Annotated in this window: 53 protein-coding genes and 1 pseudogene (2 of these 54 only partly in view); 36 read left to right on the forward strand and 18 right to left on the reverse strand. The window is 68.0% G+C overall.

The genetic code is table 11. From position 1 onward, the window contains the following. A protein-coding gene (gene polA / locus AC1Q6E_RS15855; protein WP_152797672.1) for a DNA polymerase I crosses the window boundary here: on the forward strand, positions 1-2,059 show its 3' portion. Its footprint begins 662 nt before the window's first position; 2,059 of the gene's 2,721 nt are visible here — the last part of the coding sequence; the start codon falls outside the window, past its left edge; the stop codon is at positions 2,057-2,059. A gap of 66 nt (positions 2,060-2,125) precedes the next feature. Here the strand turns inward: polA and AC1Q6E_RS15860 are convergent, their stop codons facing one another. Beyond that, the gene (locus AC1Q6E_RS15860) at positions 2,126-2,341 is read right to left on the reverse strand and encodes an RNA-binding S4 domain-containing protein (RefSeq protein ID WP_152797673.1); all 216 of its coding nucleotides are present in this window, start codon (positions 2,339-2,341) and stop codon (positions 2,126-2,128) included. A gap of 119 nt (positions 2,342-2,460) precedes the next feature. On the opposite strand from AC1Q6E_RS15860, the gene AC1Q6E_RS15865 reads away from it, so the two are divergent. The 6 genes from AC1Q6E_RS15865 to AC1Q6E_RS15890 all read left to right on the forward strand — a co-directional run bounded on the left by AC1Q6E_RS15865 (position 2,461) and on the right by AC1Q6E_RS15890 (position 8,574). Further along, positions 2,461-3,819, forward strand: a complete 1,359-nt coding sequence (locus AC1Q6E_RS15865) for a tryptophan--tRNA ligase (protein ID WP_296556698.1) — start codon at positions 2,461-2,463, stop codon at positions 3,817-3,819. A 75-nt stretch (positions 3,820-3,894) separates the two neighbouring features. After that, a complete protein-coding gene (locus AC1Q6E_RS15870) occupies positions 3,895-4,524 on the forward strand; it encodes an L-threonylcarbamoyladenylate synthase (protein WP_296556699.1) in 630 nt (209 codons plus the stop codon). A 64-nt stretch (positions 4,525-4,588) separates the two neighbouring features. Beyond that, positions 4,589-5,236: a site-2 protease family protein gene (locus tag AC1Q6E_RS15875; RefSeq protein ID WP_152797676.1), complete on the forward strand. Its 648-nt coding sequence runs from the start codon at positions 4,589-4,591 to the stop codon at positions 5,234-5,236. A 254-nt stretch (positions 5,237-5,490) separates the two neighbouring features. Continuing rightward, entirely contained in the window at positions 5,491-6,390 is a 900-nt protein-coding gene (gene dapA, locus AC1Q6E_RS15880; protein ID WP_152797677.1) for a 4-hydroxy-tetrahydrodipicolinate synthase, read from the forward strand. 99 nt (positions 6,391-6,489) lie between these two features. After that, complete coding sequence (bamC, locus tag AC1Q6E_RS15885) at positions 6,490-7,659, forward strand: NlpB/DapX family lipoprotein (RefSeq protein ID WP_492573128.1); 1,170 nt, start codon at positions 6,490-6,492, stop codon at positions 7,657-7,659. Between the two features lie 132 nt (positions 7,660-7,791). Then, the gene (locus AC1Q6E_RS15890; protein WP_296555707.1) at positions 7,792-8,574 is read left to right on the forward strand and encodes an MBL fold metallo-hydrolase; all 783 of its coding nucleotides are present in this window, start codon (positions 7,792-7,794) and stop codon (positions 8,572-8,574) included. A 112-nt stretch (positions 8,575-8,686) separates the two neighbouring features. Here AC1Q6E_RS15890 and AC1Q6E_RS15895 read toward each other — a convergent pair whose 3' ends face one another. Beyond that, positions 8,687-8,911, reverse strand: a complete 225-nt coding sequence (locus AC1Q6E_RS15895; RefSeq protein ID WP_296555702.1) for a hypothetical protein — start codon at positions 8,909-8,911, stop codon at positions 8,687-8,689. 261 nt (positions 8,912-9,172) lie between these two features. After that, complete coding sequence (locus tag AC1Q6E_RS15900) at positions 9,173-9,463, reverse strand: ArsR/SmtB family transcription factor (protein ID WP_152799723.1); 291 nt, start codon at positions 9,461-9,463, stop codon at positions 9,173-9,175. A gap of 139 nt (positions 9,464-9,602) precedes the next feature. On the opposite strand from AC1Q6E_RS15900, the gene AC1Q6E_RS15905 reads away from it, so the two are divergent. From AC1Q6E_RS15905 to AC1Q6E_RS15915, 3 genes are all read left to right on the forward strand, one after another. Then, entirely contained in the window at positions 9,603-11,210 is a 1,608-nt protein-coding gene (locus tag AC1Q6E_RS15905) for an ATP-binding protein (RefSeq protein ID WP_152799517.1), read from the forward strand. After that, complete coding sequence (locus AC1Q6E_RS15910) at positions 11,207-11,824, forward strand: response regulator transcription factor (RefSeq protein ID WP_296555699.1); 618 nt, start codon at positions 11,207-11,209, stop codon at positions 11,822-11,824. The genes AC1Q6E_RS15905 and AC1Q6E_RS15910 overlap by 4 nt, the downstream gene beginning before the upstream one ends. A 90-nt stretch (positions 11,825-11,914) precedes the next feature. Next, positions 11,915-12,385: a GlcG/HbpS family heme-binding protein gene (locus AC1Q6E_RS15915; protein WP_152799515.1), complete on the forward strand. Its 471-nt coding sequence runs from the start codon at positions 11,915-11,917 to the stop codon at positions 12,383-12,385. 88 nt (positions 12,386-12,473) lie between these two features. On the opposite strand, the gene AC1Q6E_RS15920 is transcribed toward AC1Q6E_RS15915, so the two are convergent. Further along, positions 12,474-13,628 carry a JmjC domain-containing protein gene (locus AC1Q6E_RS15920; RefSeq protein ID WP_152799512.1) on the reverse strand — a complete coding sequence of 385 codons (1,155 nt, stop codon included), beginning with the start codon at positions 13,626-13,628 and terminating at the stop codon, positions 12,474-12,476. A gap of 107 nt (positions 13,629-13,735) precedes the next feature. On the opposite strand from AC1Q6E_RS15920, the gene AC1Q6E_RS15925 reads away from it, so the two are divergent. Beyond that, a complete protein-coding gene (locus AC1Q6E_RS15925; protein WP_492573129.1) occupies positions 13,736-14,311 on the forward strand; it encodes an FKBP-type peptidyl-prolyl cis-trans isomerase in 576 nt (191 codons plus the stop codon). Positions 14,312-14,339: 28 nt separating this feature from the next. Here the strand turns inward: AC1Q6E_RS15925 and AC1Q6E_RS15930 are convergent, their stop codons facing one another. The 5 genes and pseudogenes from AC1Q6E_RS15930 to AC1Q6E_RS15950 all read right to left on the reverse strand — a co-directional run bounded on the left by AC1Q6E_RS15930 (position 14,340) and on the right by AC1Q6E_RS15950 (position 19,668). Next, positions 14,340-15,377: a hypothetical protein gene (locus AC1Q6E_RS15930; protein WP_492573084.1), complete on the reverse strand. Its 1,038-nt coding sequence runs from the start codon at positions 15,375-15,377 to the stop codon at positions 14,340-14,342. Further along, positions 15,374-17,998, reverse strand: a complete 2,625-nt coding sequence (gene mutS / locus AC1Q6E_RS15935) for a DNA mismatch repair protein MutS (RefSeq protein ID WP_492573085.1) — start codon at positions 17,996-17,998, stop codon at positions 15,374-15,376. Before mutS ends, AC1Q6E_RS15930 begins: the two co-directional genes overlap by 4 nt. Before the next feature lie 133 nt (positions 17,999-18,131). Then, entirely contained in the window at positions 18,132-18,938 is an 807-nt protein-coding gene (locus tag AC1Q6E_RS15940) for an arylamine N-acetyltransferase family protein (RefSeq protein ID WP_296555695.1), read from the reverse strand. 72 nt (positions 18,939-19,010) lie between these two features. Beyond that, positions 19,011-19,361, reverse strand: a pseudogene (locus AC1Q6E_RS15945) (YkvA family protein); the annotation flags it as partial. 31 nt (positions 19,362-19,392) lie between these two features. Continuing rightward, a complete protein-coding gene (locus AC1Q6E_RS15950) occupies positions 19,393-19,668 on the reverse strand; it encodes a metal/formaldehyde-sensitive transcriptional repressor (protein WP_152799503.1) in 276 nt (91 codons plus the stop codon). 70 nt (positions 19,669-19,738) lie between these two features. On the opposite strand from AC1Q6E_RS15950, the gene dmeF reads away from it, so the two are divergent. The 4 genes from dmeF to AC1Q6E_RS15970 all read left to right on the forward strand — a co-directional run bounded on the left by dmeF (position 19,739) and on the right by AC1Q6E_RS15970 (position 23,492). Further along, entirely contained in the window at positions 19,739-20,707 is a 969-nt protein-coding gene (dmeF, locus tag AC1Q6E_RS15955; RefSeq protein ID WP_492573086.1) for a CDF family Co(II)/Ni(II) efflux transporter DmeF, read from the forward strand. A 345-nt stretch (positions 20,708-21,052) separates the two neighbouring features. Beyond that, positions 21,053-21,943 (forward strand): ParB N-terminal domain-containing protein, encoded by an 891-nt coding sequence (locus AC1Q6E_RS15960; protein WP_296555705.1) that lies wholly within the window; start codon positions 21,053-21,055, stop codon positions 21,941-21,943. 170 nt (positions 21,944-22,113) lie between these two features. Beyond that, complete coding sequence (locus AC1Q6E_RS15965) at positions 22,114-23,262, forward strand: DUF4382 domain-containing protein (protein WP_492573130.1); 1,149 nt, start codon at positions 22,114-22,116, stop codon at positions 23,260-23,262. Between the two features lie 20 nt (positions 23,263-23,282). Beyond that, positions 23,283-23,492, forward strand: a complete 210-nt coding sequence (locus AC1Q6E_RS15970; protein WP_152799493.1) for a hypothetical protein — start codon at positions 23,283-23,285, stop codon at positions 23,490-23,492. Between the two features lie 64 nt (positions 23,493-23,556). Here AC1Q6E_RS15970 and AC1Q6E_RS15975 read toward each other — a convergent pair whose 3' ends face one another. Continuing rightward, positions 23,557-24,666, reverse strand: coding sequence for an alkene reductase (locus AC1Q6E_RS15975; protein ID WP_152799491.1), 1,110 nt, complete (start codon positions 24,664-24,666; stop codon positions 23,557-23,559). 176 nt (positions 24,667-24,842) lie between these two features. On the opposite strand from AC1Q6E_RS15975, the gene AC1Q6E_RS15980 reads away from it, so the two are divergent. The 6 genes from AC1Q6E_RS15980 to AC1Q6E_RS16005 all read left to right on the forward strand — a co-directional run bounded on the left by AC1Q6E_RS15980 (position 24,843) and on the right by AC1Q6E_RS16005 (position 31,920). Then, a complete protein-coding gene (locus tag AC1Q6E_RS15980) occupies positions 24,843-26,024 on the forward strand; it encodes an HPP family protein (protein WP_492573087.1) in 1,182 nt (393 codons plus the stop codon). 186 nt (positions 26,025-26,210) lie between these two features. Beyond that, a complete protein-coding gene (locus AC1Q6E_RS15985) occupies positions 26,211-27,869 on the forward strand; it encodes a putative bifunctional diguanylate cyclase/phosphodiesterase (RefSeq protein ID WP_296555693.1) in 1,659 nt (552 codons plus the stop codon). A gap of 20 nt (positions 27,870-27,889) precedes the next feature. Further along, positions 27,890-29,377: an HDOD domain-containing protein gene (locus AC1Q6E_RS15990; RefSeq protein ID WP_152798261.1), complete on the forward strand. Its 1,488-nt coding sequence runs from the start codon at positions 27,890-27,892 to the stop codon at positions 29,375-29,377. Then, positions 29,374-30,378: a DUF2157 domain-containing protein gene (locus AC1Q6E_RS15995; protein ID WP_492573088.1), complete on the forward strand. Its 1,005-nt coding sequence runs from the start codon at positions 29,374-29,376 to the stop codon at positions 30,376-30,378. The genes AC1Q6E_RS15990 and AC1Q6E_RS15995 overlap by 4 nt, the downstream gene beginning before the upstream one ends. Then, on the forward strand, positions 30,375-31,412 hold the full coding sequence (locus AC1Q6E_RS16000; RefSeq protein WP_492573089.1) for a DUF4401 domain-containing protein: 1,038 nt from the start codon (positions 30,375-30,377) through the stop codon (positions 31,410-31,412). Before AC1Q6E_RS15995 ends, AC1Q6E_RS16000 begins: the two co-directional genes overlap by 4 nt. Then, a complete protein-coding gene (locus AC1Q6E_RS16005; protein ID WP_296555690.1) occupies positions 31,405-31,920 on the forward strand; it encodes a GDYXXLXY domain-containing protein in 516 nt (171 codons plus the stop codon). Before AC1Q6E_RS16000 ends, AC1Q6E_RS16005 begins: the two co-directional genes overlap by 8 nt. Before the next feature lie 28 nt (positions 31,921-31,948). Here AC1Q6E_RS16005 and epsC read toward each other — a convergent pair whose 3' ends face one another. After that, positions 31,949-32,869 (reverse strand): serine O-acetyltransferase EpsC, encoded by a 921-nt coding sequence (epsC, locus tag AC1Q6E_RS16010; protein ID WP_152798258.1) that lies wholly within the window; start codon positions 32,867-32,869, stop codon positions 31,949-31,951. 197 nt (positions 32,870-33,066) lie between these two features. On the opposite strand from epsC, the gene AC1Q6E_RS16015 reads away from it, so the two are divergent. From AC1Q6E_RS16015 to AC1Q6E_RS16060, 10 genes are all read left to right on the forward strand, one after another. Further along, complete coding sequence (locus AC1Q6E_RS16015; RefSeq protein ID WP_152798257.1) at positions 33,067-34,218, forward strand: ABC transporter substrate-binding protein; 1,152 nt, start codon at positions 33,067-33,069, stop codon at positions 34,216-34,218. A 234-nt stretch (positions 34,219-34,452) separates the two neighbouring features. Continuing rightward, positions 34,453-35,334, forward strand: coding sequence for a branched-chain amino acid ABC transporter permease (locus tag AC1Q6E_RS16020; RefSeq protein WP_296555688.1), 882 nt, complete (start codon positions 34,453-34,455; stop codon positions 35,332-35,334). A gap of 15 nt (positions 35,335-35,349) precedes the next feature. Further along, positions 35,350-36,210 (forward strand): branched-chain amino acid ABC transporter permease, encoded by an 861-nt coding sequence (locus AC1Q6E_RS16025; protein WP_152798255.1) that lies wholly within the window; start codon positions 35,350-35,352, stop codon positions 36,208-36,210. Between the two features lies 1 nt (position 36,211). Then, positions 36,212-36,991: an ABC transporter ATP-binding protein gene (locus AC1Q6E_RS16030; RefSeq protein ID WP_152798254.1), complete on the forward strand. Its 780-nt coding sequence runs from the start codon at positions 36,212-36,214 to the stop codon at positions 36,989-36,991. Beyond that, on the forward strand, positions 36,988-37,701 hold the full coding sequence (locus tag AC1Q6E_RS16035) for an ABC transporter ATP-binding protein (RefSeq protein ID WP_492573090.1): 714 nt from the start codon (positions 36,988-36,990) through the stop codon (positions 37,699-37,701). Before AC1Q6E_RS16030 ends, AC1Q6E_RS16035 begins: the two co-directional genes overlap by 4 nt. 21 nt (positions 37,702-37,722) lie before the next feature. After that, positions 37,723-38,673, forward strand: coding sequence for a transcriptional regulator GcvA (gene gcvA, locus AC1Q6E_RS16040; protein WP_492573091.1), 951 nt, complete (start codon positions 37,723-37,725; stop codon positions 38,671-38,673). An 88-nt stretch (positions 38,674-38,761) separates the two neighbouring features. Then, on the forward strand, positions 38,762-39,553 hold the full coding sequence (locus tag AC1Q6E_RS16045) for a class II aldolase/adducin family protein (RefSeq protein WP_296555680.1): 792 nt from the start codon (positions 38,762-38,764) through the stop codon (positions 39,551-39,553). 41 nt (positions 39,554-39,594) lie between these two features. Then, positions 39,595-40,584, forward strand: a complete 990-nt coding sequence (locus tag AC1Q6E_RS16050) for a Bug family tripartite tricarboxylate transporter substrate binding protein (RefSeq protein ID WP_492573092.1) — start codon at positions 39,595-39,597, stop codon at positions 40,582-40,584. A 109-nt stretch (positions 40,585-40,693) separates the two neighbouring features. Further along, positions 40,694-41,977, forward strand: a complete 1,284-nt coding sequence (locus AC1Q6E_RS16055) for an MFS transporter (protein WP_152798252.1) — start codon at positions 40,694-40,696, stop codon at positions 41,975-41,977. 132 nt (positions 41,978-42,109) lie between these two features. Then, positions 42,110-42,616, forward strand: a complete 507-nt coding sequence (locus AC1Q6E_RS16060; RefSeq protein WP_152798251.1) for a hypothetical protein — start codon at positions 42,110-42,112, stop codon at positions 42,614-42,616. 61 nt (positions 42,617-42,677) lie between these two features. Here the strand turns inward: AC1Q6E_RS16060 and AC1Q6E_RS16065 are convergent, their stop codons facing one another. From AC1Q6E_RS16065 to AC1Q6E_RS16090, 6 genes are read right to left on the reverse strand one after another with little or no spacing between them, the layout of a single operon-like run. Continuing rightward, positions 42,678-44,129, reverse strand: coding sequence for an aldehyde dehydrogenase (locus AC1Q6E_RS16065; RefSeq protein WP_152798250.1), 1,452 nt, complete (start codon positions 44,127-44,129; stop codon positions 42,678-42,680). Positions 44,130-44,175: 46 nt separating this feature from the next. Beyond that, positions 44,176-44,892 carry an ABC transporter ATP-binding protein gene (locus AC1Q6E_RS16070; RefSeq protein WP_296555672.1) on the reverse strand — a complete coding sequence of 239 codons (717 nt, stop codon included), beginning with the start codon at positions 44,890-44,892 and terminating at the stop codon, positions 44,176-44,178. Beyond that, on the reverse strand, positions 44,885-45,610 hold the full coding sequence (locus tag AC1Q6E_RS16075; RefSeq protein ID WP_152798249.1) for an ABC transporter ATP-binding protein: 726 nt from the start codon (positions 45,608-45,610) through the stop codon (positions 44,885-44,887). The genes AC1Q6E_RS16070 and AC1Q6E_RS16075 overlap by 8 nt, the downstream gene beginning before the upstream one ends. Then, entirely contained in the window at positions 45,607-46,551 is a 945-nt protein-coding gene (locus AC1Q6E_RS16080; protein WP_152798248.1) for a branched-chain amino acid ABC transporter permease, read from the reverse strand. The genes AC1Q6E_RS16075 and AC1Q6E_RS16080 overlap by 4 nt, the downstream gene beginning before the upstream one ends. Next, the gene (locus AC1Q6E_RS16085; protein ID WP_492573093.1) at positions 46,548-47,420 is read right to left on the reverse strand and encodes a branched-chain amino acid ABC transporter permease; all 873 of its coding nucleotides are present in this window, start codon (positions 47,418-47,420) and stop codon (positions 46,548-46,550) included. The genes AC1Q6E_RS16080 and AC1Q6E_RS16085 overlap by 4 nt, the downstream gene beginning before the upstream one ends. 59 nt (positions 47,421-47,479) lie before the next feature. Next, complete coding sequence (locus AC1Q6E_RS16090; protein WP_152798246.1) at positions 47,480-48,712, reverse strand: amino acid ABC transporter substrate-binding protein; 1,233 nt, start codon at positions 48,710-48,712, stop codon at positions 47,480-47,482. Positions 48,713-48,862: 150 nt separating this feature from the next. Between AC1Q6E_RS16090 and AC1Q6E_RS16095 the strand changes: the two genes are divergently transcribed. From AC1Q6E_RS16095 to AC1Q6E_RS16115, 5 genes are all read left to right on the forward strand, one after another. Continuing rightward, complete coding sequence (locus AC1Q6E_RS16095) at positions 48,863-49,789, forward strand: AraC family transcriptional regulator (protein WP_152798245.1); 927 nt, start codon at positions 48,863-48,865, stop codon at positions 49,787-49,789. A gap of 103 nt (positions 49,790-49,892) precedes the next feature. Further along, complete coding sequence (locus AC1Q6E_RS16100; protein ID WP_492573094.1) at positions 49,893-50,360, forward strand: hypothetical protein; 468 nt, start codon at positions 49,893-49,895, stop codon at positions 50,358-50,360. A 223-nt stretch (positions 50,361-50,583) separates the two neighbouring features. Next, complete coding sequence (locus AC1Q6E_RS16105) at positions 50,584-51,306, forward strand: TerC family protein (RefSeq protein ID WP_296555661.1); 723 nt, start codon at positions 50,584-50,586, stop codon at positions 51,304-51,306. Positions 51,307-51,480: 174 nt separating this feature from the next. Further along, positions 51,481-53,199: a sulfatase-like hydrolase/transferase gene (locus AC1Q6E_RS16110; RefSeq protein ID WP_152798242.1), complete on the forward strand. Its 1,719-nt coding sequence runs from the start codon at positions 51,481-51,483 to the stop codon at positions 53,197-53,199. Between the two features lie 24 nt (positions 53,200-53,223). Continuing rightward, positions 53,224-54,615 carry an MFS transporter gene (locus AC1Q6E_RS16115; protein ID WP_296555658.1) on the forward strand — a complete coding sequence of 464 codons (1,392 nt, stop codon included), beginning with the start codon at positions 53,224-53,226 and terminating at the stop codon, positions 54,613-54,615. A gap of 34 nt (positions 54,616-54,649) precedes the next feature. On the opposite strand, the gene AC1Q6E_RS16120 is transcribed toward AC1Q6E_RS16115, so the two are convergent. Next, positions 54,650-55,092 carry the final stretch of a recombination-associated protein RdgC gene (locus AC1Q6E_RS16120; protein WP_152798240.1) on the reverse strand. Its footprint extends 466 nt past the window's final position, so 443 of the gene's 909 nt are visible here — the last part of the coding sequence; its start codon lies off the right edge, out of view; its stop codon occupies positions 54,650-54,652.

Genomic DNA, 55,092 nt, shown 5'->3' on the forward strand with positions numbered 1-55,092 from the left:
GGGGACCAACCTGCGCGCGGCGATCCCGAATTTCGAGCTGACGCGCTCCCTGATCACCATCCGCACCGATTGCGACCTGAGCGCGCACATTCCCGGCCTGGACGCGCTCACCATGCGCGAAGTGGACCGCGAGAAGCTCGAGGTCATGTACGAGCGCTACGGTTTTCGCACCTGGCTGCGCGAGCTGACGGGCGACGAGTCGCGCATTCCCGAGGGCGATTCGCGCGTGCAGGTCGACGCGCCGGCCGCGCCGGAAACGGTGAGCTACGAGACGGTCAGCGACTGGGCCGCCTTCGACCGCTGGCTGGCCGCCATCCAGGCGGCGCCGCTGGTCGCCCTGGACACCGAGACCGATTCGCTGGTGGAAATGGAAGCCCGCCTGGTGGGCCTGTCCATCGCGGTCAGGCCGGGCGAGGCCTGCTACATCCCGCTGGCCCACCGGCATCCGGACGCCGGCGAGCAACTACCCAAGGACGAAGTGCTGGCGCGCCTGGCGCCCTGGCTGGAGAATGCCGACGCCGCCAAGCTGCTGCACAACGCCAAGTACGATACGCACGTCTTCGCCAACGCCGGCGTGGCGCTGCGCGGCGTGGCGCATGACACCATGCTCGAAGCCTATGTGCTGGAATCGCATCGCAGCGTGTCGCTGGACGACCTGTCGCAGCGCTGGCTGGGGCGCAAGGGCCTGTCCTTCGTCGACGTATGCGGCAAGGGCGTCAACCAGATCTGCTTCGACGAGGTGGCCATCGACGTGGCCACCCGGTATGCCTGCGAAGACGTCGACTACACGCTCCAGCTGCATGCCACGCTGTACCCGCGCATCGAGGCGGACGCCGGCCTGGCGCGCATCTATGCCATCGAACTGCCCGTGTCGCGCGTGCTGACCGTCGTCGAGCGCAACGGCGTGCGCATCGATCCGGAAGAACTGGGCCGGCAGAGCCATGCCATCGGCCAGGAACTACTGGTGCTCGAACAGCGCGCCTATGAGCTGGCGGGGCAGCCCTTCAACCTGAACTCGCCCAAGCAACTGGGCGAGATCCTGTTCGGCAAGCTGCAGTTGCCGGTGGTCAAGAAGACCGCGGGCGGCGCGCCGTCCACCGACGAGGACGTGCTGAGCAAGCTGGCCGAGGACTACCCGCTGCCGCAGGCATTGCTGAGCTACCGCGGCCTGGCCAAGCTCAAGTCCACCTATACCGACAAGCTGCCCAAGATGATCAACGCCCGGACCCGGCGCGTGCACACCAGCTACGCCCAGGCAGCGGTGGTCACGGGGCGGCTGGCCTCCAGCGATCCCAATCTGCAGAACATCCCGGTGCGTACACCCGAGGGCCGGCGCGTGCGCGAGGCCTTCGTGGCCGATCCGGGCAACCTGATCATGTCGGCCGATTACTCGCAGATCGAACTGCGCATCATGGCCCACATCTCCGGCGACGAAAACCTGCTGGCGGCCTTCGCGCGCGGCGAGGACATCCATCGCGCCACCGCGGCCGAGATCTTCGCCGTCCAGCCCGAAGCGGTCAACGCCGAGCAGCGCCGTTACGCCAAGGTCATCAACTTCGGCCTCATCTACGGCATGAGCGCCTTCGGCCTGGCCGGCAACCTCGGCATCACGCGCGACGCGGCCAAGCACTATATCGACCGCTATTTCGCCCGCTACCCCGGCGTCGCGCGCTACATGGACGACACGCGCGAACAGGCGCGGGAGCGAGGCTACGTCGAAACCGTCTTCGGCCGCCGCCTGTGGCTGCCCGAAATCCGGGGCGGCAGCGGCCCCCGCCGCCAGGCCGCCGAACGCGCCGCCATCAACGCCCCCATGCAGGGCACCGCGGCCGACCTCATCAAGATGGCCATGGTCGCCGTGCAGGACTGGCTGGACGCCGATCGGCTGGGCGCGCGCCTGGTCATGCAGGTGCACGACGAACTGGTCCTGGAAGTCCCGCGCGAGGAAAGCGAGATCGTCGCCCGTCGCCTGCCCGAGATGATGTGCAACGTGGCCGAACTGAAGGTGCCGCTGGTGGCCGAGGTGGGCTCGGGCTACACGTGGGAACAGGCGCACTGAGCGGGGTGGAGCGGAGGGCGCCCAAACGGCCGTGTTCGGAACGCCAGGCGCTGCCAAGGCCGGCGATCAGTTCCGAACCAGTATCCGCGTCCCGTCCATTGCCACGACCTGCCCGGCCCGTATCTTGCAGGTCTTGCGCAACTCCACCTTGCCATCCACCTTCACCATCCCCGCCGCGACCAGCGCCTTCCCCGCGCCTCCCGAGTCGGCAAGCCCCGTGAGCTTGAGCAAATCGCACAATGGCACAAACTCGCCCGTGAGCGTGAACGTAATCGAAGACATGACCGGCCTGGGAAGGTAAAAGGCAATCCGCCATTATCCGCCATGGCCGGGCGGGCGCCTTGCACGGGAGGTACACTGCGGCTCTACGTCCGATCTTTCCGCTTGTCGCGCTCCGACCCATGAGAACCCGCATCCTTACCGGCATCACCACCACCGGCACGCCCCACCTGGGCAACTACGTGGGCGCCATCCGCCCCGCCGTCCAGGCGAGCCGCAACGACGACAACGATGCCTTCTTCTTCATGGCCGACTACCACGCGCTCATCAAGTGCGAGGATCCCGCGCGCCTGCAGCGCTCGCGCCTGCAGATCGCCGCGACGTGGCTGGCCGCCGGGCTGGACCCCAGTCGGGTCACCTTCTACCGGCAGTCCGACCTGCCCGAGATCCCTCAGTTGTGCTGGCTGCTGACCTGCGTCACGGCCAAGGGCCTGATGAACCGCGCCCATGCCTACAAGGCGGCGGTGGACCAGAACGTGGCCGACAACGAGGATCCGGACGCTGGCGTCACGATGGGGCTGTTCTCGTATCCCGTGCTGATGGCCGCCGACATCCTGCTGTTCAACGCGCACCGGGTGCCGGTGGGCCGCGACCAGATCCAGCATATCGAGATGGCGCGCGACATCGCCCAGCGGTTCAGCCACCTGTACGGCGGCGGCCGCGAACTGTTCGTGCTGCCCGAGGCGCAGATCGACGAGGCCGTGGCCACCCTGCCGGGCCTGGACGGACGCAAGATGTCCAAGAGCTACAACAACACCATTCCGTTGTTCGAGGGCGGCGCCAGGCACCTGCGCGACGCCATCGGCCGCATCGTGACCGATTCGCGCCTGCCGGGCGAACCCAAGGATCCGGACAATTCGCAGCTCTACACGATCTACCGGGCCTTCGCCGCCGACGGCGAAGCCGCCGCGTTCCGGCGCTCGCTGGAAGAGGGCATGGGCTGGGGCGATGCCAAGCAGGCGCTGTACGAGCGCATCGAGCGCGAAGTCGGGCCGATGCGCGAGCGCTACGACACCCTGATGGCCAGGCCGGACGACATCGAGGACATCCTGCTGGACGGGGCGCGCAAGGCGCGCGCCATCGGCGGACCGTTCCTTGCCGAACTGCGGGCCGCCGTGGGGCTGGATACCCCGCGCGCGTCTTCTCCCGCGCAGTCCACCAAGAAGAAGGCTGGCAAGCAGGCCCGCTTCGTCAGTTTCCGCGATGATGGCGGCCGCTTCCGCTTCCGCTTCCTGGCGGCCGACGGGCAGGATCTGCTGTTGTCCGAAGCCCACGCGGACGCGCAGGCCGCCGGAGCGGTCATCAAGCAACTGCGCGCCTTGGCCGATCCGGTCCGGATGATCCGGGCGGAAGGGGATTCCTATGTGCTGGAACTGGGAGGCGCGGTGGTCGCGCGTGGTGCCGGCTTCGCCGATGCCGCCGGCCGCGATGCCGCGCTGGACAAGCTGGTCGCCGAGCTGCGCGCGCTGGCCGCCGAGTAAGCGGCCGGCCGGCGCCGGCGGAAGGGGGCCCGGACGGTTTCCGGGCGTGGTCGATGTTTGCAAGGGTCCGTCGACGTGGCACAGTTTTTCTCGGTTCATCCTCAAAATCCCCAACTGCGCCTGCTCAAGCAGGCGGTCCAGTTGATCCGGGCCGGCGGGCTGGTGGCCATTCCCACCGACTCCAGCTACGCCCTCGTGGCGCCGCTGGACGACAAGCACGCGGCCGAGGCGCTTCGGCGGCTGCGGGGCGTGGACGAGCGGCACCACCTGACCGTGCTGTGCCGGGACCTGGCCGAGATCGGCCAGTTCGCCCACGTCGACAACCAGCAATACCGCTTGCTGAAGGCGGCGACTCCCGGGCCGTGGACCTTCATCCTCGAGGCCACGCGCGAGGTGCCGCGCCGGCTGTCCCATCCTTCGCGCAAGACCATAGGCATACGCGTGCCGGATCACCCGATCGCGCTCAGCCTGCTGGAGGAAATGGGCGCGCCGCTGCTGTCCAGCACGCTGATTCCCGCGAACGAGGATGAGCCGCTCAACGACGCCGAGCAGATCCGCGAACGTTACGAGCATGAGCTGGCGGCGGTGGTCGACGGGGGCGCCTGTCCCTTCGAGCCGACGACCGTGGTGGACCTGACCGGCGCGGAGCCCGAGGTCCTGCGCCGCGGACGCGGCGATCCCGCCACGCTGGGCATCACGGCGTAATCCCGGGGGCGGAAATGCACGCCGCCGTCTGTGGACGGCCATGCTCTGCCGCTACAATGCCGCGATGGATTCCATCATTCAGACAATCGCGGTCTATGCGATCCCGTTGATCTTCGCCATCACCCTGCACGAAGCCGCCCACGGATACGTGGCGCGCATGTTCGGGGACGACACGGCCACCCAGGCCGGACGCGTGACGCTCAATCCGATCAAGCACATCGATCCGGTCGGCACCCTGCTGGTGCCGGCGGTCATCCTCCTGACCAGCAAGCTGCTGGGCGGGGCGGGCCTGCTGTTCGGCTGGGCCAAGCCGGTGCCCGTCGATTTCAGTCGCCTGCGCCGGCCCAAGCAGGACATGCTCTGGGTGGCCGCCGCCGGCCCCGGCATCAACCTCGTCATGGCCATCATCTGGGCGGTCGGCCTCAAGCTCATGGTCCAGTCCGGCGTGAACGAAACCTTCTTCGTCGCCATGGCGGTGGCGGGCGTGCAGGTCAACCTGATGCTGATGGCCCTGAACCTGTTGCCCATTCCGCCGCTCGACGGTGGCCGCATCGTCTTCAGCCTGCTGCCCCACGGCCTGGCCTGGAAATATTCCAAGATCGAACCCTACGGCATGATGATCCTGATCGTGCTGCTGATGACCGGCATGCTGGGCTTCCTGGTCCAGCCCATGCTGGCCCTGGGCGACGCCATCGTCAGATTGTTCATTTGACCCCCCCTACGCGCTTCGCGCGCCCCCCAGGGGGCGAAACCAGCGGACCGGCAAAGCCGGATCCGCGGTTTCCTGGGATTGGTACGAATTGCTTGATTCGTACTAGATCCAGGATGCGGAGGATCCGGCTCCGCCGGTCCACCCGCATCGCCCCCTGGGGGGCGCGCGAAGCGCGTAGGGGGGGAGCGGCTACAGGCGGTATACTCCATTGATTTCCCATTTCGTCGTCCCGTTTCGGGCCACCCTGGCAGCGTATGGCAACCACATCTCGCACTCCTATTGAAGGCAGCATCGTCGCAATCGTCACTCCGATGCAGCCAGACGGGAAGCTCGATTTCGAGGCCTTCCGGGCCTTGCTCGACTGGCATCTGGCTGAGGGCACCGACGGCTTCGTGGTGGTGGGAACGACGGGCGAATCGCCCACCGTGTCGGTGGACGAGCATGTCGAACTGATCCGCTTCGCCGTCCAGCACGTGGCGGGCCGGGCTCCGGTCATTGCCGGCACGGGCGCCAACTCCACGGCGGAAGCCATCGAGCTGACCGAGGCCGCCAAGAAGGTCGGCGCCGACGCCGGCCTGTCGGTGGTGCCCTACTACAACCGTCCCACCCAGGAAGGCCTGTATCGGCATTTCAAGACCATCGCCGAGGCGGTGGACCTGCCGATGATCCTGTACAACGTGCCGGGCCGCACCGGCTGCGACATGGCGGGCGAGACCACGGTGCGCCTCGCGCAGGTGCCCGGCATCATCGGGCTGAAGGACGCCACCGGCGACATCGGCCGGGGCGCGCTGCTGCTTGGCCAGTTGCCCGACAGCTTCGCGGTCTACAGCGGCGATGATCCCACCGCGGCGGCGCTGATGCTGCTGGGCGCGCGTGGCAACATCTCGGTCACCGCCAACGTCACGCCCCGCCTGATGCACGAGCTGTGCGTGGCTGCGGTGGCCGGCGATGCCCGACTGGCTGCCCGGATCAACCAGCGTCTGGCACTGTTGAACCGCAACCTTTTCCTCGAACCCAATCCCATCCCCGTCAAGTGGGCCCTGTCCCGGATGGGACGCATGGCGCTGGGATACCGCCTGCCCATGACCGAACTCGGCGCGCAGCATCATGCCGCGGTGCGCGAGGCGCTCCAGGCGGCCGGCGTCGAAATCTGAACCCCACACGCCCCCCATGTTTTGTCCCGACATGACCCGCCGGACCCAGCATGGGCCGGCGGTGGCTTCAGGAGTTACCCATCAATGAACGCAGTTCGTATGAGTTTTCCGCGCCTGGCGGTCCTGCCGGTGCTGGTTTCCCTGTCCGCGCTGTTCGCGGGTTGCAGCAGCGTCAACCAGTTGCTGGGCAAGGAAGAGTCCATTGACTACAAGAGCGCATCCAAGCCGGCCACGGCCAAGCTGGAAGTGCCTCCCGATCTGACCCAGCTTCCCACCGACAACCGGTTCCAGGTACCCAGCCAGACGTCTTCCGGGTCGACGCCGCCGGCGCCCTCGACCGCGACTTTCTCCAGCTACTCGACGGTCCAGCCCGAGACCAGGCCAGCCGCCAGCAACGTGCTGCCCGAGCGTTCGGACATGCGCGTCGAACGCGACGGCGACCAGCGCTGGCTGGTGGTCATCGACCGTTCGCCCGAGCAGCTCTATCCCGTGGTGCGCCAGTTCTGGCAGGACCTGGGCTTCCTGATGCGCGAAGACCTGCCCCAGGCCGGCGTGATGGAAACCGACTGGGCCGAGAACCGGGCGAAGATCCCGCAGGACTTCATCCGCAACACCGTCGGCAAGGTCTTCGACTCGCTGTGGTCGACCGGCGAGCGCGACATGTTCCGCACCCGCCTGGAGCGCGTGGGCAACAGCACCGAGATCTATATCAGCCATCGGGGCGCGGTCGAGGTGCTGACCGGCGCCGAGAAGAGCCAGACCACCTGGACCACTCGTCCCAACGACCCGGGCCTGGAGGCGGAGATGCTGAGCCGCCTGATGATCCGCCTGGGCGCCGATTTCGATCGGGCCAAGGTGGCGGTGGCCAATGCCACGCCGGTGGCCGCTGGCGCCGCGCCGCAATTGGTGTCCGGTTCGGGCGACTCCGGCGCGCTGCAGATCGCCGAGCCCTTCGATCGTGCCTGGCGCCGCGTGGGCCTGGCGCTGGACCGTGGCGGTTTCACGGTCGAGGACCGCAACCGCGCCGAAGGCGTCTACTACGTGCGCTACGTCGATACCGACGCGGCCAACTCCGACAGCAAGCCGGGCTTCTTCGGCCGCCTGTTCGGCCGTGGCGGCGACAAGCCCGAGACTCGTCCGCAGTACCGCGTGAAACTGGTCACGTCCAACGACCGGACCCAGGTCACCGTGCTGAACGCGCAGGGCGCGCCCGAGAACACGCCCACCGGCCGGCGCATCCTGAACGTCCTGTCCAACCAGTTGAAGTAATGGTTGGCAACCGCCATGTGTTCCTGCTGACCCAGGGCGCAGCGGATCCGGCTTTGCCGGTCCGCCTGCGCCGCCCCCTTGGGGGTGAGCGGCCGAAGGCCGCCCGGGGGTGGGCCTCCTAGGGTGGGTTCCATTCGCTACACGAGTCTTGGCAGCGGCAGCGAGGGCAATGCCCTCGTCGTCGAGGCCAGGGAAGGGACGTCGGTGACCCGCGTCATGATCGACTGCGGGTTCGGATTGCGGGAGGTCGAGCGGCGCTTGCTCGGCCGCGGCATCGAACCTTCGTCGCTGGACGGCATCCTGGTGACGCACGAGCACGGCGACCACATCGGCGGCGTGTTCCGGCTGGCGCGCCGCCATGGCATTCCCGTGCATCTGACCACCGGCACGCGCGCCGCGGTGGCGGCCCGCATTCCCGAGGGCATGACCGCCATCTGCTGCGACAGCCATACCGCCTTTTCCATCGGCGGTTTGCGCGTGCAGCCGTTTCCGGTGCCCCACGATGCCCGCGAGCCAGTGCAGTACGTGCTGGACGACGGCCAGTGGCGGCTGGGCGTGCTGACGGATCTGGGCGAGGGCACGCCGCATGTCCATCGCACGCTGTCCGGCTGCGATGCGCTGGTGCTCGAATGCAACCACTGCCCGGACATGCTGGCGCGCAGCGATTACCCCGTTTCCTTGAAATATCGGATAGCTGGCCGCTACGGCCATCTTTCCAACGCGGCGGCGGCCGAGATCCTGCGCGTGGTGGATCGGTCGCGGCTGAAATTCCTGCACGCGGCCCATCTCAGCAAGACAAACAATGTCCCGGAACTGGCGCGTGCGGCGCTTGCGCCGATATTGGGGTGGCAACCCGGGGAAATCGGCGTGGCCGACCAGGACACAGGATTCGACTGGGTGGACCTGGGGCGATGAAGCGCGATGAAAAAAGCCCCCGGGTGACGGGGGCTTTTTTGTAGCCGCGTTGGCGGCTGTCTATTTGTCGAAACCCGGGGCCGGCGGGGCCGACCGGGTTTCCACGTTCGACTTACTGCTGCTGGGCGGGAGCCGGGGCGGCAGGGGCCTGGTCGGCGGGAGCGGCGGGCTCGGCGGGGGCCGGAGCAGCGGGCTCGGCCGGGGCGGGCGCGGGCTCAGCCGGGGTGGTGACGGCCGGAGGAGTCGATTCGGCGGGGGCCGGAGCAGCTTCTTCCTTCTTGCCGCAAGCCGACAGGGCGATTGCCAGCAGCGAGGCCAGGAGCAGGGTCTTCTTCATGATCTCTTTTCCTTTGAGGTGTCAGTCGTAATACACAAACCAGAAATAGCGCTATTTCCCGTTCTTACCCAAACAAGGCCGCTGTGTGCCTGCCGTTATTCGAGCACGGGTAAATTCTATCAGCGTCTCTAGGTATTTTCCATGGTGGAGGCTGGAAGTAAGATTTGCGTAAGCAATTTGTGTATCCGATCCGTCAATAGTGTGCGTAAGGGTTTCGTTTTGTGGTTTTTGGCGCACATCCTGGTCGGACACCCTGGCGGGTCAAAGCTTCCGGAGCAGGTCGATCAGCGTGGCGATGGCTTCTTCGTTGCGCTTGTAGAACACCCATTGCCCGATGCGCCGGGTGGTGACAAGGCCGGCACGCTGTAGCGTGGCCAGGTGGGCGGACACCGTCGACTGGGACAGTCCGCAGCGTTCGAACATGCCGGCGCAGACACCGACTTCGAGCGGGTGTTCCTGCCCGGCAAAGTGGCGTTCGGGCTCCTTGAGCCATTGCAGAATGTCGCGCCGCACCGGATGCGCCAGCGCCTTGATGGTGGCGTCGAGATCCATGATGAGAAAAACGGTATTGGCGAAGAATATCGCCATGGGTCGAATTATAGATCGCCTATATGCGATATTGCCGTGATACAAGTGCCTCCGCGATGCCAGCGCGGCTACGCCGGGGCGCCCGCAAGTACTATCTACATCCATGATGAAACGTCAATCCGCGATGGCCGCCCTCCTGGCGGGGGGCTGGCTCGTGCTGGTCCTGGCCGGGTCGGCCGTGCTGTACCGCCAGGCCCTGGACAGGCTGCGCATGGACCTGGACGGCGCGGCCGATGCCGTGGCCGGGCTCGTGTCGCAGCGCATCGCGCAGCACGATGCCCACCTGACCAGCATGGCGGCGCTCGCGCAGCGGTCCGATCGCATCCTGCTCGACGAGATCGGGCAGGTGGCGGGAGCCATCCGCGCGTTCTATCCGCGTATCGAGGGGGTGGACCTGATCGGCTGGGAAACCCCCTCGTCCGAGGCCGGCTGGCGCACGCTGGTGTCCAGCCGCCAGCCGGGACTCGCGCCCCTCGTGCCGCGAAGCCTGGCCCGGGTGGTCGCGGCGGCTCAGCCCGGCCGGCCGGTCAGCACGGTACCGGAGCCGGGCCAGTCCCGCTACCTGCTGGTCAAGCGCCTGCCGCCCGCCGTGGGCCGCCTGGCGCTGGTGCTGACCGTGGACCTGGAGGAACTGGTTGCTTCCAGGGAACTGCCTGCGGGGACGCAGCTGGCGCTCCGTCTGGGCGACGCGGCGGCCATGGTGGCCAATGATGCCGCCGCGCCCGGAGCCGGGCTGCATCCGCCCGCCATGGAGGCGGTACGCATGCTGGACAATGCCGGGCAGCCCATCGAGCTGCGCCTGTCCCGCCATCCTGGATGGGGCGATCTGGCGCTGGGCAGGCCGCTGACGGTGCTGGTACTGGTGTCCCTGGCCTTGCTGGCGCTGGCGGTCTTGCTGGCCGTGCAGCGGCGCCGCGCCGTGCAGGCGCGGGGCGAGGCCGAACGGGCCCGCCAGGCGGGGCGGCTGAGCAAGCAGGAGGCGACCCTGGCGCATGCGGCGCGGGTCAACGCGATGGGGGAAATGGCCTCGGGCATCGCGCACGAGTTGAACCAGCCGCTGACCGCGCTGCTGAGCCAGAGCCAGGCCGCGCTGCGCCTGGCCGGCCTGCCCGGCGTAGAGCCGGAGGCCATGCGCCGCGTGCTGGAGGCCAATGTGCAGCAGGCCCGCCGGGCCGCGGACATCCTGGCCCGGATGCGTGCCTATGTTGGCGCCAGTCCACCCGCGGCCCAGGCGTGCGATCTGGGCGAGGTCGCCGCCGACATGGTCGCGCTGATGCGCGCGGATCTGTCGGCGCGCGGCGTGCGCCTGGATACAGAGGTGGCCGTGCCGCCGCCGGTGGCGTGGGTGGACCGGGTGCAGGCGGGGCAGGTGATGCACAACCTGATCCGCAATGCCGCCGAGGCATTGGGTTCGGTGCCTCAAGAGCGGCGGCGCATCGTGCTGGGCATCGACGAGGCCGATGGCATGGCGCGCATCGTGGTCGGCGACGACGGCCCGGGGGTGGCGCCCGGCATGTTGCCGCATATCTTCGAGCCGTTCCGGTCCGACAAGGAAGACGGCATGGGGCTGGGACTGGCCATCTGCGAAAGCATCGTCCATCACTTCGACGGCAGCATCTCGGCGGCCAATCGACCCGAGGGCGGCGCGCGGTTTATCGTGCTGTTGCCGCTGGCCGGCGCCCGGCGGACCTCACAGGAATCCATGCCGTGACCTACCAGCCCCCGGTCTATCTCGTCGACGATGATCGCGCCGTGCGCGACGCGGTAGCGCTGCTATTGTCCACCTATGGCCTGCGCGTGGAGACCTTCGCCCATCCGCTGGATTTCCTGGCCCGTCAATCGCAGCTGGAGCCGGGCTGTATCGTGCTGGACCTGCGCATGCCAGCCATCACGGGCCTGCAATTGCAGCAGAAACTCCAGGAGTCGGGCTGCGGCTGGCCCATCGTCCTGCTTACCGGCCATGGCGACATGCAGGCATGCCGGCGGGCCTTCAAGGCGGGCGCGGTGGATTTCCTGAGCAAGCCCGTGGACGAGCATGTGCTGATGGAGGCGATCAACACCGCCTTCGCCGCGCTGGCCCGCTATCGCGAGTACCACGAGCAGCGAGCGCTGCTCGCGCGCCTGACCGAGCGAGAGCGCCAGGTGCTGGCCCTGGTGGGGCAGGGCTACGCCACCAAGGAGATCGCCGCGGCGCTGGAGCTCTCTCCGCGTACCGTCGAAACCCATCGTGCCCACATTTCCGAGAAGATAGGCAGCACGTCCGTGGTGGAGTTCGCCCGCCTGGCGCGGGCAAGCCAGGAACCCGGGGCCGGGGGGAATCCGTAGGGCTACGGATGCCGGTGCGTAGCCGGCAGGATGGGCGGCGGGCGCGGCCGCAAGCACACTGCGGATGTCGATTCCACAGGAGGAAAAACGATGTCCCGTCTGCTCAAAACCCTGTTCGTCCTGGCCGCTTGCGCCGGCTCCAGCGCCTATGCGCAAACGCCCGCGTCGCTGACGCTGTCCCAGGCCACCGAACTGGCCCAGGCTGCCGTGCAGGCCTGCGCGGCCAAGAACTACCAGGTCGCCGCCACCGTGGTCGACCGCGGCGGCAACGTACTGGCCATGCTGCGCTCCGACCTGTCGGGTCCGCACACCGCCGACGCCTCGCGCCGCAAGGCCTATACCTCGCTGACGATGCGCGCGCCTACCTCGGCGCTCGCCAACGCCATCGAGAACAATCCCGGTGCGCGCCAACTGGTGGCGATCAACGACTTCCTGATCCTGGCGGGCGGCGTGCCCATCAAGGCCGGCAACGACACCATCGGCGCGATCGGCGTCGGCGGCGCGCCGGGCGGCAACCTGGACGAGGAATGCATCAACGTCGCGCTGGCCGCCCGCAAGTAAGCGAAGCCGCGAGGCAGGCGGTGCCCCGTCCCGGGGCGCCGCGGATCCGGCTCCGCCGGTCCGCGAGCAGAGCCCCCGGGGGGGCGCGTCAGCGCGCCGGGGGGGACCAACGGATCCAGCCGGCTTCCAGCCATTCCTGCAGGGCCGCGCGCGCGTCGTCGTCCGGTTCCGCCGATGCGCACGCCAGGCGCCGCCGGTCCGCCAGTCCGCGCAGGGCCGGGGTTGCATCGATCTCGGCCCTTTCGCCGTTGATGAACAGCATCCGGCCGCGGTGGACCATCAGCGTGCGGCGATCCAGCACCAGCTCGCCCGATGACGGCCAGTCCGTGTCCAGATCCGGCAGCGTCGCGGGGTCGGGGGTATCGAACACGACCTCGGGCTTGGGCTCGGTCAACCAGCAGCCCAGGTAGCGCGACGCCAGCGCCGTGTCGAATTTCACCGCCGATACGGCGGCCAGCGCGGCTTCGATCATGGCCTCGGGCAGGGCCGCGGGCTGCCGCACCGCGGGTTGGCCGGCATCCTTGTAGTGGCCGCGCAGCGCCGGGGGCGTTCGGTCCGCCAGCGATTCCGAGGCGAACTCCAGCATGCCGCGCGCCAACTCGGCCCGCGACGGCGACCGGAAGCCGATCGATATCGTCATGCAGTCGTCGCCTTCGGCGATCCCGTCGTGGGCGTAGGCGGGCGGCAGGTACAGCATGTCGCCCGCTTCAAGCACGAACTCCTCGGTGGGTTCGAAGCGGCGCAGGACCCTGAGCGGCGCGTCGGGATCCAGTTCCAGGTCGCGCTGGCGGCCGATGCGCCAGCGCCGGCGGCCGCTGGCCTGCAGCAGGAAGACGTCGTAGCTGTCGAAGTGCGGGCCCACGCCGCCCCGGTCGGTGGCGATGCTGATCATCACGTCGTCCAGCCGGGCATCGGGAATGAAGCGGAACCGCGCCATCAGCTCGGCCGCGGCATCGTCATGCAGGTTGACGCCCTGGACCAGCAGCGTCCATTCCGGTTCGCGCGCTGGCGGCAGCCGCCCGAACGGGCCGCGCTCCATCTGCCAGGCGCCTTGCTCGCGCCACACCAGCCGGGACTCGACGTCGTCCCGGCGGGCGAGCCGCTTGACCTGGGCGATGGACAGCGGCGGCCGGAAGTTCTCGAAGGCGCCGCGTATCAACAGCGGCTTGCGTTGCCAGTGGCTCTGCATGAACCGGGACGGCGAGAGGCCGCCCAGGAGTCGGGAGGGAAGATCGGGATTCATGATGGGGATGCGCGGGTCCGGAAAGGGCGGGGCCAGCCTGTAGAATGAAGGCTATCCAACGTATACGGGAAACCAAGATTATGACCGCTTCCAACAGCGATCCGGCTCTGGCCGTCGGCGAGAATACCGTCGTCACCGTCGAGTTCTGGATCATGAACACGGACGGGGAAGCGCTCGATGACAGCGGTGGCCCCGTGAGTTTCCTGCATCGCGGGCTCGACAGCCTGCTGCCCCGGCTGGACGACGGTCTGGAGGGCAAGGCCGCCGGTTTCGAGCAGACTTTCCACCTCGAGCCGAGCGATGCGTTTGGCGACTACGATCCGGAATTGCTGCGGGTCGAGCCGCGCTCACGCTTCCCCGAGCCGATCGAGATCGGCATGCAGTTCGAGGGCGTGCCCGGCGACACCGAGGACGAAGGGGAAACCGATGTCGAGCCCGACGACGGCGAGAGCGACGAAGACGCGTTGATCTTCTCGGTGACGGACCTGACCGACGACAAGGTGGTGCTCGATGCCAACCATCCCTATGCCGGCATGGCGCTGCGCGTGCGGATCAAGTTGCTGGAGGTACGCCCGGCCGAACCGGAGGAGGTCGAGCAGGGATACGCGGACAGCGACGACGAGGACGAGGATGTTCTCGATGCGTTGATCGAGGCCCGGCGCAACCCCGGTACGCTGCACTGAGTCGTGGTGGCTGCGCCCGGCGGTTTTCCTAGCGGGGCTGCGGAGGGCGCAGCACCGTGCTGGCGTTTTCTATCCTGAAAACGTCGCGGTTGCCCGGCTCCACGCTCACCTTGCGCCAATGGGCGGGCCCGGGGGCGCCGTGTGTCATCACGCGCGTCACGTTTTGCAATGTCTTGCCGTTGAACTTGACCGGATGGTCCGACAGGGCGCGGCTGGCGCGGCCGCGGTCGGGCGACGGCCCGCCGCCGTGGACGACCAGGACCTGGCCCGCGTATTTTGATGCCAGCCGGGCGAGATCCGTCTTCAGCGTCGCGTACGGATCGATGCCGCCTGCGAGCGTGTGGCGGCCTTCGAAATGCGGGTCTGCCGAGAAGGCCACGACCAGTCCGCGTGTCTTGAGCCGCGTCGCGGCCGTGAAGGCCTGCCGCAGCCACGAGGAATCGGCCTGGATCCGTTCCTCGTATTCGCCGTTGCGGCCCGCGCCCGTCCGGTAGTTGTTGTGGTTGCCCGGGACGTTGAGCGTGACGAACAGCACGTCGCCGTATTCCCACCGCGCATTCTCCGGGTAGCCGCGAAAGCTGGCGGTCTCGCTCTGGCGCTGCAGGTCCAGCTTGAGCATGCCCAGCGAATCGTCCGGTTCGAAGAACAGCTCGCGCAGCCGGTTCAGGCGCTCGACCGGCCCGAACTGCCCGGCGGCGGGGCGGTCGCAATCGGCCCAGTCGTTCTCGCCCGGGGCCAGCACCAGCGGGACCGGGCTGCCGTCCAGCAGGGCGTGCCGGCGGGCGTAGGTCCTGTCGTCGCAGCGCTCGTCGCGTCCCTTGATGTTGCCCGTATGGATGGCCAGATCGGTCTCGGTGCCGAACTGGGCCAGCATCTGGGTGACGATGGTTTCCTCTGCGTCGTGCGCGGGGACGTCGCCCAGCAGCGCGAAGGCGAAACCCTGGCGGGCCGCATAGCCCGATTCGGCATTGGTGGTGGCCCGCATGGGCGCTATCGGCGCGCACGCCAGCGCCACCGCCAGCAGCAGGCGGGACCAGGGGGCGAGGCGCGTCGGCGTGGCGATCATTGCGGTTGGGCCAGGCCCTTGAGCCGGTAGAGTGCGTCCAGCGCCTCGCGCGGGCTGAGACGGTCCGGATCGATGCCGTCCAAGGCCTCCCGCACGGCTTCCTGGGCATGGTCCCGCGCCAGCTCCATCGCCTGCGCCTCGGCGGCCTCGTCCTGCGGCGGCGCGAACAGCGCCATCTGCGGAACCTGGGCGCCTTGCGTCTCCAGTTTTTCCAGTTCACGCCGCGCCATGCGCACGACCGCGGCGGGGATGCCCGCGCGCTGCGCGACCTGGATGCCGTAGCTGCGGCTTGCCGGGCCCTCGCGCACTTCGTGCAGGAAGACGATGCCCTTGTGCGACTCGGCCGCGGCAAGGTGGACGTTGGCGACCTCGGGACGCACGGAAGGCAGGCGGGTCAGTTCGAAATAGTGGGTGGCGAACAGGGTCAGCGCGCGGTTCTGCGACACGAGCTGGAAGGCGATCGCCCAGGCCAGGGCCAGCCCGTCGTAGGTCGACGTCCCGCGGCCGATCTCGTCCATCAGCACCAGGCTGTCCGAGGTGCTGGAAGCCAGGATGGCGGCGGCCTCGATCATTTCCATCATGAACGTGGAGCGTCCGCCCGCGAGGTCGTCGGCCGCGCCGATCCGGGTGAAGATGCGATCGATGCGGCCGATGCGCGCGGCCCGTGCCGGTACGAAGCTGCCGATGCGCGCCAGCAGCACGATCAGCGCGGTCTGGCGCATGTAGGTCGATTTACCGCCCATGTTCGGACCGGTGATCAGCAGCATGCGGCGGGTTTGCGACAGCCGGCAGTCGTTCGGCGTGAAGCGTTCGATGACGCGCTCCACCACCGGATGGCGGCCCTGCTCGATGTGGATCTCGGCGGCCTCCATCAGTTCGGGGGCGACCCAGTCGTTGGTGCGGGCATGGAAGGCGAGGGCGGCCAGCACGTCGATCTCGGCCAGTGCCGCCGCCGTCCGCGTCAGGGCGCGCACGTGCGGTGCCAGGGTATCCAGCAACTGCTCGTACAGCCATTTCTCGCGCGCCAGCGCGCGGTCCTGGGCGGACAGGATCTTGTCTTCCCAGGTCTTGAGTTCGGGGGTGATGTAGCGTTCGGCGTTCTTGAGCGTCTGCCGGCGGCGGTAGTCGTCGGGGACCTTGTCGGTCTGGCCGCGCGTGACCTCGATGAAGAAGCCGTGAACCCGGTTGAACTCCACGCGCAGATTGGCGATGCCGGTACGTTCCCGCTCGCGCTTTTCCAACTGGACCAGGAATTCGCCGCTGTGCGATTCGAGCGCGCGCAGTTCGTCCAGTTCGGCGTCGAAGCCGGCGGCGAGCACGCCGCCGTCGCGGACGTTGACGCCGGGCTCGGCGGCGACGGCGCGCGCCAGCAGCTCGCCGATGGCGGGATCGGGCGCGAGCTGGGCGGCCAGCTCGGGCAGCCGGGCCTGGGTGTCGGCCGACAGCATCGAGCCTTCGCCGGCCAGGCGCAGCACCATGGCATGCAGGCCGGGCAGCAGCGCGAGCGCGTCGCGCAGGCTGGCCAGTTCGCGCGGCCGCGCCGACCGCAGGGCCACGCGCGCCGCGATACGCTCCACGTCGGGCAGGGGCGACAGGGCTTCCTGCAGCAGGCGCGGGTCGCCGCCGTCGAGCAGGGTCTCGATGGCGCGCAGGCGGGCGGCCGCGGGGTCGTTGTCGCGCAGGGGGTGGTGCAGCCAGCGGCGCAGCAGCCGGCTGCCCATGGGCGTCTGGCAATGGTCCAGCACCGAGAACAGCGTGGGGGATTCCTCGCCGCGCAGGGTTTCGGTCAGCTCCAGGTTGCGCCGGGTGACGGGGTCGAGCAGCACGTACTGGCTGGCGCGGTCGGCGGTCAGTTGCTGTACGTGCGCCAGCGCCTGGGACTGTGTGTTCGAGACGTAGCGCAGCAGCGCGCCGGCGGCGCAGATGGCCTCGGGCATGTCCTCGACGTCGAAGCCGGCCAGCGAGTCGGTGCCGAAGTGGTTCAGCAATTGCTGGCGGGCGCCGCTGGTCTCGAAATGCCAGACCGGCACCGGACTGATGGGGGCGCTGAAATCGACCGGCAGCGGCTGGCCCTCGGCCAGGATCACTTCCGCCGGCGAGATGCGATGCAGCTCGCTCGCCAGCAGGGCCGGCGCGCATTCGGTCAGGCGGAATTCACCGCTGGCCAGGTTCAGCCAGGCGACGCCTACGCGGCCGGTCTTGCCGTTGCCCGGCTGGACGGCGGCGACGGCGCGGTCGGCCTTGGCCGGAAGCAGGGCTTCGTCGGTCAAGGTGCCGGGCGTCACGATACGGACGATACGGCGTTCCACCGGCCCTTTCGAGGTGGCGGGATCGCCGATCTGCTCGCAGATCGCGACCGACTCTCCCAGCTTGACCAACCGGCCCAGATACTGCTCGACGGCATGGAAGGGCACACCCGCCATCCGTATGGGCACGCCATTGGAGGCGCCGCGCGTGGTGAGCGTCAGGTTCAGGAGACGCGAGGCTTTTTCCGCATCGTCGTAGAACAGCTCATAGAAGTCGCCCATGCGGTAGAACAGCAGCAGAGGGCCGGCTTCGGCCTTCAGGCGGAGATACTGCTGCATCATGGGGGTGTGTGCGCTGGTATCTGCTTTTTCCATCAAAAATCAATAGGTTATGTTCGTCGTGGCGCCGAATCGGGGCAGGTTCGAAGCGAAGGATCCGCATGCGCAAGAAATGGCATTGTAGTGAGGGCTGGCCGGTGGCCCCACTATGCGGATTTGAAAACAAAGGTCAGATCCGGATCGACCGCAGTACGCCGATGGGCAGGTCGATCCCGAAATGCCCGCGCAGCGCCGCCTGGAGCGCCGGCGTGTCGTCCAGCACCTGTTCCCGGGCACGGCCGTCGGCTTCCCGGGTTTTCAGGACCCTGCCGGACAACGTTACCCGGCGGCCTTCGGGCAGTGCCCGCGCCGCGGTGAGTCCTTGCAGGAAGTGCGAAGCGGGATGCGTGCTGGTGTACCAGTTCGCCACCTGGCGATCGACCATGGGCATGTCGTCGCCGGTGAACTCGTAGACATCGACCCACTGGCCGGCATGCAACACCTGGTGGAACCATTTGCCGTCCTCGCGCACCAGGCGTCGCATGTCGTGCGGCGTGGCCTGGGTGACGCCGTCCTCCAGGCGCAGCGCGCGCGTGAGCGAGGTCGCGCCGACGCCGACGTCGGTGATCCAGTCCTGTCCGTCGATGGCGACCGCCAAGGTCAGGTGCGTACGCTGCGGCAGGATGCCGCGGTCGGTGGTTCCCAGGCGCACCCGCGCTCCCAGGGGGCGGACCGCGAAGCCAAGCCGCGCGAGCAGTTCCAGGAACAGGCCGTTCAGTTCGAAACAATAGCCGCCGCGGTGTCCGGCAATGAGCTTGTCGTACAGACTCTGGGGTTCCAGGTCGATGGTCCGGCCCAGCAGCACGTCTATGTTCTCGAACGGGATGGATCGCGAGTGGGCGCAGGTCAGCGCGTCCAGCACCGCGGCCGAGGGCTCCCGGGAGCCCTGGTAGCCGAGTCGTGCCAGATACGCGTCGATGTCGAACTGATTGTCCACCGGGTCTCCTTGTCCATGCCCGCGGATGCCGCTCGCCCGGTCACGCGGACGAGAGTCGAGCGGGAACAGGCCCTAGACGAAGGCTAACAGGAGAAGGGCCGCGGCGAGTACCCATATCGCAATGAACACCGCCGCCGCCACCCGGCTGACCGGCCTGTTCGAGCGTTCCGCCGCGGCTGCCCGGAATTCGGCCATCAGCTCCGCGGGAATGAGGCGCACGACGAGCAGGATGCCGAGGGGGACGATGATCAGGTCGTCCAGGTATCCCAGCACGGGGATGAAGTCGGGGATGAGGTCGATGGGCGAGACCGCGTAGGCGGCCACCAGCAGGGCGAGCACCTTGGCGATCCAGGGGGTCCGGGGATCCCGGGCCGCCAGCCATATCGCGACCACATCCTGTTTGATGTTTCGTGCCCACTGCCTCATCTGCTTGATCATCGTGCGCGTCCGGGAGTTACTTCATGTAAGACCGCACGGCGGCCACCACTTCTTCGAGGTCGGCCGCCCGGACATCGGCTGGTACATCGCCGCGGCCCAGGTGTTCTCGGATATGCCCCTCCAGTACCTCGGCCATGAGCCCGTTCACCGCGCCCCGTATCGCGGCGATCTGCTGCAGGATCGCCACGCATTCCGCCTGCTGCGCGAGAGCGTTCTCCAGGGCCTCGGCCTGTCCCCTGATCCGGCGGACCCGCGTCAGAAGCTGCTTTTGATTGTGGGTGGTGTGGGCCATTGGCAGCATTCTCTTTCGTTGAACTATACTGGGGTATAGTATATGCGATTATCCGGAACGAGCCCACTTCATGTCGACATCCGCCACTCCCCAGAACTGGACCCACGGCCACGTCTTCGATGAAGGGAATCCTTTGGCCGAACGCAATACCCGCCGGGCGGTCCTGCTTACCGCAGCGATGATGGTCGTCGAGATCCTGGGGGGCTACGTCTTCAATTCGATGGCGCTGCTGGCCGATGGGTGGCACATGAGTTCGCACGCCCTGGCGCTCGGCCTGGCGGTGCTGGCGTACGGTGCGGCGCGCCGCTACGCGAACGACGGGCGCTTTGCCTTCGGGACGTGGAAGATCGAAGTGCTGGGCGGCTATACGAGCGCCCTGTTCCTGATCGGGGTGGCGGTCCTGATGCTTTACGAGTCCGTCGAGCGGCTGATGGCCCCCACGACGATCCACTACGATCAAGCCATCGCCATTGCGGCGGTTGGCCTGGCCGTGAATCTCGCATGCGCCTGGCTGCTGAAGGACGGGCACCACGGCCATGGCCACGACCACGGGCACGGGCACGGGCACGCCCACGGCGGCGATCTGAATTTGCGCTCTGCCTACCTGCACGTCATCGCCGACGCCGCCACGTCCGTGCTGGCGATCATTGCCCTGTTCGGCGGCAGGTTCTGGGGAGCGGCGTGGCTGGATCCCGCCATGGGCATCGTCGGCGCCGCCTTGGTTGCCGCCTGGGCGTATGGCCTGCTGCGTGCCTCGGGCAAGGTCCTGCTCGATGCGGAGATGGATGCGCCGGTCGTGGCCGAGATCCGGGAGGTGGTCGAGGCGTGCCCGTTCAAGGCGACGATCACCGATCTGCACGTCTGGCGGGTGGGGAAGGGCGGGTACGCCTGCATCCTGGGCGTGGTCACCGATACGCAGGCGACCCCTTCCCATTTTCGGGAAGCGCTGGCCATCCATGAAGAGCTGGTGCACGTCACCGTGGAGGTCAATCGCATACCGGCCGTTCCTTTCGGCGCGCCACCTGGATCTTGTCGCTGATCTTCACCCAGATTTGGCGACCTGGTCATTGCCGTTGTCGTACATGAAGGCCAGGATGAGCCGGGCCTGCCCGAGCCGATGGCGCTGTATCGTCCGGCACCCACCATGCATGCGCAGGAGCGCGAGGGCTTGCGCGTGCTGCAGCGTACCGGCAAGGATATCGATCGCGTGTTCTGCACCTCCGATCTCCTGGCCGCGGAAATGATAGCGGCCCGGGCCAACGGGCAACGGCCGGCGAAATCGGTCGTGGGGGTCGGACTCCGCGTCGCGGCGCGTGATGCGTCCGGGACGGCCGCGAGCCGCCGGGTCGATTACACTCCCGGCCGATCCGCAATGAAGGTTTGCATGGAAATAGAGATCAACGAAGAGCTGCGGGCCTACATCGATCCGCTGAGCCAGGACGAATACGCCGCGCTGGAGGGGAGCCTGCTTGCCGAAGGCTGCCGCGATGCGCTGGTGCTGTGGGGCAGCGTGCTGGTCGATGGCCACAACCGCTACGGCATCTGCAAGAAGCATGGCATCGAGTTCCGGACCGTGCAGAACACGACGTTCCGTTCGATGGACGACGTGCGGCTCTGGATGATAGACAACCACCTGGGCCGGCGCAGCATTTCCGACTACCAGCGGGGCGTGCTGGCCTTGCGCAAGAAAGACATCCTGCAGATGCGGACGGCGGCGGATGGGCTGGCTCCCGCCGCATCCGCGGATGCGGCCGAGGCGCCGTCAGGGCCGGAGCGGGGCGGGTCCGCCGAGCCGGTCCGGCCCGCCCTGGCGACGCGCGAGGCCGTGGCGCGGGCCGCGCGGCTCAGCACGGCGACCGTCGGCCAGATCGAGAAGATCCAGAAGGCGGCGGCGCCCGAGTTGGTGGAGGCGGTCAAGTCCGGGACCATCTCGATCAGTGCCGCGGCGGCGGTCGCCACGCTGCCGGCCCAAGAGCAGGTGGTGGCGGTGGCCGGCGGCAAGGACGAGCTGCGGCGCGCCGCGCGCCAGGTGCGCGAGAAAAAGTCCAGGCCCAAGGACGACGAGGCGTCCTCCGGAACGGAGGGTGCCGAGGGCGAGGCGGATCTGCCGCCAGAGAGCACGGACGTGGACGAGCTGCAGCGCCTGGTGCGCGCCCTGAGGGCCGAGAACGCCGATCTGAAACGCCGGGTGGCGAATCTGACCGTGGCGTTGAAGGAAGCGCGTGGCGCGAAGGGAGGGGGCGACACCGGCCGCGAGGCGCCTCGGGAGGGTTGACGCGGGGCCCTTGGGGCTATGTTCCGGCCGATGTAACGTCGCCACCTCGCCGCACTTACAGAGCTTACATGTAGATTACACGGCCGCAGGACCGCCAGCCGTATGCTCGCCCCGCGTTCACGCTTTACCGAAAGGAGGTCGTCGTGGCGAACAAGAGAATGGCGTACGGCATGTTGGCCCTGGGCTGTGCGGGGGCACTGGGATTGGCGGCATGCGGCGGCGGGGACGGTTCGTCCGCTCCGGCCCAGGGCACGCTGCAAGTTTCGATGACCGATGCGCCCGCCTGTGGCTTCGATCACGTCTTCGTAACCGTCAGTAAGATCCGTGTGAACGGCAAGCCGAACGTCGACGACAGCGGGTCGGGCTGGGTGGATATCCCGGTGACTCCCGCCCGGCGGATCGACCTCCTGTCGCTGACCAACGGCGCCATGGCCGCATTGGGCAAGGCAGCGTTGCCGGCGGGTGATTATCAGCAGATCCGCCTGGTATTGCAGGCCAATGCCGGCAAGCCCTACGCGAACGCGGTGGTGCAGACTGGAGGCGGCGGAGACGAGATCGCGCTGACCACGCCCAGCGCGTCGCAAAGCGGCTACAAGATCATCCGGCCGTTCACCGTTGCCCCGGATACGCTGACCGATCTCGTGCTGGACTTCGACGCCTGCAAGTCCATCGTCGCGCGCGGCAATGGGGGGTTCAATCTCAAGCCGGTGGTGACCGCGATTCCCATCGTGGTGAGCGGCAAGGTGGTCGGTTATGCCCCGGCCGGTTCGCGTGTCTATGCCGAGCGCGGCGGCGAAGTCGTCAAGGGCACCGTGGCCACGAGCGAAGGCGTGTTCACGCTGTCCCCCATCGAGCAGAGCAGCACGACCGGCAACGTCGACGTCGTGGTGGTGCCGCCGGCATCGGCCGCGCGCGGCGTGGGCATCATCCGTTCGGTGCCGGTGGTGGCCGGAGCCAGCACGACGGTCTCCACGCCGACGGCGCCCATCGTTCCACCGCCGTCGACCTTCAACACCGTGTCGGGTACCGTGACGCCGCTGAGCGCCGAAGCGTCGCTGCGCGCCCTGCAGACGACGGGCGGGGCGAAGTTCGAAGTGGCTTCCACGTTCGCCAGCCTGACGACCGGTGCCTATGGCATGAACCTGCCCGCCGCCGCACCGGTGGTCGGCACCTACCAGACCACGCTGCCCATTCCCCTGGTCCCGGACGCGACCGTGGCGGGGCGCTACACGATAGAGGCCACTACCTCGACGGGCGCCGTGAAGTCCTCGTCCGTCGACATCGGTGCGGGACCGGCAACGCGGGACTTCGCGTTCTGATCCGTACACAAGGAGCAATCATGAAATTCATCCTGACAGCCATCGTCGCCGCGACCGCGCTGGGCGGATGCGCGGTGTACACCCCGGGAGGCGCCGTGGTGGCGCCGGCGCCGGGTTACTACTACGATTCGCCGGGGTATTACTACGATTATCGGCCGGCCTACCGGGGCGGCTACTATCCCGGTCCGCGCTTCTGCCCGCCGGGGCAGGCCAAGAAAGGCCGCTGCTAGCGCGGCCGTGCAGGGGGGCGTGCCGCGTGCGGCTTTGCCCCCCCTGGGTGCCCGTCCGGGTCGATCAGGCGAGCGCCGGGTAGTCGATGTACCCCTTTTCCGTGCCGCCGTAGAACGTGGCGTTGTCCGGGGCATTGAGCGGAGCGCGTTCGCGCAGGCGGCGCACCAGATCGGGATTGGCGATGAACAGCTTGCCGAATGCCACGAGATCCGCGGCCCCGCTTTCGACCGCCTGCTCCGCGGCCGCGCGGTCGTAGCCGTTGTTGGTCATCCAGGCGCCCTTGCCGCCGGCTTCTGCGTAGGCGGTTTTCAGCGCGGCGTAGTCGAACGGCGCGTCGCCCTGGCGGTAGTCGCGGGCACCACCCGTCGCGCCTTCGATGACGTGGACGTAGGCCAGCCCGTAGCCGGCCAGCTTGCGCACCACGTAGTCGAACAAGGGCTGGGGCTCCGGATCCGAGGCATCGTTGGCGGGCGTGACGGGCGAGATGCGGATGCCCGTGCGGCCGGCCCCGATCTCGCCGGTGATGGCGTCCAGGACTTCCGTCAGCAGGCGCGCCCGGTTTTCGATGGCGCCCCCATAGGCGTCGTCCCGGTGGTTGCTGCCCGAACGCAGGAATTGATCGATCAGGTAACCGTTGGCGGCGTGCAGTTCGACGCCGTCGAAGCCGGCCTCGATGGCGGCGCGCGCGGCGCGCCGATAATCGGCGACGATGCCGGGCAATTCGTCCAGCCGCAGCGCGCGCGGTTCGGATGTCGGGGCGAAGCCGCCGCCGTCCGGCCCGACGAGGTAGGTCTTGGCGTTGGCGCGGATGGCCGACGGCGCCACCGGCGCGCCGCCGTCCGGCTGCAGCGAGGTATGCGATACCCGTCCCACGTGCCAGAGCTGGACGACGATCTTGCCGCCCTTGGCGTGGACCGCATCGGTCACGCGCCGCCAGCCGGCCAGTTGTTCTTCCGAATACAGGCCGGGTACGTCGGCATAGCCCTGGCCCTGGTGGCTGATGGCGGTGGCTTCCGTGATCAGCAGGCCGGCGCTGGCGCGCTGGCTGTAATAGGTGGCCGTGACGGGCTGGGGCACGGCCCGCGGCGAACGGTTGCGGGTCAGCGGAGCCATGACGATACGGTTGGCGAGCTGGAGGTCGCCGGCGGTGATCGGGTCGTATAGCGTGGTCATAGGGAATCCTGGCGAAGCTGTGGGCTGAGTCATATCGATGAGTGGCGAATTATATATCGCAAGATAACGATATATGCTCATGCCCGTTATCGCAGAGGGGGCATCCGGTGGGTGGGGAAAGGGTGCAAATCCGGTACTATGCCCGGCTGGTCTTCGTCTGCCCGCGCCGTCGTTCCATGTCCGATCGTTCCGCTTCCTCCCGGTTTTTCCCGTCGTTGCCCGCTTTCTCTGTTTCCGCGCTGCGCACCTGGCTGCGCTCGTTCCGGCCGGGCCGCATGCGCATCAATGGCAGGGAGCGCCTGCGCATCGTGCTGGGGGCGCTGGCGGGGGTCTTGTTGGCCGCCTGGGCGAGCCGGACGATGGCCGGGGAACTGGGGGCCGCGGCCTGGATGGTCGCGCCGCTGGGCGCGAGCGCGGTGCTGGTGTTCGCGGTGCCGGCCAGCCCCCTGGCCCAGCCGTGGTCGGTGATAGGCGGGAACACCCTGTCGGCGCTGGTGGGCATCGCCTGCGTCAATCTGGTCGGCGATCCCGTCCTGGCGGCCGGGTTGGCGGTGGGCGGCGCCATCGTGGTCATGCTGTCGCTGCGCTGCCTGCATCCCCCGGGCGGCGCCGCCGCCCTGACCGCGGTGCTGGCCCAGGCCGTGGACTACCGTTTCGCGCTGTTTCCGGTATTGACCAATTCCGCGCTGCTGATCATGGTCGGCCTGGCCTACAACAGCCTGACCGGGCGCCGATACCCCCATGCCCAGGCCAAGCCCGTGCCCGGGTCGGGGTCCCGCTTCACGGCGGCGGACCTCGATGCCGCGCTGGCGCACTACAACCAGGTGCTGGACATCAGCCCCGACGACCTGGAGAGCCTGCTGCATCAGGCGGAAGCGGCCGCCTACCGGCGCAGCCTGGGAGAATTGCGCTGCCGGGACATCATGACGCGCGAGCCGTTCAGCGCCGCGCAGGATATGTCGCTCAAGGAGGCCTGGGCCTTGATGCGGCAGCACCGCATCAAGGCGCTGCCGGTGGTCGACCGGGCCCGGGGCGTGGTGGGCATCGTGACGGTGGCCGATTTCATGCGGCAATTGGAGATGGACCGGCCCGAGGGGTGGGGAGGGCGGCTGCGGGCGCTGGTCGGCTTTGCCCCGGCGGGCGGCGGGCGTCCCAGGATCATTTCGCAGATCATGACCCGGCAGGTCCGGGTGGTGAGCGCCAGCCGCTACGTGATCGAGCTGATTCCCATGTTCGCCGACGGCGGCCATCACCACATTCCCGTGATCGACGAAGAGCGGACGCTGGCCGGGATCATCACGCAAACCGATCTTGTCAAGGCCCTGTCGCGGGCGATTGGAGCCGGAAGAGAGGCATGATTTGGCGTCTTTTCCGCGGTGATGGACACCTTAATTTGACGGCGGATGCGTCGTTAATACCGTTGCAAGTACGTTGACCGGAGACAGGCCCCGCTATCGTCCAGCTGTCCAGGCGTGGTTCCGGGTCTCCCTTGAGCCCGTCCCTCCATGCGACTTGATACTTTAGACCGCGTTTGCGCCGATCCGGTGGCCTCTTTCGAAAGCGCCATCGATTTCTTCGCGCGCATCGATCAGCAGGGCCGGTTCCTGTACATCTCCGAACCGGGGCTGGCATTCATCGGCTATCACCGCGAATACCTGCGCATCGTGACCTTGCGCGACCTGGTCCCGCAGGAAGACGCGCCCCTGCTCGAAGCCTGCCTGCGGCAGGCCCAGCACACGGGCGAGGTGCAGAAGTGCACGCTGCACCTGATCAAGACACTGACCTACCCCCGGTTGGTCGAGCTGCGCGTCGCGCCGGATGCGACCGGGTCCGGACAGTTGCTGGTGGTCGGCCACGACGTCTCGGCCTGGGCCGACAACGAGCAGTGCCTGACCTACGCCATGTACCACGACGTGCTGACCGGGCTCGACAACCTGGCGTCGGCGCGCCACGAGATCGAGCGCGCCAAGCAGGAGGCGCTGGACAAGGGCTTTCGCGTGGCCCTGCTGCAGATCGACATCGACGAATTCCATCGCGTCAACCAGGCCTTCGGCTACGAGGCCGGCGACCGCATCCTGCACGAGACGGCGCTGCGGCTCAAGAACGCCTGCCATGCGCGGGAGTTCGTGGCGCGCTGCTATAGCGACGCTTTCCTGATACTGCTGCGCGACGTGCCTGATCGCGACTACGTCGAGGAGTTCGCGCGCCGCATCTCCGATGCGATCCAGCTCCCCTATTCCCACGAAGGGCAGACGCTGCAACTGTCGGTGCGCATCGGCGCCGTGCTGTTCCCCGATCGGGTGAATGGCTGCGACCAGTTGCTGTACCACGTGGACGAGGCGCTGGCGCAGGCGGGCCGCAACCGTGGCTACAGCTTCGCCTTCTACGAGCGGCGCGAGGCCGGCAACCGGCCCGACACGCTCCGGCTGGAATCCGACCTGCACAGCGGCATCCGCAACGGCGAATTTTCTCTGCATTACCAGCCCATCGTCGAGGCGCGCAACGGCGAGGTAGCGGGCATCGAAGCCCTGATGCGCTGGCATCACCCGGTCCTGGGCCCGGTCTCGCCGGAGGTCTTCATCTCGTTGGCGGAATCGGCGGGGCTCATCAATTTCCTGGGCGGATGGGCCCTGAAGAACGCCTGCATGCAACTCATGCAGTGGGATGCGCGCGGCATCCACCTGCAATACGCCAGCGTCAACGTCTCGGCCCAGCAGTTCCGCGACAAGCGTTTCCCCGCGGCGGTGCGCGAGGCATTCAAGCTGACGGGGCTGGCGCCCCGGCGCATCGTGCTCGAGATCACCGAAAGCGTGCTGATGGAGGACCCCGCCCACGCCAAGACGCTGCTCGAGGAATTGACCGATCTGGGGGTACGCTTCGCCGTGGACGATTTCGGCACCGGCTATTCCAGCCTGGCCTATCTGCAGAGCTTCCCGCTGGCCGCGCTGAAGATCGACCGCCGTTTCATCAGCAATCTGCCGTCGTCGCGCAACGACCAGGCCATCGTCGACGCCATCGTGGGGCTGGCCGGCACGCTGGGCCTGGACCTGGTGGCCGAAGGTGTCGAAACCGAGGCCCAGCGCGACCTGCTGGTGGCCAGCGGTTGCGAATTGATCCAGGGCTGGCTGGTCTGCAAGGCTCTGCCCATCAACGAACTGGCGCATAAATTCGAGACCGGCGAGCTGCGGCCGCTGGCGAACTGACGCCAGAAGACGGATTTTTCATGCCGGACATCCAACAACGCCATGCGTTGACCCGCAAACTGTGGTCGCGCATCAACGAGCGCGGCGATTTCCCGCTGCTGTCCGATTCCCTGCGCGCCACCATCTCCGCAATGAAGGGGGACGACCACGACATCACGGCGCTGGTCCAGATCGTGCTGTCGGATTTCACGCTGACGCAGCGCGTCATCCGGCTGGCCAACTCGGCCATGTACATGGCGTTCGGCGGCAATATCACCACCATATCCCGGGCGCTGGTCGTGCTTGGCATCGAGGCCGTGGGCCATCTGGTCCTGGGGCTCAAGCTGGTCGACCATTTCCAGCAGTCCCATCTGCAACTGCAGCGGCTCGACGCCAAGCTGGAGCTGAACCGGGCGATGCTGGCGGGCTGCGTGGCGCGCAAGGTATGCGAGGTGCGCGAGCTGATGACCAGCGAGGAAGCGGTGGTGTGCACGCTGATGCGCCAGCTCGGCAAGTTGCTGTGCATCTTCTACCTCGAGAGCGAGTGGACCCAGATCCGGGAGCACGCCCTGGAGTACCGCCGTACCGAGGACGAGGTGTCGGGCGAGGTGCTGGGCATCAGTTTCGAGGAGCTGGGCGAGGACGCGGCCGAGCGCTGGGGCCTGCCGGCAGTGATCCGGCGGGGCATGGAGCCCTTCGACCTGGCCGACCTGCCGGCCGACCAGGATGTCGTCCTGGACCACGACCGGTGGCTGCGCGCGGTGGCCAGCTTTTCGGTGCAGATGTCGCGCAGCATGACCATCGCGGGCGGCGACGTCGAATTGCGCGAGCGCCGGATGCGCGAGACGGTGCAACGCTATGCGCGCGCGCTGTCGGTGGCGCCCGCCATGCTGTACGAGATCATGGAGGAACTGACCCGCGAGCGGGCCAGCCAGCGCTTCATCCAGGAGATCGACGACCTGCACGCCGAGTCGACGCAGGGCGGCTCGCACAACGCCGAACGCACGCTGCGCGAGGGCATGCGCGACCTGCGCTCGCTGCCGTCCGAGCACCACCTGGGGCCGGTGCTGGCCATGGCGTCCGAAGCCATGCTGGCCGGCATGCAGTTCTCGCGCACCATTGTTTTCGTGCGCGACCCGCGCCGCCATACCTTCGAGGCGAGGCTGGGGTTCGGCCGCGGCATCGAGCAGTTGCTCCCCCAACTGCGCTTCAATGAGATATTCTCGGTAGACGTCTTCCACCTGGCCATTACCAATTCAGTGGGAATCTTCATCGAGAACGCCTGCGATCCCAAGTTCAGCGTCCACATCCCGCGCTGGTTCCGCGATGCCGTGCCCGACTCGCACGCCTTCGTGCTGCTGCCCGTGCGCGCCGACAAGGACACGGTGGCGCTGATCTATGGCGATTGGAACAGCGCGCAATTGGCGCGCAAGATCCTGCCCGAGGAAATGGCCGCCTTGAACGAGCTGGCGCGGGAGCTGGGCCGATTCTTCGGCCATGCCCGCGCGGTGGCTCGCGAAGCGCCTTGAGCGGCGGCCGCGGCGCGCTTCATCGCCAGTTGATCGAGCTGGCGCGGCGCCGGGTCTTGTCGGCCCCGGCGGCCGAAGAGGGCCTGCGGCTGGCCGGGGTGCTGCCGGACGGGCCGGCCTGGCGGCGTTTCCTCGAACATGTATGCGCCTACGGCGGCGCGCTGGCTTGCGCCGCCGGCATCGTATTCCTGGTGGCTTTCAATTGGCAGGAATGGCCGCCCATCGCCAAGTTCGCCTTGTTGCAGGCCTTGCTGGCGGCGTCCGCCGTGGTGGCGTGGCGCCTGGGCACGGGGCGCCCGGCGGGCCGGGTGGCGCTGCTGTTCGCGATGATCGTGTGCGGCGCGCTGCTGGCTTATCTCGGCCAGCACTACCAGACTGGGGCCGACAGCTACCAATTGTTCCTGGCGTGGGGCCTGCTCATCCTGCCCTGGGTGGCCGCGTCACGGTCGGCGGCGGCGTGGGCGCTGTTGCTGGTGCTGGCCAACCTGGCCGCGCAGCTTTACGTGGGGCGATTCTCGCCCTTCCTGCTCGATGCGGTCGGAGGAGGGTGGCCACATCCCGCGTTGTTCTGGCTGGATCTGGCCGCCGCCGCGTCGGCGGAATGGCTGGGCGGCCGGCTGGCCGACGGCGGCCGGCGGCGCTTCCTGCCGCGGTTGGCCGGCGCGCTGACGCTGGCTGTCATCGCGGCCGCGCTGTGCGGCGCTCTTTTCGACGCGGGGCGCGGCGCGGGCATCCTGTTCTGGGCCACGCGGGCCGTGATGGCCCTGGTCCTGGCGGGGAGCTTCCTGTTCTACCAATGGCGCCGGGACCTGCCCATGCTGACGCTGTGCTGCCTCGCGGCGATCGCGGTCGCGACCGCGGGGCTGACGCGTTTCCTGGCCGAAGGTGATCCGGGCGAATTCGCGCTGCTCGTCGTCGGCGCTTTCCTGGTCGCGGCTTCGGCGGGCGCGGCCGTGTGGCTGCGCCGCTTGCAGGCCCGGTGGGCGGGAGACGCGGCATGAATGGCTTGCGAGAGATCTGGGGCGCGTTGCGAGGCCGCGGCCTGGTCGAGGGCGACGTTCCGCCCGACATGCCGGCCGGGACGCCGGCGCCCTGGCATGTGCGCCTGATGCTGGGCGTGTGCGGCTGGCTGGGCGGTTTCCTGCTGCTGGTCTTCGTGGGGCTGGTCGTGCCGGACCCTTTCGATTCGCACAGCCTGGCCGTGGCGGGGGTCCCGCTGCTGATCGCCGCGCGCGTCCTGCTGCATGGCCAGCCGCCGGAACTGCGCGCGCAGTTCGCGCTCAGCCTCTGCCTGGCGGGCTACGGCGCCATCGCCGTCGCGTGCTCGACCTGGCTGCCCGATTGGGGCGCTTTCCTGGCGGCCTCGGGGTTGGGGCTGGTCCTGGCCGCGGCCATGCCGAGCGCGATTGCGCGGACCTTCGGCGTCCTGGCTTCGCTGCTGGCGGCCGAAGGATGTTTCCGGGTGCTGGGTTGGCCCAGCCCCGTACCGGCCATCGCGGCCTGGACCTGCGCGGCGGCCTGGCTGGGCGAGACCCGGTTGGCGCACCGCCTGGGGCAGGGCCAGGCGCCGCTGTCCTGGGGCGCGACGCTGGCGTTGTGGGGGCTGGGCCTGGCCGGCGCGCTGCTGCCCGGCATGGACGCGTCCGTGCCGCCCGCCTGGCGTGGCCTCGCCTGGGCCGTGTATCTGCTGGCGGCGTCGCCGCTGGCCTGGGTCGCCTGGCGCCTGTCGGTCCGCGCGCGCCCGGCCGTGCGCGGCTGGACTACCGGCACCGCGTGCGTCCTGGTGCTGGCGGCGGCCTGGGTTCCGGGCGTGGCCTTCGGCCTGATGACCGCGGTGCTGGGCCATGCCCGTGCCCGCACGCCGCTCTGGGTGGGCGGGCTGCTGGTGGCGCTGTGGAGCGTGGGATGGTTCTACTACGCGCAGACCTGGACCCTGCCGCGCAAGGCGGCGGTGCTGCTGGCGCTGGGGGGCGTGCTGCTCCTGGCCTGGCGCGGCATTGCCCGGTTGGGCGCGCCGGAGGGCGGCCATGGGTGAGCGCATGGTCCGTTGGCTGATCGCCGCCGGCCTGGTCCTGGTGCTGGGCCTGGTCAACGCCTCGATCTGGCGCAATGAATCGTTGCTGGCCAGTGGGACGCTGGTGTCGCTGGAACTGGCGCCGGTCGACCCCCGGTCGCTGATGCAGGGCGACTACATGGCGCTGGACTGGGCCGTGGCGCGGGAGCTGCGTCAACGCCTGGGCCGGGACCTGCCCGCGTCGGGTGCCATCGTGGTCCGGCGCGAGGCCGGCTCCAGCCGCGCCGCGCTCGTTCGCCTGGACGACGGTACCCCGCTGGCCGAGCGTGAGAGCCGGCTGGCCTATGCCGTGCGCGGCGCAAGGGTGCGAATTGTGACCGACGCCTATTTTTTCCAGGAAGGGCGTGCCGGGGATTTCGAGCGTGCCCGCTACGGCGCGCTGCGCGTGGACAAGAGCGGGCGGGCGCTGCTGGTCGGCCTGCAGGATGCCGACCTGGGCTGGCTGGGGCCCCGCGGCAAGCAGCCGTAAGGGCCCGGAGCCAGCTTCCCGGCTGGTGTCAGTCTTCCAGGTTCTTGGCCTGGTTGACGTTGGTATCGGCGGGCACGCTCTGGGTCAGCCAGACATTGCCGCCGACCGTCGAGCCCCGGCCGATGGTGATGCGGCCCAGGATGGTCGCGCCGGCGTAGATGACCACGTCGTCTTCCACGATGGGGTGGCGGGCGATGCCCTTGGTCAGCTTGCCGTCGGGGTCGGCGGGGAAGCGCTTGGCGCCCAGCGTGACGGCCTGGTAGAGGCGGACGCGTTCGCCGATGATCGTGGTTTCGCCGATCACCACGCCCGTGCCGTGGTCGATGAAGAAGCTGGCGCCGATCTGCGCGGCCGGATGGATGTCGATGCCGGTGGCCGAATGGGCGATGTCAGAGATCAGCCGTGCCAGGAAGGGCGCGCCCAGCTTGTGGATGGCGTGGGCCAGCCGGTAGTGGATGATGGCCTTGATCCCGGGGTAGGACAGCAGGATTTCGGAGATGCTGGTGGCCGCCGGGTCGCCCTGGTAGGCGGCATGCAGGTCGCTGACCAGCATGGCGCGGATGGCCGGCAGTTGCGAGGCGAAGCGGCGGGTGAGCTCCACCGCCTTGCCCTGCAGGTTCTGCTTGTCGTGCGTGTCCGGCGCTTCCGAGAAATACAGCGCCCGGCGGACCTGTTCACAGAGCAGGTTGAGCGTGGCGTTCAGGGTGTTGCCGACGAAATAGTCGATGCTGTCGTCGGTCAGCTTGCAGCGGCCGTAGTGCGTGGGGAAGAGCGCGGCCGACAGGCCGTCCAGCACGGTGACCAGGGCCTCGCGCGAGGGCAGTTCGCGCACCCGGTCCAGGTAGCGGATCTTGTGCTCGATCTCGCGCGAGGTGCGAAGCTGCTCGACGATATCGGCCAGATGCCACTCGGGGGCGATGTCCGGGGACGGCGTTTGCGGTAGGTTCATGACGGAAAAAATGGGTTGCGTGGGCAATGTCCACAAGCATAGTCCAAGCGGCTTTCCCCGCTAGGGGAAACCCTTTCGGCTCGTCTGGTATGGCCCGAAAAGGTAGAATATCGCCCCAAGTCGTCCGTGCATGGGCCCGCGCTGTCCCCGCGCCGCAGGCGTCCACGCGCAAACGCGATACCTATAGGGACACTCACATGAACCGCATTTTCAGTCAATCGCTGGTGGCAGCGGCCGCGCTCGGCGCCGCTGCGTTCGCCCAGGCCGCCGACGTCAAGATCGGCCTCGCGGCAGCCTTGTCCGGCGGTGCCGGCCAGTACGGCGCCGCCATCCGCAACGGCTTCCAGCTCGCCGCCGACGAGCTCAATGCCGCGGGCGGCGTCAGCGGCAACGCCATCAAGCTGGTCATCGAAGACGAACAGGGCAAGAAGGAAGAGGCCATCAACGTCTTCAAGAAACTGGTGTTCCAGGACAAGGTCGTGCTGATCTTCGGCCCGACGCTGTCCAACTCGGCCCAGGCCGCCGATCCGATCGCGCAGGCCGCCAAGACCCCGGTGTTCGGCACTTCCAACACCGCGGACGGCATCACCTCCATCGGCAACTATGTCTTCCGCAATTCGGTCACCGAGGCCGACGTGCTGCCCGAGACCATCCGCGTCGCCGCCAAGCACAACGGCATCAAGAAAGTCGCGGTGTTCTACGGCAACGACGACGTCTTCACCAAGAGCGGCTACGACAATTTCAAGAAAGCCCTGGAAGACCTGAAGATCCCGGTCACCACGACCGAGACCTTCGCCAAGGGGGATGTCGACTTCAAGGCCCAGCTGACCAAGATCAAGGCCACCAATCCCGATGCCGTGGTGCTGTCGGCGTTGATCGCCGAGGGCGGTCCCATCATGGTGCAAGCGCGCCAGCTGGGCCTGAACGTGCCCTTCATCGGCGGCAACGGCATGAACTCGGTCAAGGTGTTCGACCTGGCCAAGGAACGGGCCGACGGCCTGTGGGTCGGCAGCCCCTGGTCCATCGAGAACGGCACCCCCGAGAACACCAGGTTCATCGCCGCCTACAAGGCGAAGTACAATGTGGCGCCCGACCAGTTCGCCGCCCAGGCCTACGACGCGATGCACATCGTGGCCGAAGCCCTGAAGAAGGTGAAGCTCTCCGGCAACCTGCAGGCCGACCGCGCCGCCCTCCAGGCGGCGCTGCCCGCGGTGAAGATCACCGGCGCGACCGGAGCCTTCCAGTTCCGCCAGGCCAAGGGCGCCGCCGGCAAGCCCGGCGGCTACGATGCGGTCCAGACCCCCATCGTGATGGTCACCCGCGGCGGCCGCTACGTCATCGAGAAATAAGCGGCACCCGCGGACCCCGCCGGCCTCGCGCCGGCGATCCGAAAGGGCGCGGGACTCCCGCGCCCTTTGTAATAGTAGGGCTCATGCCCATTTTCCATTGGTAATCTTGCTGCTTCGCTCCTGTATCCGGCCCCGGCACAAAATGGGCCGCCAGATCCAGGGCGCCGAGGATCCGGCTTCGCCGGTCCGCCAGCGCCGCCCCCTGGGGGGCGCGCGAAGCGCGTAGGGGGGGGCATGCTACAACAGCAACTCGTCAACGCACTATCGCTCGGGTGCGTCTACGCTTTGTTCGCGCTCGGCTTCACGCTGGTATTCGGCGTGCTGGGCGTCATCAATCTCTCGCACGGCGCGGTGTTCATGGTGGGCGCCTACGTGGCGCTGCAACTGATCACCCAGTTCGACCTGCCCTTGTGGGCCGGCCTCGTCGCCGCGGCGCTGGGCAGCGGCATCGTCGGCATCCTGATCGACGTGCTCATCCTCAAGCGCCTGCGCGAGCGCAACGCGCCCCACCTCATTCCCATGATTGCCACCATAGGCGTGGCCATCGCGCTCAACAGCGGCATGCAGGGCATCTACGGGGCCGCCAACATGCGCTTCCCATCCGGCCTGGTGCCGGACGACGCGATCGAGATCGCCGGGCTGCACATGACCGTGATCGAACTCATCATCATCTTCATGTCGTTCGCGCTCATGGCCGCGCTGATGGTGGTCATGAAGCGGACCCAGCTGGGCAGGGGGCTGCGCGCCATCGCCGAGTCGCCCAAGGCGGCCTCGCTGCTGGGCATCAACGTCGAGGGGCTGTTCATGCTGACGTCCTTCGCCGCGGCGGCCCTGGGAGGCGTGGCCGGCGTGATGATCGGCCTCTACTCCAACGCGGTGTTCCCGCTGATGGGCCAGCCCATGCTGCACAAGGGCATCGCCGTCATCATCCTGGGCGGCATGGGCGACATACGCGGCGCCATGATAGGCGGGCTGTTCCTGGGGTTTGCGGAAGTGCTGTCGGTGGCCTATGTCGGGTCCACCATGCGCGACGCCGTGGCGTTCGGCCTCCTGTTCCTGATCCTGCTCGTTCGTCCGCAGGGCTTGTTCGGCAAAGTGCTGGAACGCAAGGCATAAGGACGCGGACAAGAAATGGAATGGTTCGATAATTTCTGGTCGATCTACAGCAACCTGGTGCTGACCCTCGGCACCAATGCCTTGCTGGCCCTGTCGATCTACCTGACGCTCTCGTGCGGCATGCTGGCCATGGCCAATGCCGCCTTCATGGGGATAGGCGCCTATACCGCGTCGATCCTGACGATGAACTTCGAAATGCCTTTCACCGTGGCGCTGCTGGGCGGCATGGCCGCTCCCATGCTGGTGGCCTTCGTCATCGGCAAGCCCACGCTGCGCCTGTCCGGGGTCTACCTGGCCATGGCCACGCTAGGATTCGGCGAAGTGGTGCGGGTCGTGATCCTGAACACGGAGTCGTGGACGGGCGGCGCGCTGGGCCTGAACGGTATTCCCCAGCTGACGCAGTGGTGGCACATCGCACTGGCCGTGGTGCTGGCGCTGGCCGTGCTGTTCCGGCTGCGGCGCTCCAAGGTCGGCCGCGCGTTCGAGGCCATCAAGGAGGACGAGACCGCCGCCGGGCTGATGGGCATCGACGTCAACAACACCAAGATGCTGGCGTTCGTGCTGGGGGCGTTGCTGGCCGGGCTCGCGGGTGCGTTGAACGCGCACCTGACCTTCTTCATCGGTCCCAACGAATACGGATTCGACCGGGGCGTCGAGATCCTGACCATGACGATCCTGGGCGGCATCGGCAGCCTGGCCGGGCCGGTGGCGGGCGCCGTGATCCTGACGCTGCTGCCCGAGACGCTGCGCGCATTCAACGATTTCCGGCTCGTGATCAATGGCGTGATCCTGGTCCTGATCGTGCTGTTCCTGCCCAAGGGGATATGGGATCCGGCGCTGCTGCGCAGCTGGTTCCGCCGGCGGAGGAGCACCTGACATGCTGAAACTCCAATCCATTTCCAAGAGCTTCGGCGGGCTGCACGTGCTGCAGGACGTCAACATCGAGGTTCCGCAAGGGACGATCTTCGGCCTGATCGGTCCCAACGGCGCGGGCAAGACGACGGTGTTCAACCTGATCACCGGGCTGCTCGAACCCTCGGGCGGCACGCTGACCTTCGACGGCGAGGATCTCGCGGGCGCCAAGCCGCACCAGATCACCCGGCGCGGCATCGCCCGCACGTTCCAGAACATCCGCATCTTCAAGGAAATGTCGCTGCTCGAAAACGTGGTGGTCGGCATGCACCGCCACCTCGACTACGGCCCGGCGGGCCTGTTGCTGGCGCTGCCCGGATTCCGGGCCCAGGAACGCCGCGCGCGCGAACGGGCTCTGGAGCTCCTGTCCTGGGTCAAGCTGGACCACAAGGCGCACCAGGTCGCGGACAACCTGTCCTACGGCGACCAGCGCAAGCTGGAGCTGGCCCGCGCGCTGGCGACCGAGCCGCAATTGCTGCTGCTGGACGAACCCGTGGCGGGCATGAACACCGGCGAGAAAGTGGACCTGATGGCCGAGATCGAGAACATCAAGGCGCGGGGCTACACCATTTTCATGATCGAGCACGACATGCGTTTCGTGATGGGCCTGTGCGACCGGATCGCGGTCCTGAATTTCGGACGGATCATCGCCGAGGGCCTGCCCGAGCAGATCCGTACCAACCCGATGGTGATCGAAGCCTATCTGGGCCGCGAGGACGACGTGGCGGACGAGGTGCAGGCATGAATCCGCTGCTGAACGTCTCCGGCCTGAAGGTGGCCTACGGCCAGGTCGCCGCGGTCAAGGGAATCGACCTCGAATTGCGCGAGGGGGAGATCACCACGCTGGTCGGCGCCAACGGCGCGGGCAAGTCGACCACGCTGCTGGCGCTGTCGGGCCTGACTCCCAAGGAAGCGGGCTCGGTGTCGTTCCAGGGCGAGGATATCTCGCGCCTGGCGCCGCACCGGATCGTTGCCAAGGGCATCGTGCAGGTCGCCGAAGGCCGCGCCATCCTGACCACGATGACGGTGCGCGAGAACCTCGAGCTGGGCGCCTATACCCGCCGCGACAAGGGTGGGATCGGTGCCGACCTGGACCGCGTGTTCGAACTCTTTCCCCGGCTCAAGGAACGCCTGGACGGCATGGCGGGCAACCTGTCCGGCGGCGAGCAGCAGATGCTGGCGATCGGCCGGGCGCTGATGGCCAAGCCACGGCTCTTGCTGCTGGACGAACCGTCCATGGGGCTGGCGCCCATCATCGTGCAAGAGATCTTCCGCATCCTGCGCGAGATCAACCGGCAGGGGCTGACGATCTTCCTGGTCGAGCAGAACGTGCGGCAGGCGCTCAAGATCGCGCATCGCGGCTATGTGCTCGAAACGGGAACCATCGCACTGTCCGGCTCCGGCAAGGAACTGCTGGGCGATCGCCGCCTGGTGGAAGCCTATCTCGGCGGCTGACCGCCGCGTCCAGGTGATGCCGTGAAGCTGCCCCTGCCTCCGATGAAGTCGCTGCGAGCCTTCGAGGCCTCGGCGCGGTTGATGAGCTTCACGGCGGCCGCCGACGAGCTCTGCGTCACGCAGGTGGCGGTCAGCCGCCAGGTCCGCGGCCTGGAGGATTTCCTGGGCGTGGAATTGTTCGACCGGCGGGGGCAGTCGATCGCGCTGACCAAGGCGGGCAGCCGCTACTATCCCGCGGTGCGCCGGGCGCTCAACGACCTGGCGTTCGCCACTTCCCAGCTCAGCCGGCGCGGGCAGCCGCAGGTGCTTTCCATCCTGGCCTACAACACGTTCGCGCAATGCTGGCTGATTCCCATGCTGCCGGCTTTCCACGAACAGCATCCCGCCGTCGAGATCCGGCTGTCGGCGTCCTCGGCCCTGGTCGATTTCAATCACCAGGATTTCGATGCCGCCATCCGGTTCGGAGTGCCGGACATGCCGGGGATCGACGTCGACATGCTGGCGCCCATCGAGCTCGTTCCGGTCATGAGCCCGGATCTGCTGGCGAAGACCGGCGGTTCGCCGGACATCTCGGCCATGCTCGAGTTGCCATTGCTGCATTCGCTCGCCCGCCCGGGGGATTGGGAGGGGTGGTTCCGCCATGCGGGGCTCGTGAGCGATCATGCCGGCCGGGGCCACAAGTTCGAGAGTTCGCTCATGGCCTACGAGGCGGCGATACGCGGCCTGGGCGTGGCGCTGGGCGTCAGGATCCTGGTCGAAGGTTATCTGGCTTCGGGGCAGCTCGTCGCGCCTTTCGACGGATCCTATCGGCCCGCGGGGGGCTATTTTCTCGTGCATCCCAAGGACCGGGCCCCCACCGCCGCGTTCCGGGCGTTCCGCCGATGGCTGTTGTCCGAACTGGGCTCGCGCGCCGACGATGTGATGGATGATCCGCCCATGCCGCAGCCGCTTGCGGCCAGCCCTACAAAATAGTTGGCCTGATCCGACCGAAAAGTCATTTTCCCGCCGCGTCGAGAGTGCGCAGAATGCATGGCACGACTTTGCGCAGGAGGAATCGACGATGGCTGAATTGGCGGACCTGGGAATCGCATCCATGCGGTCCCGATGTTCCGAGGCCGAATGGGAGGCCCGGATCAATCTCGCGGCGTGCTATCGCCTGATCGAGTTCTATGGGATGGCCGACATGGCCGCCAACCATATCTCGGCCCGGGTGCCCGGCGAGGAAAACGCGTTCCTGATCAACGCCTACGGGTTGCTGTACGAGGAAATCACCGCATCGAGCCTGATCAAGATCAACGCCGCCGGCGAGGTCCTGAGCGCGCCCGACTTCGGGCCGGACCTGAGGTACGGCGTCAACCGCGCGGGCTTCGTCATCCACAGCGCGATCCACCAGGCCAGGCACGAACTGTCGTGCGTCATCCATACGCACACCTGGCCCGGGATGGCCGTGTCGGCGCTCGAATGCGGCCTCCTGCCGCTGGCGCAGACGTCCATGCGCTTCGTCAACATCAGCTACCACGACTACCAGGGCGTCGTGCTGGACGAGGCGGAACAGGCTTCCCTGGTGGACGACCTGGGCGACAACAACGCCATGATCCTGAGGAACCATGGATTGCTGACCGTCGGGCGGACCATACCCGAGGCGTTCAACGCCATGCACCGCCTGGAGCTGTCCTGCAAGCTGCAACTGGCGGCCATGGCCTGCAACAGTCCGCTGAACCCCGTTCCCCAGGAAGTCCTGGACAAGACCTACATGAACTACCAGCCGCAGACCCGGCGGCCGTACGGCGTCATGGAATGGCCCGCGCTGCTGCGCAAGCTGGACCGGATCGATCCGGGCTACCGGCTATAGCTTGCACCACGGCAGAACAGAATCAAGACAACGGAGACATCATGACTTTCCTGGCACCTTCCTGGCGCATGGCCCTTGGCGCCGCCTGTGTGGCAATCGCGGGACCGCTGCTGGCCGGCCCGGCCCTGGCGGCTTCCTTTCCCGAGCGGCCGCTCAAGCTTGTCGTTCCCTTTCCGCCCGGCGGGGGGACGGACCTGGTCGGCCGCATCGTCGCCGAGAAGATGGGCGAGTATTTCCGCAAGCCGGTCATCGTCGAGAACCGGCCGGGCGGCGGCACGGTGATCGGCACCGACTACGTCGCCAAGAGTCCGCCCGACGGCTATGCCATCGTGATGGGGACCTTCGCCTACGCGGTCAATCCCAGCCTCCAGGAGAAGCTGCCGTACTCCAACGAGACCTCGCTGGTTGCCGCCGGCATGGTGGCCAAGGCGCCGAACGTGCTGGTGGTGAATCCGCAGCGCCCCTATAAGACGGTTGCCGAACTGATCGCCTATGCGAAGGACCATCCCGGGAAGATCAACTACGGGTCCAACGGCAACGGCACTTCCGCGCACCTGGCGGGCGCGCTGTTCGCGACGCTGTCCGGAACGGAACTGACGCACGTGCCGTACAAGGGCGCGGCGCCCGCGCTGAACGACCTGATCGGCGGACAGATCGACGTCATTTTCTCGACCATTCCCGGCGCCCTGAGCTACATCAAGGCGGGCAAGCTGCGGGCGCTGGCCGTGACCTCGGCCGACCGGTCGGCGGTGTTGCCGGACCTGCCCACCGTGGCCGAGGCCGGGGTGGCGGGGTACGACGCCCAGGCCTGGTACGGTTTTCTCGTTCCGGCCGGCACGCCGGCGCCGGTCATCGACAGCCTGAACCGGGCGATCAACCATGCCGCCGAGACGCCGACGTTCCAACGCCTGGTCAAGGAAGAGGGCCTGATCAAGGTGACGGGCGATCCGGGTTCGATGGACCGATACATGCGCGACGAGGAGATCCGCTGGCGCAAGATCATCCGGGACGCCGGCCTGCAACCGAACTGAGGCCCGCGCCTCACGGGGCGGCCATGTGCCCGCCCCGGCAAAAGCACGATATCCTCCGCTCTTCGGCGCCCGGGTGAAGCCGGGCGCGCATCAGCCAGGAGATCGCTTCGTGCAAGCAAGGCATTCCCCGCCGACCCGGATCGCGTTGCCGGTCGGCTTCATCGTCGTGCTGGGCTTGCTGGCCGGCCTGCCGCCCTTGTCCATCGACATCAGCCTGCCCGGGCTGCCCGCCATCGGCGCCGAACTCGGCGCCACCGACTCGCAGATGCAGGCGACACTGGGCGCGTTCATGCTGACCTTCGGATTCGGCCAACTGGCCTGGGGGCCTTTGTCCGATCGCCATGGGCGCCTGCGCGTCATCCTGCTCGGCCTGGCCGTGTACGTGGCGGCGGCCGTCGCCTGCACGCTGGCCGCGGACGGCGCGGCGCTGATCGGCTGGCGAGCGGTCCAGGGCTTCGGCGCGTCGGCCGCGTCGGTGGCCGGCATCGCGCTGGTCCGCGACGTCTTTCCCCAGCCACAGCAGCGGGCCACCATCCAATCCTTCATCGTCGCGGTGCTGAGCCTGGCGCCCATCGTCGCGCCGCTGATCGGGGCGTTCGTCATCCACGCGGTGGGCTGGCGCGGGCTGTTCGCGGTGCTGGCCGGGGCGGGGGTGCTGCTGGCCGTCATCGTCGGGATCAGCCTGCGGGCGGGCCGGCTGCGCGCGCTCCGAGGCGTCCAGCCCACCGGGCCCGCATCCGACGATGCCGGAGCCGGCCAGCCGATACACGAAGGCGCCGGACGCCCGGCGGGCTATCGCGCCTTTCTGGCGCTGCCCCATGCACGCGCCCTGTCGTGCGCGCTGGGCGTCGTGTTCTGCGGCATGTTCGTTTTCATCAGTGGTTCGCCTTTCGTGCTGATCGACGGCATGGGCGTGTCCAGTCCGGTCTATGCGATCGCGTTCGCGCTGGCTTCGGCCGCGGTGCTGGCGGGATCGCTGGCGACCGCGCGCCTCTCGCAGCGGGGCGTGCCGCCCCAGCGTGTGCTGTACGCGGGCGTGCGCGGCGCGGCCTGCGCCGGACTGGCGGCGCTCGCGGTCGGCCTTGCGCTGCGCGGCGCGCATGGGCAATGGTGGGAGATCGCCGTCTTCGTCGTGGCGATGGCGGCCAGTCTTTTCTTCGGCGGCTTCATCATGCCGGCCATCTTCGCGCTGGGATTGCAGGACGCCGGAGCGATGGCGGGCGTGGGCGCCGCGGTGCTGGGCGCATCGCAGATGCTGGGCGGGGCGCTGGGCAGCACGGCCGTGGGCGCGCTGCCGGTCGAACCCATCGTCGCGGTGGGCGCGCTTGCCGCGCTGTGCGGCGTGACGATATGGATCATCGCCCGCGTCACGTTCGGCCGGACGTCATCGTGATGATCGTGCGCGATGCCATGACGTGACATGACGCGTGGCGCCGAAGAAAAAATTTTCGTCATTGACGCCTAAAAGGGTTGACATTGCTTTGAGCACCATTAACACTTCGGGCCTCGACTTTTAGAGATTGATATGGTTAAGAAATCGCAACCCGTTAAGGCCGCCGCCAAGCCGGCAGCCAAGAAGCCGGCCGCGAAGGTCGCCAAGAAAGCCGCTCCGGCCAAGTCCGCCGGCGTGCTGGCGAAGCTCGAAGCCGCCGCCGTGCGTCTGGGCGATGCCGCCAAGAAGGCGCTCGAGCGTTCGGAGAAGGCCCGCAAGGACGCCGCTCAGCGCGTGAGCCTTTACGAGAAGGCCGTCAAGGCCGCCGTGAAGGAAGCCAAGGCTGTCGTGGCCGCAGGCGACAAGAAGCCTGCTGCCAAGAAAGCCAAGGCCGCCGCTCCGGCCAAGAAGGCTGCTGCCAAGCCCGTCGCCAAGGCTGCCAAGCCCGCGGTGAAGCCGGCCGCCAAGCCCGCCGCCAAGCCGGCTGCCAAGCCTGCCGCGAAGAAGCCCGCCGCCAAGCGCGTGGCGAAGAAGGCTGTTGCTCCGGTTGCCGCTCCGGCCGCCGCCGAACAGCAGGCCGCTTCGGCTCCCGCCGCCTGACAGGCTGCTGGATGAAAAATGCCGCCCCTCGGGGCGGCATTTTTTTTGCCTGTCGGCGGCGTCAGAACGGATAGTGCCGGGGCGTCGTCTGGACGGTGATCCAGCGCAGTTCGGTGAATTCGTGGATGCCGGCCTTGCCGCCGAAGCGGCCGTAGCCGCTGGCCTTGACGCCGCCGAACGGCATCTGCGCCTCGTCGTGCACGGTGGGGCCGTTGATGTGGCAGATGCCGCTTTCGATGCGTCCTGCCACTTCCATCGCTCGCGCGATGTCGCGGCTGAAGACGGCCGATGATAGTCCGTACTCGCTGTCGTTGGCGACGCGGATGGCTTCTTCGGTGCCGCTGACCCGGACGATGCAGACCACCGGACCAAAGGATTCTTCGCCATAGATTTCCATGGCCGGCGTCACCCTGTCGAGAACGGTGGCCGCCATGATGCTGCCTTCGATGTTGCCGCCGGCGATGAGTCTGGCTCCTTTGGACACGGCATCGTCGATCAGGCGCCGGATGCGCTGGATGGCCTCTGGCGTCACGACGGCGCCCAGCACGACGTCGTCGCGGCGGGGATCGCCCGCGGGCAACGAGGCGGCCTTGGCGGCGAGACGGGCGGCGAAGGCATCGGCGATGGCGTCGTCGACGACCAGACGCTCGGTGGACATGCAGATCTGGCCCTGGTTCATGAAGGCGCCGAAGGCCGCCGCGTCGACCGCGGCGTCGAGGTCGGCGTCGTCGAGCACCAGCAGCGGCGCCTTGCCGCCCAGCTCCAGCAAGACGGGTTTCAGGTGGCGGGCGGCGCTCTGGGCGACGATACGGCCGACGCGGGTCGAGCCGGTGAAGTTGACCCGCCGGATCGCGGGATGGGCGATCAGGGCCTCGACCACGGCGGGCGCGTCGTCGGGGGCGTTGGAGACGACGTTGACGGCGCCAGCCGGCAGGCCGGCGTCGCGCAGGGTCCGCGCGATCAGGTGGTGGGTGGCGGGGCAGAGTTCCGAGACCTTGAACACGACGGTGTTGCCGCAGGCCAGCGGCATGGCGATCGAGCGCGTGCCGAGGATGACGGGGGCGTTCCAGGGCGCGATGCCCAGCACCACGCCCACCGGCTGGCGCACGGCCATGGCCAGGCTGCCCGGGATGTCGGACGGGATCACTTCGCCGGCGATCTGCGTCGTCATGGCGGCGGCTTCGCGCAGGATGCCGGCGGCCAGATGCGCATTGAATCCGGCCCAGCCGCGCGTGGCGCCGGTTTCGGCGATCATGCGGGCGATGAAGTCGGGCGTGCGCTCGTCCAGCAGGTCGGCCGCTCGGTTCAGGAGGCGCCGGCGCTCGTTCGGGCCCAGCGCGGCCCAGGCGGGAAAGGCCGCCGCGGCGGCATCGGCGGCGGCGCGGGCATCGGCCACCGTGGCGGCCGCGGCGCGCGTGCTGTCCGCGCCGGTGACCGGGTCGCGGCGCACGAACGTGGCACCGCCGGTGGCGTCGCGGTCTTCGTCGTCGATCAGGAGCTTGATGTCGAACATGGGTAGGACTCCAGAAGTGGCGGCCCCGTGGCCGCCTTGATTCGTATCAGGCGGTTGCCATGCCGAGGTAGGCTTTTTGCACGGCCGGGTCGTTCATCAGCGCGCAGGCTTCGCCTTCGCCGGCGATGGCGCCGTTCTCGATCAGGTAGCCGCGCTGGGCGATCGCCAGGCTCAGGCGGGCATTCTGTTCGACCAGCAGGATACCCACTCCATCCTGCCGGATGGTGGCCAGGGACTTGAATAATTCGCCGCTCATCAGGGGGGAAAGGCCCAGTGATGGTTCGTCCAGCAGCAGGATCGCCGGCCGCGACATCAGTGCCCGGCCGATGGCGACCATCTGCTGTTCGCCGCCGCTCATGGTGCGGGCGGTCTGGTCCAGGCGTTCCCCCAGCCGGGGAAACAGGGCCAGCACGCGCTCCAGGGTCGCGGTCTCGGTCTTCCGGGCACGGCGAGCGTAGGCTCCCAGCCGCAGGTTCTCGCGCACAGTGAGGTCGCCGAAGATGCCCCGTCCCTCGGGAACCAGCGCGATACCCAGTTCGACGATGCGGTGGGCGGGGGTGGCGGCGATGTCCTGCCCCGACAGGCGCACGACGGCCTGGCCGTCGTGCGGGACGAGACCGGCCACGGCCTTGAGCAGCGTGCTCTTGCCGGCGCCGTTGGCGCCCAGCATGACGACGATTTCGCCGGGCCTGACCGACAGCGCGACGTTGCGCAGCGCGGAATGCTTGCCGTAGGCGACCGACAAGTTCGAGACTTCAAGCACCGGCGTCTCCCAGGTAGGCGCGGATCACTTCCGGATCCGACAGGACGGTGGCCGGCGTGCCCTCGGCGATCTTGGCGCCGGCGTTCATCACGACGCAGCGGTCGCACAGCGAGTGCACGGCGTCCATGACGTGCTCGACCAGGATGATGCTCATGCCCTCGTCCTTGAGCGAGCGGACCAGCGCGATGCCTTCGAGCAGCTCGGACGGGTTCAGGCCGGCCAGCCATTCGTCCAGCAGCAGCAGGCGGGGCGACAGGGCCAGGGCGCGCGCCAGTTCCAGCCGCTTCTGGTCGATGTAGGTCAGTTCGCCGGCCAGCGTCCGCGCATGGCGGGCCAGGCCGACGCGCGCCAGCAGCTCGCCCGCCTTCGCGGCGGCCCGCGCGCCCCACATCGGTTCGCGCGCGAAGGCCAGGCCCGCCAGCACGTTCTCGGTCGTATCCATGTCGCCCAGCACCCGCACCAGCTGGAAGGTCCGCGCGACACCCGCGTGCGTCACCTTGTGGGGCGCCTTGCCGGCGATCGGCAGGCCGGCGAGTTCGATGTCGCCGGCATCCGGGGGCAGCGCGCCCGAGATCAGGTTCATGACCGTGGTCTTGCCCGAGCCGTTCGGGCCCAGCAAGCCGACGATCTCGCCGGGCTCGACCGAGAAGCTCAGATCGTCGACCGCGGTCAGGCCGCCGAAGGTCTTGCGCAGCAGGGATACGCGCAAGCCGTTCATGACACCCCCTTGCCGGCGGGAGCCGCCCGGTCCGTCTTGCGCCGGGGCCGGGCGAGACCGACCACGCCGTTGGGCAACAGGTAGACGATGATCATGAAGGCGGCGCCGAGCAGGATGCTGTAATGATTGGGGAAGTTCGCGCCGAGGTATTCGAACAGCAGCGCGAGGGGGACGACGCCCAGCAGCGGGCCGTACGGCCGTTGCACGCCGCCCAGCAGCGCCATGATCAGCACCTGGAACGACATGACGGGATTGAAGGCGATGGCGGGGTCGATGTAGGTCCAGCGAGGGGCCATGATCGCTCCGGCAAGTGTCATGAACAGGGCGCTGAGCGCGAACAGCAGCACCTTGGCGCGGGTGGTGTCGATGCCGCAGTGGCGGGCCACCGCCTCGTCCGCGCCGATGATGCGCAGCGCGAATCCCAGGCGGGAGCGTCCCAGCAGCAGGGTGGCCAGGAACAGGACCGCGCCCAGCGCCAGCAACTGCCAGTAGATCTGTTCCTGGCTGATGTCCAGGAATACATAGCGGCCGATGGAATTCGATACGTTCACCTCATACCAGGTGACCAACTGGCGGATGAGTTCGGTAAGTCCGAAGGTGAAGATGACGAAATAGACCCCGGCCAGCCTGAGCGTGGACAGGCCGACGATGATGGCGACCACCACGCCGACCAGGGCTGCCGCCGCCAGCACCGCGGGCCAGGGCAGGGCGTCGCTCAGCACGGCCACGGTATAGGCGCCGATGCCGAAGAAGGCGACCGTGGCCAGGGACACGTAGCGGGTGGGGCCGGAGAACATCGCCCAGGCGGTGGCCAGCACCGCGTAGTTGAGGATGTTGATGGCCAGCGACAGGCCGTAGCCGTCGGCCACCAGGGGCACGCCGGCCAGCACGGCCAGCAGGGTGGCGCCCGCGGCCAGGGGAGCGCGCAGGGACGCATTCATCGCGCAGCCCTCCCGAACAGGCCGGTGGGACGTACCAGCAGCACCAGCAGGAACACGCCGTAGGTCATGGCGATCGTCAGCCCCGGATCGACGTAGGTGGCGATGAAGGATTCCGCCAGGCCCAGCAGCAGGCCCGCGACCAGCGCGCCCAGGACGTTGCCCACGCCGCCCATGATGATCACGATCAGGGCCTTCATGGTGAAGATCACGCCCATGTTGGCGTTGAAGGTCAGGAACATGCTGACCAGCACGCCGCCGCCGGCCGCCAGCGCGCCGCCGGCGGCGAAGGCCAGGGCCGAGGCACGGCGCACGTCGATGGCGACCAGGCGCGCGGCCACCGGGTCCACCGCCACCGCCCGGATGGCGGTGCCCAGGCGGGTGCGGGTCAGCAGCAGGTAGAAACCGATGCCGAACACGGCGGCGAAACCCAGGGCGAGCAGCCGGTTCAGGGCCAGCACCGAATCCAGGATGCGCACGGGTTCGTTCAGGTAGGAATAGCTGTAGTAGTTGCCGCCGAAGGTGACCTGCATCGCGCCCTGCACGATGAACAGCAGGCCGAAGGTGGCCAGGATGCTGTCCACCTCCAACGCGGCGCGCGTGCGGGTGCGCTTGACCAGCGGTGTCAGCAGGAAGCGGTAGACCAGCCAGTTGAGCACGAAGGCGACGGGGACGATCAGCAGCAGTCCCCACAGGGGCGTGATCCGGAGGCCGGTCAACAGCAGGTAGGCGCAGAAGGCCGCGGCGACGAGAAACTCGCCATAGGCCAGATTCATGATGCGCGAGACGCCATATTGCAAGGTGAGCCCCATGGCGACGAGCGCGTACATGCCTCCCAGCGTGACGCCGGAGAAAAGTGCATCGATGAACATACCGGATTCCTGTCGCGCGCCGCCCGGCGCCGTGGGGCCCGGGCGGCGCGGGTTGAGGGTCAGCGCGCGGCGGCGCCGGCCTGCCAGGCGGGCTTGGGGAAGACCAGCCTGGCGGCGCCGGCGTGGCTGGACGGCTCGACGCCGACGAACTCGCCGTTCTGCCATTGGCCCAGCGTCAGCATGTTGGGCACCATGTGGGTCTTGAGATTGATGCGGCCCAGGATGGTGTCGAACTCCTCGCTCGCGATCTTGGCCGACACGGCCTTGCGGTCCAGGGTTCCTGCCTTCTCGATGGCCTGTTGCAGCACCTGCAGTCCGGCGTAGGTGACCAGGCTGGCCCAGCGGTCCGGCTCGGCGCCGGTCACTTCCTTGTGGCGCTGGATGTAGGCCTTGACCGCGGGGCTGCTGGCGTCGATGCCGCCCAGGCTGGCGACGCCATCGACGTTCGGTCCGAAGCGGTTCTTGTACAGCGGGAAGGCAGTGCCCACGCCGGTGTAGAACACCTTGGGATTGAAGCCCAGCAGCCGGGCCTGGTCCGTGATGGCCATGGTGTCGGGCGGATAGCTGAACGCGATGAAGACGTCGGGGTTCAGGTTCTTGGCCTCGGTCACGATGGGAGCGAGATCCTGCGTGCCCACCGGATAGGTCTTGGCGTAGGCCAGCTTGAAGCCTGCTTTCTTGAACGCGGCGCGCGCCGCGGTGGCCAGTTCGATACCGAAGCCGTCGGCGATGGAAACCATGGCGATGGAGTCGCCGATCTTGCCCGCCTTGCGCAGGCTGGCCAACTGGTCGACCAGGGCCTCGGCGTATTGCGAGCCGGTGCCCAGCAGCCAATAGCTGCCGGGCCAGCGCTTGGCGAATTCGGGCGCGCGTTCGGTCACGGCCGAGCCCGCCAGCAGCGGATAACCGTAGCGGTGGAAGGTGGGCGCCACGGCCAGGTTCATCGCGGTCGACCACGGCGGCAGCAGGAAGTCGACCTTGTCCTGGGTGATGAGGCGCTCGACGGCGCGCACCGCGTCCTCGGAGCTGGAGCGGTCATCGTATTCGACGACCTTGATCGGCAGGCGCTTGCCGCCGACCAGCAGTCCGCCCGCCTGGTTGACCTCATGGACCCACAGCTTGTAGTTGGGAATGGTCGTAATGCCCGTGCCGCCCGCATTGACGCCGGTTTTCGACACCGCGTAGCCGATGGTGACGGCGTCCTGGGCCTGGGCCGGCAGGGCGAGCGAAAAGGCCGACAGCGCGGCGGCCGCGCCAAGGTGGCGCAACGATTTCAGGGGCAAGGCCAGCATGGTGTGTCTCCCGGTGGTTTGTAACAATCGCGGAGTTTTGTTGTAGCGACCCACAAATTCTGGCTAGAGGGCCTGGCCATGTAAAGTTGCATGCATTGATGAAATCGGACGAATACTTGCACTTTTCCGCCTGGCTTTCCGAGGACCCGCATGGTGGCTTATCCGCATTCCCTGCCCGACGCGCATCCGGACATCGGCGAGACGCCCCTGCCCACCCTGATGGAGAGCGAATCCATGGTGCCCGCGCTGGCGGCGCGCGAATGGGTGATCGACGCCGCGCGCCGCCAGGGCCGCAGCCACGCCCTGCTGCTGACGGCGGGCAAGGGCGTGGCCACGCTGCGCCACGGGCAGCTCGCGCTGCGCGCGCCGTGCCTGGCCTGGCTGCCACCCGGCATGGCGCTGTCCCTCCGCCTGGAGGCCGGCGGCGCCGGCTACATGCTGTCGGCCGCCGAGGAACTGGTGTCGCGCGCCTCGGCCGCCAGCCAGCATGCCGCGGCCCTGCGCAATGTGGCCGACCGCCTGCTTCACATCGGGCCGGACGAGATGGCGGCGGGGCGGGACATGTTGCGTCCGGTGTTCGAGGCGGTCAGCCATGAGCTGCGCCTGGCGGCCAAGGGGGCCGCGGGCATCGCCGTCGCCTATCTCTCGATCGTCCTGACGCATCTCTGGCGCATGAGCGACATCGACCCCGAGGCGCCCACCGGCGACCGGCCCGGTTCCGTCGTGTTCCAGCGTTTCCTGCGCGTGGTGGAGTTGCATTTCCGCGAGCACTGGCCCATTTCCCGCTATGCCCGCACCCTGGGCGTGACCGAGCGCCGGCTGCATGCCGCGTCCATGCGCAGCGCCGGCTGCGGCCCGCTGGCCGTGGCGCACGAGCGCCTGCTGCAGGAGGCGCGGGTGCGCCTGCAACAATCGCCGCTGCCCGTGGCCCAGATCGCCTACGGCCTGGGGTTCCGCGATACCGCGCACTTTAATCGTTTCTTCAAGCGCCACATGGGTATTCCTCCCGGCAGCTACCGCCGCCGCGTGCTCGAGGAAGCCGGCCGCGAGGATCTCACCTACTCGGCTTGGCCGTAGGGGCCCCCTGCGTGCTTCGCGCCCCCAGGGGGCGATGCGGGGGGACCGGAAGGGAGGCCCACCCCCTACGCGCTCCGCGCGCCCCCTCAAGGGGGCGATGCGAGTGGACCGGCAAGGCCGGATCCACCGCATCCTGGGAGAAGATGAAAGTTATACTTTTTGTTGTCCAGCCTTGGGTGTGAATGTCGTGAAGCTTTTCGTCGGTCGGGATTTGTCGTGGGGAGCGCTGGCCGGGGCGCTGGGATTGATGTTCCTCGTGTCCAGCGCCTTGCGCGGGCCGTTGCCCGAGGGGCCGTTCAGCGAACGAGTGCCGGTGCTGGCGCAATACGCCGGTTCTTTCCTGGCGGCGGCGCTGATGGGGGGCTTCATCGTGCTGGTCATGTGGGGGTTCCGGCGTTTCCGCTCGCAGGCCTACGAGACGCCGCGGCGCGATCTGGCGCTGGCGATACTGCTGATGGCCATCGTGACGTTCCGTCCCGCGCATGCCGATGTGGCCCCGTTTTCGCCGTTTTCCTTGGGGTATCTCCCGATGTTGACGCAAGGTCCGGGGCCAGGCGAAAATGCTGGTTGACATGCCTATGGCATGTCCCTCCAAAGGGGAGTAGTTCGAGAGCCTGACAGGCTCTTTCGTACGATCGTCAATACGTGGAAGTTCGCTTCCTCCGGTCGTACGGATCACCGCCCGGTGATTGAACAAGACCTTTGCAGCCTGGCGTCAGGTCCTGCATGGGTGCTCCCGTTCCCAGTCATTCCTGTTGCCAGCAGAGGCCGTCAACTTCTCTGGAGAACCACTCGTGGAATGGCTTTCGGCTTTCGCCGCAGAAATATTCACTACCAAATTCCTGTTCGCGCTCGCGTCCATCGTCGTGATCGACATCGTGCTGGCGGGCGATAACGCCATCGTCATCGCGCTGGCTGCGCGCAACCTGCCACCCGCCTTGCAGAAGAAGGCCATCATCTGGGGCACGGTCGGCGCCATTGTGGTCCGTACGCTGATGACGCTGGCCGTGGTCTGGCTGCTCAAGGTACCTGGCCTCATGCTGGTGGGCGGCCTCGCGCTGCTGTGGATCGCCTATCGCCTGCTGACCGCCGAGGAGGACGAACACGGCAGCGGCTCGGCCAACACGAGCTTCGTCGCCGCCATCAAGACCATCGTGATCGCCGATGCCGTCATGGGCGTGGACAACGTGCTGGCGGTGGCCGGCGCGGCGCATGGCAGTTTCCTGCTGGTGGTGCTGGGCCTGTTGATCAGCGTGCCGATCATGGTCTGGGGCAGCCGCCTCATTCTGCGCCTGATGGAACGCTATCCGGCCATCATCTACATCGGCGCCGGCGTGCTGGTCGTGACCTCGGTCAAGATGGTGATGGGCGAGCCGCTGGTCAAGCCGTGGTTCCAGGCCCATGTCTGGGTGCAGTGGCTGCTGTACCCGCTGGCGCTGGTTGCCATCCTGGGCGGTGCCCGCGCGGTGATGGCCAATCGCGGAAAAGGCCGCCAGCCTGAGTCCAACGCGGCGTGAAGCCGGTGCCCTGGCCGGCGAGAGGGGAATGTCCCCACTCGCGGCAGGGGTGAACTGGGTTAAGCTTGCGGCTTTTCCCGGGTGGGCTTCCCGCCCGCAGCAGAATCGGCGCCCGGTTTCGGCCGGACGCCGTTTTTCACGCAGGAAGGCCGCAGGCCGCCTGATCGAGTGCGCATGACGACGAATGAATCCCTGACCCTGACGCTCCGGCCCGGGATGTGGAACTGGCGCTACCTCGCGGCGCGAGGGGCGCTGGTCCTGCTGACCACATCGTTGTTGATGCTGGACGACTGGATCCAGCAATGGTTCACGGTCGCCAACCAGGCTGACTTCGAACTGAACTATTTCTTGGCGCTGCTGGCGTTCTGCCTGGGGTTGTGGCTGTCGGGCAGCAAGGTGTTCGTCTCGTGCATCTTGGTGTTGCTGGCCGGCATGGAACTGGTCCAGCTCAGCCATATCTCCTACGCCGGGCGGCCGCTCGATCCCGTCGTGCTGGCCAGCCTGTTCTCGGAGTTCGGGGATGTCAGGGAGGTGGCGCTGGCCGATTTCGGCGACCACGTCCACGTGCTGTTCGCGGTGCTGGTCCCGTACCTGGCCGCGTGGTGGCTGTTCATGACCTACATGCGGTCCGACGTCCGGCGCTGGCAGCGCGCGCTGGGCGTCATGCTGGTGGCCGCGGGCCTGCTGTCCAAGCCTTATCGCGCCACCTACCGCGACCTCAATTCCTTCCTGCCGGGCCCCACCCGCAGCGGCCTGCACAACTCACTCAACACCTTCAGTTTTTTCCTGGTGCACAACGTCGTGCGCGGATCGCTCCACGCGGCGCCGGCGCCGGTGGCGGCCGCGGCCCTGCCCGAGGTCGCGCCATTCCCTTCGCAGGCGCAGCACGTCTGGTTGTTCGTGGCCGATTCGCTGCGCAGCGAACACCTGGGCATCATGGGCTACGAACGGGATACGACGCCCAACCTGGCACGGCGCATGGAGCAGGGACTGGTGGCGCGCCATGGCGTGGCGGCGGCCGTTTCCACGGCGGCCAGCATGCCGCTGATCATGAACGCCGTGCGCGAGCCCGGCCAACTGGACCAGATCCGGGGCTTGTCCACGAATCTGTTCAAGTTCGCCAAGGAGGCGGGCTTCACGACCTACTGGATCTCGTCACAGGAATCCAAGCTGCTCAACGACGTGGGCAGCCGCTACGTCGACGTGTCGATCACCCGCGAGGACGAGCCCGCCCGCTTCCGCAGGCAGGGCGACGAGGCGCTCCTGTCGCTGCTGCAGGAACAGGAGTGGCCGCGGAAGACCTTCGTCGTGGTCCTGCTGCGCTCGGCCCATGCCCCCTACGAGGCCAACTATGCGCATGCGCGGGACCGCTACGCGCGCTGGCCGGACGGTCACGATCAGCCGCGCGCGGTGCGCCAGCGCAACGCCTACGACAACTCCGTGCTCTATCTGGACGCATTGCTGGACCGCATGCTGGACGAGTTCGATAGCCTGCCGGGACAGCGCCATCTGGTGGTCACCGGCGATCATGGGCAGTTGCTGGGCGCTCGCGGCATGTGGGGGCACAATGTGCTCGAACCCGAAGTGGCCGATGTCCCGGTACTGTCATGGAGCCGCGAGGCGCCCGAGGCCGTCTCCGCTCCCATGCGGCAGGAGCGCTGGATCAGCCATTTCGAGATGTCGCGCTGGCTGGCGAACCGGCTGGGCAGCGACGTCCGTCCGCCGTCGGCCATCGACGGCGTGCATTACGTGCAGGGCAAGAACCTGTACGGGGCCAACACCTTCCGCGAGGTGCACGAAGGCGTCTCGCTGGAGTTTTCCGATGTCCTGCCGGTGGGCCACAGCCTGCCGGTCCGCCCTTACAATCCGGTCCGCTCGCTCGTCGCACGTTGAGTGCGCGCGCCCACGGACCTACGCATGCCTTCCTCCCAGGAAAAGTCTTCTCCCTTTGAACTCATGACCGGCCGCAACGCGCTGCGTTCGCTGGCGCTGGCCGGCGGCGTGGCGCTCCACGCCATCAATGTCTACGTCGTCACCACCATCATGCCCACCATCGTGCTCAGCATCGGTGGGCTGGCCTACTACGCCTGGAGCACGACGCTGTTCGTGGTGGCATCCATCCTTGGTTCCGCCTTGTCCTACCGGCTGATCGACCGGATGGGGCCGCGCCGCGCCTATCTGGGGGCGCTGGCGCTGTTCTGCCTGGGCTCGCTGATCTGCGCCACCGCGCCGGCCATGTGGTGGCTGCTTGCCGGGCGTACCGTCCAGGGGCTTGCCGGCGGCGTGCTGCTGGCCTTGTCCTATGCGCTGATACGGATGGTGTACGAGTCGCGCCTGTGGCCGCGCGCGCTGGCCTTCGTCTCGGCGATGTGGGGCGTGGCGACGTTGTCGGGGCCGGCGCTGGGCGGGCTGTTCGCCTCGCTGGGGTGGTGGCGGCCGGCCTTCCTGTCGCTGCTGCCGGTGGCCGCCGCGCTGGCTGCCATCGTCTACAGGCTGGTGCCGGCCACCGCGCCCGCCTCGTCGTCGGCGGCGGGCGTGCCCTGGGGCAAGCTGGCGCTGCTGGCGTGTTCGGTGATGGTGGTCTCGGTGGGCAGCCTGTCGCATGAGCTGGCCTGGAACGCCGCCGGCGTGGCGGCGGGGCTGGCGCTGGTGGCATGGATGGGGCGCCTGGACGTGAGGGCGTCGTCGCGGCTCATGCCCACGGGCGCCTACTCGACCCGCACGGTGCTGGGCGCCTGCTACCTGACGATGGCCATGCTCATCATCGGCCTGACCAGCGAGATCTTCGTCCCGTATTTCCTGCAGACCCTGCACGGCCAGACGCCGCTCGTGGCTGGCTATCTGACGGCGGTCATGGCCGGCGGCTGGACGCTGGCCTCGCTGATGTTCTCCGGGTGCACCGGCGCGGCCGTCGTGCGCCTGGTCCGCGGCGGGCCGGTGGTGACCACGGTGGGCCTGGCCGCGCTGGCCGTGCTGGTGCCGCGAGGCGAATCGGGCGACGTGGCGTTCGCCGCGCTGTGCCTGGCGCTGGCCGGAGTCGGCTTCGGCATAGGCATGTGCTGGTCGCACCTGGTCACGCGGGTGTTCCGCTCGGCCCCGGTGGGCCAGGAGAACCTGGCCTCGGGCGCGGTGACCACCCTGCAACTCTATGCGATCGCGCTGGGGTCGGCCGTGGCGGGCATGGTGGCCAACGCCGCCGGCCTGGCCGAGCCGGGCGGCATCGAAGGCGCCCGCACCGCGGCCGCCTGGCTGTTCGGCCTGTTCGCGCTGGCGCCGGCCCTGGCGGCCTGGAGCGCCCGGCGCTCGTAGGACGGCGCGCCCGGTTGCGCCGCCCAGGCGGCCGTCAGCGCATCGAGGGGGCTTCGCCCCCCAGGGCGTCGACCACGTCGGCGATCAGCTTGGCCAGTTCGCCGGACATCAGCGTGAAATCGGCGTCGAAGCGTTCGGCGTCATTCTGCGCCAGGGCGTCGGCGTTTTCCTTGAGCACGTCCAGCGGCGCGATGCGCTTGATGGCCAGCGATTCGCTCAGCACGAACGAGATGCGGTCGGCCCAGGTCATGGCGAGCCGGGTGCATTGCTTGCCGGCCTCGATGTGGCGGCGCACGTCCTCGGCTTCGATGGATTGCCGTACGTAGCGCACCGTGGCCCGGCCTTCGCCGGTGGAGCGCAGTTCGGTGTCCTGGTCGATCGTGAAATTGGCGGGGGCTTCGCCGCCTGCCAGCCACTCCGTCATCGCCGCCGCGGGCGAGGTCTGGACGTGCAGGTTGGCCAGCGGAAATTTGTCGA

Source organism: Pigmentiphaga sp. MLSB6-MA01 (genome assembly GCF_058793475.1).

What these genes read in the sequence shown, in the direction of transcription:
- AC1Q6E_RS16060 (WP_152798251.1), top strand. Translation starts at nt 42,110, where the DNA reads ATGGTTAAGAAATCGCAACCCGTTAAGGCCGCCGCCAAGCCGGCAGCC.
- dapA (WP_152797677.1), top strand. Translation starts at nt 5,491, where the DNA reads ATGGCAACCACATCTCGCACTCCTATTGAAGGCAGCATCGTCGCAATC.
- AC1Q6E_RS15875 (WP_152797676.1), top strand. Translation starts at nt 4,589, where the DNA reads ATGGATTCCATCATTCAGACAATCGCGGTCTATGCGATCCCGTTGATC.
- AC1Q6E_RS16090 (WP_152798246.1), bottom strand. Translation starts at nt 48,712, where the DNA reads ATGCTGGCCTTGCCCCTGAAATCGTTGCGCCACCTTGGCGCGGCCGCC.
- AC1Q6E_RS16025 (WP_152798255.1), top strand. Translation starts at nt 35,350, where the DNA reads ATGGAATGGTTCGATAATTTCTGGTCGATCTACAGCAACCTGGTGCTG.
- AC1Q6E_RS16030 (WP_152798254.1), top strand. Translation starts at nt 36,212, where the DNA reads ATGCTGAAACTCCAATCCATTTCCAAGAGCTTCGGCGGGCTGCACGTG.
- AC1Q6E_RS16095 (WP_152798245.1), top strand. Translation starts at nt 48,863, where the DNA reads ATGGTGGCTTATCCGCATTCCCTGCCCGACGCGCATCCGGACATCGGC.
- bamC (WP_492573128.1), top strand. Translation starts at nt 6,490, where the DNA reads ATGAGTTTTCCGCGCCTGGCGGTCCTGCCGGTGCTGGTTTCCCTGTCC.
- AC1Q6E_RS15895 (WP_296555702.1), bottom strand. Translation starts at nt 8,911, where the DNA reads ATGAAGAAGACCCTGCTCCTGGCCTCGCTGCTGGCAATCGCCCTGTCG.
- dmeF (WP_492573086.1), top strand. Translation starts at nt 19,739, where the DNA reads ATGTCGACATCCGCCACTCCCCAGAACTGGACCCACGGCCACGTCTTC.
- AC1Q6E_RS16110 (WP_152798242.1), top strand. Translation starts at nt 51,481, where the DNA reads ATGACGACGAATGAATCCCTGACCCTGACGCTCCGGCCCGGGATGTGG.
- AC1Q6E_RS16050 (WP_492573092.1), top strand. Translation starts at nt 39,595, where the DNA reads ATGACTTTCCTGGCACCTTCCTGGCGCATGGCCCTTGGCGCCGCCTGT.
- AC1Q6E_RS16085 (WP_492573093.1), bottom strand. Translation starts at nt 47,420, where the DNA reads ATGTTCATCGATGCACTTTTCTCCGGCGTCACGCTGGGAGGCATGTAC.
- AC1Q6E_RS15980 (WP_492573087.1), top strand. Translation starts at nt 24,843, where the DNA reads ATGTCCGATCGTTCCGCTTCCTCCCGGTTTTTCCCGTCGTTGCCCGCT.
- AC1Q6E_RS16000 (WP_492573089.1), top strand. Translation starts at nt 30,375, where the DNA reads ATGAATGGCTTGCGAGAGATCTGGGGCGCGTTGCGAGGCCGCGGCCTG.
- AC1Q6E_RS15965 (WP_492573130.1), top strand. Translation starts at nt 22,114, where the DNA reads ATGTTGGCCCTGGGCTGTGCGGGGGCACTGGGATTGGCGGCATGCGGC.
- AC1Q6E_RS15990 (WP_152798261.1), top strand. Translation starts at nt 27,890, where the DNA reads ATGCCGGACATCCAACAACGCCATGCGTTGACCCGCAAACTGTGGTCG.
- AC1Q6E_RS16005 (WP_296555690.1), top strand. Translation starts at nt 31,405, where the DNA reads ATGGGTGAGCGCATGGTCCGTTGGCTGATCGCCGCCGGCCTGGTCCTG.
- AC1Q6E_RS15865 (WP_296556698.1), top strand. Translation starts at nt 2,461, where the DNA reads ATGAGAACCCGCATCCTTACCGGCATCACCACCACCGGCACGCCCCAC.
- AC1Q6E_RS15860 (WP_152797673.1), bottom strand. Translation starts at nt 2,341, where the DNA reads ATGTCTTCGATTACGTTCACGCTCACGGGCGAGTTTGTGCCATTGTGC.
- AC1Q6E_RS15915 (WP_152799515.1), top strand. Translation starts at nt 11,915, where the DNA reads ATGTCCCGTCTGCTCAAAACCCTGTTCGTCCTGGCCGCTTGCGCCGGC.
- AC1Q6E_RS16015 (WP_152798257.1), top strand. Translation starts at nt 33,067, where the DNA reads ATGAACCGCATTTTCAGTCAATCGCTGGTGGCAGCGGCCGCGCTCGGC.
- epsC (WP_152798258.1), bottom strand. Translation starts at nt 32,869, where the DNA reads ATGAACCTACCGCAAACGCCGTCCCCGGACATCGCCCCCGAGTGGCAT.
- AC1Q6E_RS15905 (WP_152799517.1), top strand. Translation starts at nt 9,603, where the DNA reads ATGATGAAACGTCAATCCGCGATGGCCGCCCTCCTGGCGGGGGGCTGG.
- AC1Q6E_RS15900 (WP_152799723.1), bottom strand. Translation starts at nt 9,463, where the DNA reads ATGGATCTCGACGCCACCATCAAGGCGCTGGCGCATCCGGTGCGGCGC.
- AC1Q6E_RS16075 (WP_152798249.1), bottom strand. Translation starts at nt 45,610, where the DNA reads ATGAACGGCTTGCGCGTATCCCTGCTGCGCAAGACCTTCGGCGGCCTG.
- AC1Q6E_RS15920 (WP_152799512.1), bottom strand. Translation starts at nt 13,628, where the DNA reads ATGAATCCCGATCTTCCCTCCCGACTCCTGGGCGGCCTCTCGCCGTCC.
- AC1Q6E_RS15970 (WP_152799493.1), top strand. Translation starts at nt 23,283, where the DNA reads ATGAAATTCATCCTGACAGCCATCGTCGCCGCGACCGCGCTGGGCGGA.
- AC1Q6E_RS15950 (WP_152799503.1), bottom strand. Translation starts at nt 19,668, where the DNA reads ATGGCCCACACCACCCACAATCAAAAGCAGCTTCTGACGCGGGTCCGC.
- AC1Q6E_RS15960 (WP_296555705.1), top strand. Translation starts at nt 21,053, where the DNA reads ATGGAAATAGAGATCAACGAAGAGCTGCGGGCCTACATCGATCCGCTG.
- AC1Q6E_RS16035 (WP_492573090.1), top strand. Translation starts at nt 36,988, where the DNA reads ATGAATCCGCTGCTGAACGTCTCCGGCCTGAAGGTGGCCTACGGCCAG.
- AC1Q6E_RS16115 (WP_296555658.1), top strand. Translation starts at nt 53,224, where the DNA reads ATGCCTTCCTCCCAGGAAAAGTCTTCTCCCTTTGAACTCATGACCGGC.
- AC1Q6E_RS16045 (WP_296555680.1), top strand. Translation starts at nt 38,762, where the DNA reads ATGGCTGAATTGGCGGACCTGGGAATCGCATCCATGCGGTCCCGATGT.
- AC1Q6E_RS15930 (WP_492573084.1), bottom strand. Translation starts at nt 15,377, where the DNA reads ATGATCGCCACGCCGACGCGCCTCGCCCCCTGGTCCCGCCTGCTGCTG.
- AC1Q6E_RS16080 (WP_152798248.1), bottom strand. Translation starts at nt 46,551, where the DNA reads ATGAATGCGTCCCTGCGCGCTCCCCTGGCCGCGGGCGCCACCCTGCTG.
- AC1Q6E_RS15975 (WP_152799491.1), bottom strand. Translation starts at nt 24,666, where the DNA reads ATGACCACGCTATACGACCCGATCACCGCCGGCGACCTCCAGCTCGCC.
- AC1Q6E_RS16065 (WP_152798250.1), bottom strand. Translation starts at nt 44,129, where the DNA reads ATGTTCGACATCAAGCTCCTGATCGACGACGAAGACCGCGACGCCACC.
- mutS (WP_492573085.1), bottom strand. Translation starts at nt 17,998, where the DNA reads ATGGAAAAAGCAGATACCAGCGCACACACCCCCATGATGCAGCAGTAT.
- AC1Q6E_RS16020 (WP_296555688.1), top strand. Translation starts at nt 34,453, where the DNA reads ATGCTACAACAGCAACTCGTCAACGCACTATCGCTCGGGTGCGTCTAC.